Genomic DNA, 40531 nt, shown 5'->3' on the forward strand with positions numbered 1-40531 from the left:
TGGGTGTCGATGATCACGAGGGACGGGTCCTCTAATCGGCGGGCCTTCTCCCGTACTTGGCAGCGCAGGAGTTCCTGGATCCGCTGGTCGAGACCATCCTGGCGCCACAGCGTGAAGTAGTAGAACACCGCCGACCAGGCCGGCAGGTCATGGGGCAGGTAGCGCCACTGACAGCCCGTCCGATTCTGGTAGAAGATCGCGTTCACGACCTCCCGCAGATCACAGGACCCCGGATCCCCGGTAGCCGACCGCGCCACCCTGCCCTGCTTCCAGGCCGTGATCATCGGCTCGATCAACGCCCACTGCTCATCCGATAAGTCACTCGGGTACGCCCGTCTGTCCATGAGTCGCAGAACATCACCCGGGCCCCGACTGGCACGCCAGTACGGCCGACGTTCACACGAACGGGCGATCACGAACCGAGAGAAAGGGGACTTAACGTCCTCTCAGGCGCCACGCAGCTTTCCCATCTGCTTCTCGTGTCGGGCTGGTTGGCCAACCCGACAGCTGGTTCCTCCAAATGCCAGACGTATGTGGACGATCACGTAATTCGGCTCTGTCGCTGATCTTGTGATTACCCGGATGCCGACCTGGGCTGGCATCCGGCAGCTGTGCCGCGGCTCGCTGACATGATGGGGAGTCAGGCGTAGTCAGCGGTGGGTTGGGCAAGTCCGGGGCCACCCGTGTGCGGGGTCTGGACGTAGTCCTCGGGAGGCTTGGGAAGCACCTGCAGGCAGGCTGCGGAGCAGGCGTTGACCAGGAGCGGCAAGACGTCGGCAGCGACTCGCAGCGAGATCCATGCCTGGTGGATCTCGGCTCCTTCCAGCAACCGGTCACACACGCTGCACCTGCGGAGTGCCGTAGTACCCCATTCTCCGGGGTCAACGTCGTCGAGGCTGAGGTCTGCGGTCTCCACGCCGCCAGGTTGGAGCAGGGGGAACGGTGGGCGGAGCTTCTCGTTGCCGTACAGCGCGCGTGTGCTCACAGTGCTGCGTTTCAGGCTCGGGCATCTGGTCAGCTCGTACGGGAACCAGTGCAGTCGGTAGGAGGTGTACGGGGTGAATTCCTGCAGGCTGCTCATGGCGCCGATCTCCGGAGGGGTCCGAACCAGGTTGCTGCCGTAGAGGATGAACTGCTTGACGGCGGTGAGCTTCGCAATGCTGGGCGGCAGGGTGACGATCTGGCGTCGCTCTCGGGGACTCATCTCCGCCAGCGGCCGAAACACCTCCCGTCCGTCGGCAGCGGCTTCCTCGATCAGCGCCAGGAGGTACTGCCAGGCCGGCGAAGATGTGTCCTGACGCTCACTGTGGAAGCGCACCCGTCGGCGGTTGCTCACCCGGCCCTGGTCGAAGCACGTGCAGACGTCTCGACAGGACTCGCTGTCTGGGGCCGAATTCGCCGTGTCGCCCCACCGATTGGTGTGCGATGCCGACTCTGCTTCATTCGCCATCGCACCAAGATACGAAGAGGCGGGCGAAACGGATCAGGGGGGCCTGCGGCTTGGCCCGATCACAAGATCAGCGCCAGAGCCGAATTACGTGATCGTCGACAGTGATCTGCGGCGTGGCAGCGCAATGCCCTTGTCGCGTCCCCAGCTCGTCTACCGATGGCGCCCGGCAGCGCGGGCCTTGCTTCCGCCACCTGCGGGTCGTCGAAGCGGGAGGGTCACACCATGCCATGCCGCTCCTCCTCGTGGCGGTCTCCGAGCGGCGTGCGCCGGTGATGCCACGTCTGGGTCTGCTGGCGTTCGGCAAGCGGTGCAGGCGTGTTCCGGGGACTCGGCCCTGGCCGCTCGGTTGCTGCCGCAGTGCGGCGCTCAAGTTCGGCCGTGGTCACACGCAGCTGCACGGCCACGGCGTCCACCTCCTCCTGCTGTCGCTGCAGCTCGGCCGGGCCGCTGGTCCCCTCCGGCCGAGTGTCCGTCCGGAGCAGGTCCGCCCGGCACTGGAGCAGCGCGGCCACCAGCCGGGCACGCTCCTCGCTGAGCTCCCGAGTGCTCATCTGGCGCACCATGGATCGCCTCTCCTCCTCTCCCGCAGCTTGTCACGCCGGTCCGCGGCGCCCGGCCGCAGGCGACTGCGGCCGCTGTTGCTGCTGCCGTACGGGCCGCGCCCCGGCCTTGACCTGACGCTTGCCCGCTGGGCCGACGGGACCGCGCCCGGCTACGACGCCTGCCGGAACAGCACCTTGCAGAGCGGCTTCGGCCAGCTGCCTCATGACCTCGGAGTCGTGGCGCGCGGCCAAGGGGTTCGCTGCAGCTGCCTGCAGCGAGGCCAGGACCACGGGTGTTGCTGCCCTGTTTTGGGTGTTGCGGGTTGTGGGCTTGGCTGTCTTGGAGTCCAGCGAGTCCAGAAGGCTCTTTGCGCTCTTGCCCTCAGGGGTGTTCGGTCCTACGCGGCGCAGCTGCTCCTGGGCAAAGGCGCGCAGGGTGGAGCGGACTTCCGTGGGAGTCAGGTCGGCCAGCGGTGTCGGGTGGGCTGGCGGCTGCTGCTGAGGGCGCGGCTGGGGTGGGGTATTCGTGCCGCCGGCGAGCCGCTGGTCGAGGCTCGCGATCTGGTCTGGCCTGACGAGGGTGGGTCGCAGGGATGCGGCTTTCTGTCCGGTGGCGGGGATGGGGCCGACGATGCCGAGGCTGTCGAGGGTCTGCAGGGCGCGTTCGGCGTCGCCGTAGCTGAGGTCGAGCCGGTCCCGGAGTAGAAGGGGGGAGGCGGGTGCGCCCTCGGCGATGATGCGGGCGGCGGCCCGGATGCTCTCCGGGGGGAGGGCATTCCCGTCGAGGAGAACCTGGGGCCGGCCTGTGATCTCCAGGCGCAGGCCTTGTGCGACGTTCCTGAACAGTTGGGCCTGCTCTGGGTTGCTTCGTCCGAGCTGGTCGGCTCGGGTGTCCAGGTGTCGTGCGAGGTCTGCGCGGGCGGTGATGGGGTCGGGAGTAGGTCGGGATCCCGCGACCAGCTCGGAGGGTTCCCGGAGGGCGGCGTGCTCGGGGAGAGGCAGTTGGCTCTGCCGGGCCGCGTTGGGTACGCCACTGGCTCGCGCGAAGTCCTGGGCCAGGGTGTCCTCGCGGTGGGCGTTCACGATCCAGCGTTCCTGAAGGGCGAGCCGTTGCTGGGGGGCGAGGTTCGGTTGTTGGAGGTCGTGGAGGATCGCGCGCCGCTCGGTGCGCAGCGTCTGGGAGGCGCGGGAGCGGCTCAGGAAGGAGGTGTCGTCGTAGTAGCCCTCGGGTCGGAATTGGTCGGATGGCAGGGTTCCGCGCAGGTGTTCGCGGTGTTCTTCGAGGCGGTGGCGGGCGCTGCGGGCAAGTTCGTCGATGCGTGTGGGCGGCTTGTTGCTGCTGGTACGGCGGTCGGTGAAGTCGGCGAGGAGGTCGCTGACCTTCTCGACGGCGCGCAGCCAGAGAGTCTTGAAGAGTCCGACGGAGCGCAGGTCGGTCGCGAACCTGTGGCCGCTGCCGACAGCGGCCTGGACGGCGTCGGACATGCGGTTCCAAAGGGACATGATCCCGTCCCAGGCGCGGTTTCCGGCACGGCCGAGCTGCCGATCTACGTCCGTCAGCCAGGTGCCGATTCCTTCGCTGGCGCTCTGCAGCCAGGTAAGGCCGTGGTCGTCGGCCGGTTTGGCAGCGGGCTCGGCCGGTGGCTGTACTGGCGCGGCCTGGGACTGGGGCGGTGTGTCGGTTGCCTGCTGCCGTTGTTCGGTGCGCATCTCCTTGGCGAAGGTCTGCAGATCTGCTTCGATGCCGGCCTGTTCTTGAGCGGCTTCCGGCGAGGGTTGGCGTCCCAGGACCCGGGCCCGCAGTCCGTCGGCGGCAAGGACGAGGTTGCGCAGGGCAGTCCACGCCGGGGATCCGTTGTGGCCGCGGGCCGCGAGTTCGTTGCCGAGGCTGAACGCGGCGGCGGAGATGCCTTGGGCGCCGAGGGCGGTGACGGCCCGGGCAAGGCGTTCGAGCCGGGCTTCCCCGGGTACGCGCTGCAGATGCTCGCTGATGGTTGACCAGGCATCCATGGCGGCGGCTTGGATGCTCTGGATCTGCAGCCACTGAGGCATGTTCAGGTACCAGGTCGCGTCACGCTCGACGGCGCCGATGGCGTCGGCAAGGGTGGCGGGGCTCTCGGGGGGAGTGGTGGTCTGGGTAGCTGCGGCGTCCTCCGGGGTGAACATCTGCTCGACGTGGGCGCGCAGCGCGGCAACCTCCCGGCGCAGGTTCTCGATCTGCTCCGTGGCGCTCTGGGTGTCGCCTGCCGTTTCAGTGATTGCGGCGGCCGCGGTGTCGGTGAGCTGGTCCATCGGCGTTGCCTGGTTGTCGGGCGAGCCCGGTCCGGCGGTGGTGCTCGTTGCCGGGTTCGCCTGTGCCGGCGTGGTGGCCTGTGCCTGCGGTTGTGGGGCGGCGCCTGCCGGGCCGCCTTCCGGCGCCGGGCCTCGCCTGACGGCTCGCGGTGTGACACCTGCGGTCAACGGACCGACAGCTCCGGCCTTCTCCATGGCGTCGAGGAGCTTCTCTGCGGCCGCGTAGTCGACCCCCAGGTGGTACCAGAGCGGGAGCGGGGAGGCTGTGGCACCGAGACTGATGATTCGGGTCGCCTTGGTGATCAGTTCAGGCGGCGGGTCGGTGAGGACAGGGGCGCCGGGCCGGTCGGACGGGCGGCCGGTGACCTCCAGGCGCAGTTGCCGAGCCGTGTCGCGGAATGCTGCCGCGACGTCGGGGCGGTCGGTGTCCTCTTGTGCGGCTCGCGTCGTGAGGTGGCGGATCAGGGCCAGTCGCGCGCCCACGGGGTCCTGGCCGGCAGGGGCGCCGGCAACGAGCCGGGACGGTTCAGGGGTGGTGAAGTCGCGGTCGATCCGCACACGGTACTGCGTGCCGGGGAAGACTCCGTTGTCGGGTTCGCCGTGCCTGGCGCGGTTCTCGTTGTCCTCGCCGTGGGCGTTGATGATCCAGCGTTCCTGAAGTTCCAGTCGCTGCTCGGCGGTCAGGTCGGTGCGCTTGAGTTCGTCGGTGATGAGCTCTCGGGCGATGGTGAAGGTCGGTCCTTCGGTGGATCCGATGGGCTTGCCCATGAGGTGCCGGTAGGGGTCATCGGGCTGGCCGGCCCGGCCTTGGGGCACGGGGGTTGTCACGCTCTGTTCCTCCTTCGGGCCGGGTTCTGGAAGGTTGGGTGGCTGTGTGGGCTGCTTCCGGGAGTCGGCCTGGGCGAGGATCTGCCGGACTCGGCCGATCTCCTCGTAGCTGGGGTGCTCGCCTGCCGCGGTGATGAGGTGCCGCAGCGCTTGGTCGCCCTCGCCGCGCGCGAACATCTCCGTGGCCTCGATGACCCGCTCCTCAAGCCCGTGCAAGTGGTCCGGCCCGTCGACAAGACGGAACGCCAGGTCCCGGACGAGGTTGAGGAACTGCACACGTTCGATCGGGGCAACGCTGGTGGGCAGTTGCTCGGGCAGCTGCTCGGCCCAGTAGGCGAGCCATGCGGGCGAACCGACCGGCGCGGGGGTGGGCGGCACCGGTTCCGGCGTGGGCTCGGGTGCTGGCGCGGGCTCTGGTTGTTCGGTCGCGTGGGGATTGGTGGAGGGGTCCTCGGGCTGGGGCGGAGCAGCGGCTTCTGGTGTGGTCATGGTCGGCCTCGGGGTGCGGCCGGGTTGCACCGTGGTTGCCGTTTCCGCCCGGGCTGCGCGCAGTTCACGCATGGAGGCATCTGCCAGAGCCTGGTCGGCGAGGTGGGACAGCTCGCGTTCGATCTCCTCCGCCAACGTCTCCATGTCCAGGCCCAGGACAGCCAGTCGGGGCAGCTGGCGTGAGATCTGCTGCGGGTCTCGGGATTCGAGGATCAGCTCGACGGCCGTCTCGGTCGCCTTCCACGCTTGGTTCGGGTCACCGATCAGTGGGGCGAGTTCGGCGTCCAGCACGGCGTCGAGCGCCGGCTGAAGGTGGGCGAGCATGAGGGAGTAGAGCGCGTCAGGGCCCTGCGTTTCGAAGATTCGGCCGGGGTCGTTCTTGACGCGCGGGTCGTTGCTTGCGGGCAGGCGGACCGCGAAGACGCGGCCCTGCCAGTTGCGGAGCAGGTCCCAGGCTGCCCGCAGTGCCTTGTCACCGGCTTCGTCCGGGTCGAACACGAGGACGATGTCGCGTTGCCCGTCCAGGGCTGCGAGCGCCCGTACCTGCTGCTCGGTGAGGGCGGTTCCGCACGGTCCAGCGGGGATGGGCGCGGGGCGGTCGTCGCGGCGCAGGGCCTCGCCCACGGCCACGAGGTCGAAGGCGCCTTCCGCGATGACGAACGGGCCTCGGTCGTCCAGGGCCTGGCGGTGGTGGCCGAGGCCGAGCAGGGCCTCGGCCTTGGTATACAGGGCGGTGTTGCGGGTGTTCACCCACTTGGGGCTGGTGGCGGATTCGCGCAGGGCGCGCCCGGTGAATGCGGTCACGTGGCCGTCGCGGCTCAATATGGGGAAGGTCACGCGGTTGCGCAGAGCATCGAACAGGCCTCGATCGCCGTCCGTGCTGACGCCGGCCGCGAGGAGTTCGGCGTCGGTGAAGCCCTGGGCTCGCAGGGCGTCGGTCAGGTAGGTGCCCGAGCCGCCGGGGGCGTAGCCGATGCCCCAGTGCGCGGCGATGGGGCTGTCTGCGGGCACGCCCCGTTCGGCGAGGTAGCGGCGGGCGGGCTCGGACCGTGCGCCCGTGCTGAGGCTGTTGACGAGCAGGTGCTGGGCGGCGGCCAGGAGTTGGTGGAGCCGCTCGCTGGTGGGTGTTTCGGCCGGTGTCGGGGCCTGCGGAGCAGGGACTGCGTCCGGCTGGGCGTGTGGCTCGACGACGGCAGGGGCGCTGAGAGCGGCGAGGAGGTCGTTCGGGTCGGCAGCCCGAAGCTCGGTCGCAGTCCACGCTGCCGCGTTCGGGTCAGGCTCGTGGCCGAGCGCGGCGGCGACCTTCACGCCTTCGGGGGTGAGAACGACAGCGACATACAGGACCTGCTCGTCGATGACCGGCCCGGGGGCGGCGTCCCGTGCCAAGCGGGCCATTCCCGGCTCCGAGTCCAGAACGTCCTGGTACTCGTCGAGCCTCGCAAGCAGCGCGGTCCGAACGATAGTGGCCGGGTCCTGGGAGTCGGGGGATGGTCCAGTCGCTGTCGGCTGGGCGGCGACCTCTACGGCATCGGCGGTGGGTTCCTCGACCGTGGCGGGAACCTCAGGGACCTCAGCGGCTCCCGCGACCTTCTCCGGCTCGGCCGTCGTCGCCAGGGCATCGGCATCGTCGGGCTGGGGGGCGGTGGCGCCGGCGATGGAGGTGTTGCGGGCCACCGTGTGGCTGGTCAGGGTGCCGTCGATGTCGAGGTCGAGGTGGACGGCACCCAGGGTGTCTGTGGTGGCGGCGACGATCTGGGCTACTTGGCGTGTGGGGTGGCCGGGGATGGTGATGGAGATCCAGTCGCCCTGCTCGAGCTCGTCGGCCCAGGCGTGTCCGTCCTGGGGGGCTGCCCGGTTGGGGTTGTGCTCGAACGGGGCCCATTCGCGGACGAAGTGGGAGCCGTAGCGCTGGTGGTCCCGTTCGAGGCCGGCACGGGTGGCCAGCAGCAGGTGTGCCAGGGTGGAGGGGTGGGCGCCAATGCCGACGAGGTGGCGGTCGAGGGCTTCCTCGAACTGCGGGTCCGCGAAGTCGAGGGGCGGGGTGGCGCCGGCCAGCGGTGGCGTGTACAGGAGGATCGCCGCCCGGTCGGCGAATTCGATCGCCTCAGCCTTGCTGATGAAGCGCCGCAGGGCCGGGGGCAGGGGGGTGAGCGCGCCGCCAGCAGGCATCAGGTTCCACCCGTTGTCCGCGCGGAAGGTAACAAACAGGCCGTCCGCTACCGGGTCGAGTGTCTTGGCCTGGTGCGCCATGCGCAGGGCTTCGCGTCGCTGGTCGTCCGCCTGCTCGGCCGCGGCGGTCAGCAGTGAACGTGCGGCCACCGCGTCGGTGGGCCGGGTGGTGCCCGGCATGGGCGGGAAGGTGAGTGTGCCTTGGCCTGCCTTGTCTCGGGCGATCGAGACGTGGACCGGCTCAGTCGTGATGACCTCGTACCGGCCGCTGCCGCTGCTCGGCGGCCTGACAGCTGGCTCCGCGCCGTGCACGCGAACAGGACCGGCGGTGTCGACCCAGCCTTCTGGAAGCACCGCTTGGGAGGCCCGCGCCCACGCCTCGGCGTCCCGGGAGCGGCGCGGCAGGCTGACGGCGTCCATCCAAAACGGCGACGCGAAGACGGGGGTCGCACGCCAGCCAGGGTGCGTGTGGTCGAGCGCGTCCGCGACAGCGCTCGCCTGGTCTCTGCGCGTGGGACCTCGATGCGAGCAGCACAGGCAGGCGCCGCGGTGCTCGTTCCCGCGGGACTCGACGCTCGACCAGTGGCTGTCCGGGGCGGCGTCGTCAGGAACGGCGGTGGGGTGCCCAAGGGCAATTCGCCAGGCGGCCTGCTCATCTGCGGGAGGAACGGCTGGCGCCGGGGGTACGGCCGGCCCGGCGGCTGGGGCGGGTACGCCTTCTGTGCGGGGTTCCGGCGCGGGGAGGGTGTCTTCGGGGTGCTCGGTCGGCGCAGGGCTGGCTGGGGCGGGGTTTAGGGCCCGGTCTGCGGTTGTGGCCTTCTGGTCGCCGGCTGGCGGCGTTCGGGGGGCCACGCTGTCGGGGTCGGGTGCTTCCTGGGGTGTACCTGTGTCTGTCGTGACGGGGGTAGCTGACATCGAGGGTCGGGGAGTTGGCGCGGTCGGCGTGGTGGTCCAGAGCTGCGTCTGCGGGGCGGGGGGCTGTGGGAATGGGGAGGCGGGCTCCCGGTGGGCACGCAGGCGGGCCGCGGTGCGGGCGAACGTGCCGTCGTCGTCCAGGCCGGGGGTGGCGGCGAGTGTGTGGGCGATGGCCTCGGCCAAGTCACGGCCTTCGCGGTCGCAGAAGTCCCTGATGAGCTCGTCCACCTCGGGGGCGTCCCAGGAGAACGGACTGCCGTCGGCGTTGGTGATGGACTCCAGTGCGTTGGCGACCATCTGGGTATGAGTGCGAGTGCTGATCTTGCCGAGGTTGTTGATCCTCGTCAGGAACCACGGCAGCCGAATCTCCCAGCCCGCGTCGTTGCCACGGTTCGGGCGGCGCCCGCTGATCGGCCTTTCGCCGGCTCGCGTGATGACGAGTCGTCCGCCCTCGGAGAGGGAGAAGTGCTCGTCAGCGGACAGACGGATGCGTTCCTCGTGGCGCATCCGGGCTGCTCGCTGATCGTGTGCGCGGGGAATCGTTTGTTGGCGGTAGTGCTCCCTCAGATGGTCGGCGTCGTCGAAGAACGGCTGGTCGCCGCCATCGGCCTGTGTGCCAGGGGCAGTGAGCGCTCCGATCGGCGTCGGCACGGCGGCGCCCCACGAGCGAAGAGAGGTGGCGAGCTGGTGGAGTGCCTGTGCCGCACGGAGAGGGTCTGTGTTCCGCTCGGGGGTGCCAAGTGCGAGGGCAGCGATCGTACGCCCCCATTCCCCGGAGGCTGCTCTCCTCAGGACGCTGGTGGGGTCGGCTTCATCACCGGACGCGCCGGGGTCATCGGGCGCCTGGTCGGCCGGCAGCGCAACGACGGAGGCGGCATCGACGATTCGCGGCTGCCCGGTAGCAAGGTCGGTGGCCTGCCAAGGGCCCGGGCCGGTCTCACGGAGGCGCGCGATGGAGTAGCTGCCGTCGCTGTTCTGCACACGCACGTCCTGGCCCTCGCCGAGCGACCCGGGAGCTGCGGAGAACGCCCATCCGTCGGGGACCTCCACATCGGGTCCGGTCGCCCACGCCCCCGCGCCGAGGGCCAATGTGGTGAGCTCGGCTTCGGGCGTCGCTTCCAGGCGCCCGACGAAGTGTTCGGCAAGGGTGTGAAGGGTTCGGGCGGCCCTGCGAACCGACCTGATCGGGTGCCCGGCGTCTGTCCTCGCCTCGATCCGGACGTTGTGGTCCTTGTGGCGTGAGGCCCTCTGCGCGGCATGTCGCTTCGCGTCGTCCGGGTGGCCGGCCAGGACGCGAGCAGCCGGGAGCATGTCTGGCGGCGGGGTGAGATTCTCCGCCGTCAGGGCGGCAGAGGGGCCCGATCCGAAGTCGGAACTGGCGGCAGCCAGGATGCTCTTCGACGCCTCCTCCGCCGTGATCTCGTTCTTGCCGATGAGGGCCTCGAGGAGAACCAGTGCCTGCCTCAGCTGCTGATGCGCACGGAGGAGGGTGGCCGGGTCCGTGAACGGGCCGTCTTCGTCGAGGCTTGGCTGCGTCGGGCTCGCTGGTGCTGCGGTCACCTCTGCCAGGGGCGGGACGGTGGCGGCGGTGGTGATCACGGCGTCGCGTCGCATGGCATATACGGAGGCGATGTTGTGGAATTCGCCGTTGGTGGTGCGGAGGGTGTTGGGGTTGGCGTCGGCGACGGTCAGCCAGTCGTTGTCGGCGATCAGGACGTCGTCGCCCGCTTGGAGGGGCTGTGCGGCCCATAGCGCCACACGGCGGTTGAAGGGCAGGTCGGAGAGCACAGCGCGCAGGTGACGGCGCTCGGAGGGCGACAGGTCGGCGGTATCGGGCTGAACCGTCGTCTGAGGCTCCGCCTCGGCTTGGGTTTCCACCGTCGGCGCGGCTGGCAGGACAGGCGCGGGAGCGGGAGCCCCAGGGGCCTTGGGCATGACGGCGGCGATGTCCGCGGCCGAGAATTCGATCTTGCGAGCGTGTCGGGTGTGACCTGTGTAGCGGTCGCCTGCCGGGTGTTCAGTGACGGAGTCGACGGTCACCGTGCTGTAGCTGGTGACGGCGGGCCGGGTCATGCGCGGCGAGTACCTGCCGGCCGTGTTCGGTGTGTCGGGTCGGGCGAACGGGCCGTCCAGGTCGATGACGCGCGCCTGGTCCCCGACCGCCAGCTGCGGAGGAATCTGGTCATGCGTGATCGCGGTCCATCCGGCGGGGGCGGCCTGGCGGGCTGTTGCCCGCTCCTGCACGTCGGCGGCCAGCTCGAGGCGGGCACGTCGCAGTTCGGTCCGCGGCTCGCCCGCGAAGACCGAGTGCTTGCCCACCGTGCCGCTGACGAGGACCTGGTCCCCTGCCGCGACGGGGCTGCCTTCGGGGTTCCACAGGACCAGGGACTGGCCGGCGGAGGTGCGCAGCCGGACGAGGAGTGTGGGGCCCTTGGAGCCGTTGACGATGTCGGATTCGACGACCTCGGCCAGGATGGGGGTGAGTACCTGGCCGGGCTGGCCGATGTAGTGGGGGCCTTCGGCTTCGGGGATCGGGGGTGCTTCGCTCACCGGTTCCCCTTCTGAGGGCTGGGTGGAGGTGGTGGGTTCGCTGCTGGTGGGGTCAGTCGTGGGAGCCGGTTCGGATGTCTCCGCGGCTTGCGGTGCGGGTTCGCTGGCGTCGGCCGGTGCCTGGGTCTGCCGGCTGTCCTGATAGGGAGTAGCCCACGGGTCGGGCTCGCCCGGGCGCGGCAGGGTGACGCGGCGGGTCTCCGCCTCGTGGGCCTTGAGGGGAAGCCACTCGGCGAGGCGCTCGAGGACCTGCTTGCGGCGACGTTCCGATGGGGTGCTGTCGCCGATTTCGGCGGCGGCGGTGCGAGCGGCCTCGGCGTAGGCGCGCATCTGGGCAGAGCTGAAGACGTACCGAAGCCACACTCCGGGCCTGAACTTGAGCGGTTCGGATCCGTCCTTGCTGTCCTCAGGGAGCTGCAGCAGGTCGAGTTCGCGTACCCGGGCGGCCGTGAGGGTCAGCTCCTCGTGGGCTTCGCCGGGAAGGGTGGGGCGCTTGTCACGGCGCAGGCCAGTCGTGTGGTCGTAGGCGGCGCCCTTGGCGGCCCGGAACTGCGGAATGCCCGCGGTGTCGGGCATGGCATCGTGCCACTGCATGAGGTGAGGGGCGCCACCGCGGGCGTCCTGGCCCCACCATTCGCGTCGCCCCTTCGGACCGGTGCGGGCCCGGATCCAGCCGATGACGTTCCCGTCCGTGTCCGTGACGAGTCCATGGCCGGCGGCTTCGTCGAGGTGCGAGAGGCGTGCGCCTTCCTCGGCGAGGGCGATGCCCTCGGTGGTGGCAGCCTGGGCCAGGGCTGCGGGCCAAGCCTCTCGGGAGCGCTGGGGTGTGGGGTCCTCGCTGGGCCGCCACAGCTCGCTCACCGGCCGGGGAACGTTGATGCCTTCCTGGGAACGGACGAGAGCGCTGCCCTCGTCGTCGACGCCGATGAATCGGCCGACAAGACCCTGGTGGCCGTGGACTTCCTCTCCGGACTCGAAGGGGCTGGGTGCGGTGGTGTCCGGGAGTGTGTCGAGGGCTTCGTCGCCGCTCACGTCACCCGCCGGTTCCTCGTCGGCCTCGTCCGTCGCCGCTTCCTGCTCGAGAGCGGAGCGGAATTGGTCATGCCACTGCTTCTCGTCGGCCTCCGCCTGCGCGATCAGGCCGGCCCGGTCGGCCTGCCGTTCTGCCGTCACGGCGTCCGCGGCCTGGTTCTGCTGGACCTTGTTCTCCCCGCGCTCGCGGGAATCCCGCTTGGCGGCCCGGGCGGCGCGTCGGTCGCCGTCGGCAAGGGCGGCCTCGTACAGCGCGGCCTTGACGTCAGGAACTGGCTGTCCCGCGTCGACGGCCGGACCGACGAGGGTCCACACGAGGCCGTTGAGTTTGTCCTCCCAGTCGACCCAGGTACCGGACCCGGAGAGTGTGTGGGCCACGGTGGCCGTCTCGCGGCTGGACCAGTTGTCGCCGGTGAGGCGGTGCGCGAGGTGCTGGTGGCAGATGACCACGGTGCCCAGAGGCGATCCGTTGTCGTCGAGGACCTCCACCAGAAACCGCTTGTCCTTGGCCTTGGACGCGCAGGATCCGAGGTGCTTGGGTCCGCCTTCCGCGCAGGGCTCGTCCATCTCGCGGTAGGTGCTGACGACCCGGAGGCGGTCGTCGGGTACGTCGAGCAGGCCCTGGTAGGTCAGCTGATGGGCCGCGAGCTCCAGGCGAACCCCATCGCTGTAGCGCCGGTTGGGGCTCTCCCCCAGCCTCCCCCGCTGGAATGTCTCCCAGCCCCACGGGTAGTCGGCGGCGATGGCCTGGCGCCCGAAGCGCGCCACACGCATGACGCCGGGTTCCATCTCCTCGGTCTCCAGCGTGACCGAGAACGGCACCTGCTTGTTCAGGTGGCCCCAGCGCTCCCACCGGCCGGCCGCCAGCGCTTGCGACTGGCTGTCGCGCCGAATCCAGGCCAGCGTCACAGCCTGGGTCGGATTGTGGCCGATCCACCGGTAGCCGCCGTTCGACGGCGAGTGGGACCAGGGCATCCAGGTGACCCGCCAGGTGTCGGGCTCGTGGCTCTCCTTCGTCAGGCGGTACTGATAGCCCTCCCTGCTGGTGAAGACCCAGTCCTCGGCGGCGTGGGGGTGATACCGAAGGTCATCCGGGTTCTGCGGGCGCTCGTACGGTACGACGGATTCGCCGGGTTCCAGTCCGGCCTGGACGGTTCCTGCATCGTCGAAGGTCGTTGTGTGCGGCTGCACGGGCAGGTTCGTCCGGTCGGACTCCTCCTGGGGGTGCGCTGCCGTCTCTCCGGTCCGGGAGGCGGCGGGGCTCTGCGCGATGGCGTCGAAGATCGCCGACCAGCTGGTGGATGTGACAACGACTGAACCGCCCGGCCCCACCAGGTGTAGTGGCTCCCCCTCCGTGATGATGTCTCGGACCACGGTGAAGGACTTCTTGTCGCCTCGGGTGACGGTCCAGGAGTTGTCGCCGTGGTAGGCGAGGGTCATTCCGTCCGGCGGGATCGGTTGATCGCCCTCGGTCGTCAGGGCGAGGCTGAGCAGGCCGGTCTGGGTGTCCTCGGTGATGACCGCCCGATCAGGCGTGTCAGGGACCAGGGGCGCGACTGTGGAAGGCTGGGGGCCCGCTGCTGGCGGCGTCTCGTCTTGTGGAGGCTCCGGGTCGCCGACGGCGCGCGGTGTGTCCCGGACGGCGTCGGCCGTGGTGATGGGCGGGGTTCCGTAGGGGTCGGCCGCCAATGGGTCCGCGGGTGCTTGGGCGGCCGGATCGGGGAGCCCGAAGTCACGTTCCTGCATGTCAAGCCAGTTGCGGCCGGCCCCGGCCGGGGACACCGTTTCGGCGGGCCGGGCGGTGCCCAGGTTGGCTGTGTCAGGGAGGATCTTCTCGGTGAAGGTCTGTCCGTGCCGTTCGCCGCTGAGGGTCAGAGAGCCGTCGTCGGCCCGTTCGACCGAGCGCAGGACGAACGGCTCGCCCCAGCGGTCTGGGGTGACGGCGAGTTCGCCTCGCCTGGTGATCTCCGGGTGGGGCAGCCGGGCGGTCTCACCGGGAGCGACCTGCGACCAGCCCGCGTAGCTCCAGCCGGCCGGTGTCCGGTCTTCGTGGCGCCTGCGCAGCTCGTGGCAGCCCGCGACTGCGTCCGGCACCGTCCCGAAGATCATGTCCATCGCGGAGCCGCCGTCGACGTCGACGGCCTGGAACCCGTTGCCGGCAGGCACGACGCAGCCGATCAGAGCGCCATCCTCGTCGGTGACCCGCACCAGCTGCGGAGGTGCCTGCTCCTGGTCGGCCATCCACCCACGCAATTGGGCACGTTCCTGCTCGCGGCTGACGTTTCGGCCGCGGTGGTGCTCGGCGCGCTGAGCGAGCAGAGTGCGTCGGCGTTCGATCAGGGGTTCGTGCGTCGGGTCTGCGGCGGGGAGGTCGAGGTTGGCGAGTTCGGTGGTGACCTCGGCGGACGTCATCTTGGCTGGGTCAAGCGAGCCCGGGCGGGCATGGCCTGTGGGGGCCGGCGAGGCGGCGGTGGTGATCTGGCCGGCCCGGCGTCGGGCGATCACCCATCCTGGCCGGACCGGCGTGGAGTCGCCTGTGTCGAGGGAGGTCGTCTGAACTGTGCGGACGGTCTGCCACCAGCCCCGGGCGGTGAGGATCTCGTCGCCGGGCTGGAAGTCGACGGGCGACCAGCGGCGCGAGAGCTCGTCCGCGGTGTGGGACTCGAGTCGACGGCGTTTGTCGGGGGTGAGCTGTTCGAGCGGGGCGTCGTGGCGGCCGCCGGGTTCGAGGGCGGCCGCACGGTCAGCGGCATCGAGGTAGACGGGGATCTCGCGCCCGAGGTCGGCGAGGCGCTCGACCAGCCAGTTCACACGCGTATCGCGCTTGACACGCTGCTTCCAGGTTGTTGGCAGTTCCCAGTCGTGCACTCCGCGTTCGGCGGTAGCACGCCGGAACCCGCCGACATCCTTGCGGACCTGGTCGAACTCCTTGTCTTTAGCATCGACGCCATGCAGACGCGTGACAGATCCGTTGTGCTCGATCCAGAGCTGTGCCTCGACCTGCACGGCAGCTCGGGCAGGAGCCGAGGTGCTCTGCTCCACGCCCTGCTCGACAACAGGCTCAGGCAACTGCGTCGGTTCCCCACGAGACGCAAGCTCAAGCAGGGCGCGCTTGGTCGTCGCGTTGAGGATCTCCCAGGTCCCCACCGTGCGGTACCCGTTGCGCAGGACGAGAGCCTCGGCTCGGTCGGTGCGCACCGTGGCAATGTCCGGTACTGCCTTCGGCGTCGCCCGGCGGGCCCGGCCGCTTGAGGACGGGACGAGCCACCCTCCGTCCGATTGCCGGATCTTGTACTCGGTGCCGCCGGTACTCGGGACGACGGAGACGTACACCCAGTCGGGACGGGGCCCAGTGCTTTCGGGTTCGCCCGCCGACGGGGGCCTGTCGATGCTACGGCCCTGAGCAGCGCTGTAGCGGCGCAGGACGTGCAGCAGTTCTTCCCTGCTATCCGCCTCCAGGTGGTGATCGTCGGTGTCTGCCATGTGCAGGATCTCGTCGTCGCTGATGACGAAGGTCCAGCCCCCGGTGGTGAACCGCACCTGGGCGTTGGGAAGGCCCTCCTGCTGCTCATCGTCCGTAGTAGGGGCCTCGGGCCACAGCCTGGTGTCCGGCGGGAGTTCGAATAGTTCCGCGGCTCGGCGCACTGCCGCCCGTGCCAGGCCCTCGGCGTCCTCTGCCGTCGCGATGGGCAGCGTGTCCCCGAAGTACAGGTTCCACTGCCTGGCTCCGTCGTCATCCTGCTCGAAGCGCGCGGAGAATCGCAGGCCGTCGACAGTGATCGCGGCCGCGCTGTCGTGATAGCGCTGTATGCGGACCAAGGGCGGCAGTGGGGCAGCGTCACGTGTGTCCGCGGTTGGCGCGCTCTGGGAGGCCTCGACCCTGTCGGCAGGGATCGCGGCCGCCGGGCCTGAAGGTGCGGTTGGGGTGGGCGGCTGCAGATCGGCTTGCTCGGGTGCCGGTGTCGCCGTCTGTGCTGGGCTGTCGAAGTCGAGCTGTTCCTGTCCGGGCAGCTGGGCCTTGGTCTGGCGCTGCTGCCGCTTCGCCGACGTGGTGTCCGGGCGGTACCGAACGGGCATGCCGGCCGGCATCGCGACGATCTCCGAGGCGGGGAAAACGAAGGGGAAGCCGGGGTCCATGCTCTCGTAGTGCTCGCGGCCGGTGAGCGGGCCGATCCGCGTGGAGAGATAGCTGCTGCCGCGGCCTCGAACACGGACCGTCTCACCGCCTTGGAGGCTGAGGTGGCCGCCGACGACCGCCTGCCACCCCTCGGGGGTGGGGTCATCGGTGGCGTCATAGTCTGTCGGCGCGATCACGTTGCCGCTGGCGCTGGCCCGGATCAGCTCCGCGCGCTCCGCCGCCGCCTGCTGGTGTGCCTGTACCCGGACATCGGCAAGCAGGCGTGCGGCCAGGTCCTGTTCGTCAGGACCCGCGTCGACGACGTATTCGGTGAGGGGGTGAACGCCCTCCAGGAGTCGGCCGTCAGTTGAGTACGCCTGGTCTTCGTCGGGGAGCCAGGTGTAGAGGCGCAGATTCGTCGAGCCGAGCCGTTCGGGTCCGATGCCTGCTACAAGGAAGGGCCGGCCGAACAGCTTGTTCCCGAAGTACTGGGGGCGGATCTCGCGGGCGATCTGGCCTGGCCGCAGTTCGTCGGCGCGCAGGATCCGGCTGGTGGCAGGCAGAACCGCGGCCCAGTCCGGCCCGGGCATCGGTGCCTGGGCGGTGGTGGCGCGGATCCGCCCTTCGGTCACGAGGTGATCGTGTCCTTCGGGGTCGCGGACCCACCAGGCCCGTACGTGCTCGGCCATAGTGACGTGGCCGTACGGGACGTGGGCACCGTCCCGGGTGTAGATCTCGACGGTGTCGCCGGGCACCCAGCCGTCCTGGGCCGGGAATGGGGTGATGAATCCCGGAAGCCGTCCGGCAGCAGCGTCTGCTGCTGCCTTCGCAACCATGTCGGCGTTGCGGGCCGCGCCGCGCCTTCCGATAGCCAGGTGCTCCCGCATGTCGGGCTGCTTCATCCGGGCCGCGGCCCGGGCGACAATGCCGGTGTCCTGGGCCAGCGGGACCATCTCGCGGGGGGCGAGGCTGAGAGAGCGGCCGTTGGTGTTGGTACCGAGGTGGGAGAGGTAGATGTCGTACAGCCCGTCAGGCCCCAGGTGGATTCCGGTGACGATGCGGGGCACACCGAACTCGGTTGATCCCTTGCGCTGTTCGATGGTGAGTACCACGTCGCCGATGGCGAGATCGGAGGCCCGGGCCAGTCCGTAGCCTTCCGGCATGGCCTCGGCCCAGACAGGCGGGGTGACCGGTTCGTCGTCGCGGTACCAGGTATCGCGTACGCCGACCTGGTGCGGGGTGCCGTCGCTGTCGGTCAGGACGTAGTACGGCCACTGGACGTCCCTGAACTCCCCGCGGGCCAGCGACCCGTCCGTGGTGCGGAAGTACGCCGGGTCGCCCGCGGCCCAGGCGCGATAGGGCGCGGTGCCGGCCCTGAAGTCCTCCTCCGCTGACGGGGCTCGTACGCCGCCGCGGTGCTCGGCGCGTGCTCCTACGAGCGAGGGCGGGTGGGGAGGACCTGAGACGGGGTCGGCTCGCTCTGCTTCGGAGTCGGACGCGACTTCCCCAGCGCGCAGCTCGGCAGCCGGTTCGGTCGTCTCCGGAAGGCGGCGCGGCGGTGCCGGGGCTGGCACCGGCTCGGGTGTCTTGACCGCGGGTGCAGTGGCTGCCGTAGGCGCGGTCCTGTCGAGTGGGTTCGTGGGGGTGAGTTCGAGTCCGGGCAGTACCTGCTCGGTGGGCGGCGGCGTCCAGGTGTCCGATTCCGGCACTGCCACGACCCTCGTGATCGAGAAACGCGAGTGCGGTCCCACGGTGTCGTACCAGCCGGCATAGTCGGGGCCGTCCTGGACGGTGACGTTCTCGTACCGGACGTCCTTTCCGTCACCACGCCGGACACGGACCATGTCCCCGGCGAACAGACGCTCCGGCACCGCGTCGACGGCACGCCAACCCGCCGGGGACGGGTCGGTGGGGTCTTCCTGCAGGAGGGCCGCCGCCGGTCGGACGGGAGCGCCGACGCCATCAGCAAGCTGTCCTTCGGTGAGGACCTGCACCCGGGTTCCGAACGGCACAAACGGTATGTCCACGCCCTCGGGGCCCTCGATCCGCAGGCGGTGCCCGTGGATCTCTCCCTCGTGCGAGCGGACCGTTGCTGTCGAGTAGCTGGTGAGTTTCCCTTGCGCCCATGCCGTCTCGCTGGCCTTGAGGTAGGGCGCGCGCACGAGGTCGCCGATCACGAGCTGGTGTGCGAGGACCTCTTTCGGCTGCCCGCCGGTGATGCCGGTGCTGTGAAGATTCGCTGTGGCGGGAACCTCGGCCAGCGGGTCGGGCTCCTGCAGCGGCGGCAGGGACGCGAAGGCGGCGTCGAGGGACTGTGCTTCGGCGCGCAGGGCCTGGGCCACCTGCGCCAGCAGCGCGCTCGTGCCGGTGCCCGGTCGGGCCGCGTCTGCCGCCTCGCGTGCGGCATCTGCGAGCGTGTGCAGGTGGTCGCTGGTGACCGGCAGCCCTCCATGGGACAGAGGGCGGCCCGCGGAGGCGTTGCGCGACCACGCGGTGGCGGCCTCGGCGAGACGGGGATTGTCGCTGGCGCGCCAGGCGACGGCCAGGGGCGCGGCCTGTTGCAGCTGCTCGGCGGTGAGAGCGGGGGTAGAACGGCCCGGTGTCGTCTCGGGGAGCGGCTTGGAGGTGTGCCACGCGGTCCAGACGGCGGCGCCCACCGGATCGCTCCACCGGTCGGCCGCAGGGGCGCCACCGCGTCCGTCCTGCGCCCACCACTGACGCACGCCCCGGTGGCTGCGGGCGCGAATCCACCCCTGAATACGACCGTTCGCGTCGACGACACGCCCCGTGCCGCCGTCCAGGTCCAGGTCGACCAGCCGGTGCCCGTGATCGTCGAGCAGCATCCCCTCGGTGCTCGAGGCGGCAGCCAGCCGTCGGGCACGACGCTGGGCGGGGTCTTCGGTCCCGGGGAGGTCCTCTCCGGGCAGGACGAGGTCCTCCGCCGGCACCAGCGCGGTGATCGCCTGGGCTGGGCCCAGATAGATGTCCGGTCCGACCGTCGGGTCGATGACCTGGCGCAGGTTCCTGCTGAGTCCGCTCGCGTCGACCTGGTAGGCCCGGGCGTCGCTGTCGGCGCTGAGGAACCAGGTGCCCTTCACAAGGTCGGCGGGGGTGCACCGCATCGGCACCCAGGGCTCACGAGTCCCGGCCAGGCCCGGACCGGGGCGCTGGGCAGCGAGCGCCAGTACGGCGCGGGTCGCGATCCGGCGGTGCTTCTCGCGGAGCGGACCCTCCCCGTAGACGGGAAGGCCGGCGTCGCGGTCGACGGGCGCCTCCTGGTGACGTCCCTGCCACGCTGCCCTGTTGCGCTCGAGGCTCTCACGAAGGCTCTTGTCCGTTCGGACCTTGCGCTTGGCGGCCGTGACGTCCGGGCCCGCCTCGATGACGGCGACATGCGAGTGTCGGCCCCAGTCACCGCGGTACGCGCTGCCATTCCCTACCTTCGAGAGGGAGACCGAATGGCCGTAGTTGGCCTCCACCAGCCACGGATCGTCCCACTGGCCGTCGCGGTGCCTGCGGATGACCGTGCCGGGTTCCACGTCGTCGCGGGCGCCCCAGCGGGACTTGTCGGGCAGCGAGATCGGCGGTGCGGCCTGAATACGGGCGCTCAGCTCCGCCTCACGGCGCAGGTGGTCCGCGAACGCCGGTGCGTCCTCGCTCAGATGGGCCCGCGCGTACGCCAGGTACGCCTCTTCGAGTGCCGCGTCCAGCACGGTCTCCAGGTAGTGCAGGTCACCGCCATCCTGGTCGGGGTCCATGCCGGCCGTGCGGCACAGGAAGTCCACGACGGCGTCCGGGTCGGCGCCTTCCTTCTGGGCCTCGGCACGCGCGGCGACCAGGCGCTCGGCAAACACCTGGCGTAGACGGGTGTGGTGGCGTGTCTCGCCCGCGATGCCAGCCCGGCTCTCCTCCGGTCCCTGCGGGTTGCCGAAGAAGGCTTCCTTCAGCGCCTGCGGGTCGAAGCCGGCGTCGTTGATCCGCGTGAGGTAGTCGACCAGTGCCAACTGGCCGATCCGTTCGGCGTCACCGCGCAGGACCGTAGCCTGCCGGTCCCACACCCACATGGCTTTGGCCTGGCCCAGATCCTGCGCCCGGAAGTGCTGGCGGTTGGCGTCGAACTGCGCGAGGGGTTCGAGCCGCTCGGCGACCTGCAGCATCCGCAGGTACTCGGCGCTATGGGCACGGTCGCCGCCCGCTGCAAGCGCACGCTGGGCTGCAATGTTCGGGACCTCGCCCCCTTGGGTGGGGTTCCAGTGCGAGGACACCACGCCGCGGGGCGGGGCGACGTCCCCGGGCGCCGGAGGTGAGTCGTCGAGGCGCGGCGTCGTCGGGGCGCCTACGGCGTCCATCGGCGCCGGTGTGCCGGGCACGGCCCTGACTGGCTGAGCGTCCGGGGAGGTCTGATGCTGTGCTGTCGGCTGCGGCGCCGTGGCCTCGGGCGCCACCTCGGCTGCGGCTGTGTGAGGGGCTGCGGCGGGTCCACCGGTGGCCGGCTCGGGGGCGCCGAGCACCATGTCGACAGGCTGCATGGTCGCTGTACGGAGCGCTTCGTACGCCCGAGGAGTGGCGCGGGCAAGGACGTCCTCGCGAACACCATCGCGGAGATAGGCCCAGAGCTGGTGCTCCGTCGCGCCTTCCATGAGGGCTTCGTCGACTGCCTCGGCAAGACCCCGGGCGAACTCCTCCAGATGGCCCGCTTCGACGTGCTGCAGCAGGCCGGCGTCCTGCGCGACATGGTCGACAACCCACGCCACCAGGTCGTCGGCGGACGGCGCGAGGGTGTCGTTCACGGCCTCCGCGACCGCAGGGGCGAGCGCTGCACGCAGGGGCTCGCTGGCCCACGCAGGCGCGAGTGGGCCGTCGGCGAGGACCGTGTCGAGCCAGGCGGTCACCTCGTCGGGTTCCACCAGGTACCCGTTCTGATGTGCGGGCCGGACCAGGGCGGGCACCACCACGGTCACCGGCAGGGCTGGCCCGGGCAGGTCGTCGGCCCGGATCTCGGGGACCGGCCGGGTGGCCGGTCCAACGCCCTCAGGTGTGAGGATGACGGAAAGCCGGTCGGACGCAGAGGCAGAGAGAGTAATCGTGGTCTGGAGCTCGGTGACGGGCTGGCGCACCGGCGCGGGGTGCGGCTCCGGGACTGCTGTGGCGAGGCCCATTGCCATCGGGTCCGGTTGAGGAGACGTCAGGGTTTGGCTGATCGCGGCCTGGTGGGGATGCTCCGCGGGTTCCTGTACTGCTGTGATGCTTGCGCCGTCGTTGGGCCGGCGGCGTGCCGCGCCGTCCAGGCGCAGGACGTAGTCGAGTGAGCCTAGTTCGAGCCGCTGCTTGGCGCGGGTGACCGTGACGTACGCCAGGCGCAGGTCCTCGCCTCCCGGCAGGATGATCTCGCCGGTCTCGGTGTCCTCCTTGGGCTGGGGGAAGTCGGGTCCGATGCGGACCTGGTCCCATTCGCGGCCCTTGGCCTTGTGCGCGGTGGAGACGACTAGTTGCGGGCGCTGCTCGGGGTCCTTGGCGTCCTCAGGGACCAGCTGCCGGACCATGTCGATGATGTCGTCGGGGCTGTAGCGGTCGAGGAGGCGTACGAAGGTCTGCAGGGCCTTGGCGTCCTCATTGGACTCGGCGTAGTCGCGGACCTCGTCCCAGTCCTCGAATGCGCTCAGTTCCGCGTGTTTGGTGCGGCGGCCGGCCTGGAGGTCCTTCGCTGCCTTGGCGATCAGGTTGATGTCGGTGCCGCCGCCGACCATGGCGACCCGTTTGCCGGCGTCCAGTCCCTCGAAGACGGCCCCGACCGCGCCGATGTTGGTCTTCGTCAGGATGGCGTCGGGCTCGTCCACCGTGCCGATTGTCGTGTCCAGGGCCGGGTTGCCCTGGAGTGCCAGGTCGGCGCCCAGGAGCGTCAGGTAGCCGTTGCCGACGGCCGCGACCTCCGGGCCGAAGCGCCAGCTCTGGGTGAGGGGAAGCACGATGTCGGCGGGCCAGTCCTTGAGGGCGTCGATCGCCCCGCGGAAGCTGTAGATCGACTGCTGGCTGTCACCGACGACGATCGTCTGCGTCGGCTGGTCCTGGATGACGCGCTTCAGGACGGGGTTGATATCCTGCGCCTCGTCGAAAAGGATCATGTCGTAGGGCAGCCGCGGCCTGGTCAGCGCCCACATCTTGATGTAGTCGTCGCTATTGAAGACGATCTTGTCGCTGTCCGGGTCCGTGATGTCCGCCCAGGCCCTGCGGGCAGCGTCCAGGAGTCCGGGCGCCGCGGGCGTGCGGCCCCACTGGCCGAGGTGCTGCGGCCCGAGTTCGTCGTCCGCGCTCTCACGGTACCGGCGGACCGCCTGCATGGCGATCTTCGCGACGTCCTCGGGGTCGACTTCTCCCCCGTTGAACGTGAGGGGCCGCGTGATGCCCAGGGCGTTGGCGACATCCTTGGCCCGGCGTGCTCCGGGGTGGTTTCGGGCGATGGCGACCTTGCGCTCGATCTGCGTGCCCTTCAGGGCAGCACGGGCGAAGGCGTGGCTGGTGTCGGCGATGACATTGCGCGGCATCTTGCGCTTCGCCTCATCAGCGATGGAGCGGTTGAAGGCGATGTAGGCGATGCGCTTGTCGGGCAGGCGGCGTGTGACCATCAGCAGCGTCGACGTCTTGCCGGTGCCCGCCAACGCCTGGACGGCGACGTCCAGGCCGGCCAGGCACGCGTCGATGATCTTCTGCTGCTGAGGGGTGGGCGGGTACTCCCTGCTGGCGTCCGCGGCTTCAGCCGTGGCAGCGGTCATGGCTGCTTCGCGTTCGTCCATGTCGGCCAGGTAGGCGCGGATCTCTTTCAGGACGCGCGGAAGGTCGCCGTGGCGCCCCTTGTACTTCCAACGGCTCTCGCTTTTGATGTAGCCGAAGTTCCTGTTCTTCTTCAGCAACTCCCGGAGGCCGGCCTCGACCTCGTAGAAGCCGCTCTGCCCGGTCCCCGTGACGTAGGTTGCGCGTCCTGCCGAGACGATCTGGATGCGGTTGGTCCAGGCATCCGGGTCAGGCTCCGGCTCCGGCTCCGGCTCCACGGTCCCCGTGGACGGCTGGGGCTCGACGGCGGGAAGATTCGTCGTCGGCTCAAGCGGCTGTGACGTGCCAGTTGTCTCAAGCTCGCTCAGCGAGCGGTCCCCGTCGGGTTCAGCCGTCGCCAGGCCTACGCCGACGGTAGCCTGCCGGTCCTGTGGCAGTGTGCCGCCACTTGCGCCGGACAGCAGGGCCGTCGGCTCGTTGAGCACCGCATGTAGGGCCGCTGCAGCGCCAGAGCGCCGGAAGAACGATGTCCCTTCCAGCGGCGTTCCGTCAGTGAGCCGGGCCAGCCAATCTCCCTCTCCCCCGCAGCGCACGAAGCCAAGAAGGACAGCCCCCTGCGTGACTGGTGTCCAGCCGTCCGCATCACGGTCACCGAAGGTGACCTGGGCGCTGACGAGGTCAACGTAGCCAGGTTCCGTGAACCGCGCTGCATCCAACGTGGTCCACTCATGGTTCCTGCGCTCCAGGAAGTCCGCAGTGGCCCGCAGCCGCGACTGGTGGGCCTTGGCCTCCTGCAGGATGAGGGCGGTCGGGAAGGCGAGCAGCTCACGGGCCTCACCAGTGATCCGGTCGCGCAGCGCGGCGGCCGGGCCCAGGAAGGCACTGAGGGTGTCTGCTTCGGCTCGCATGCCCTCGACGGTGGTGCCGGTGGCATCATTCCAGGCGGCAAAGGCGGCTTCGAGCGCGAGGATTTCGGGCTGGTGCGCGTAGTCGAATCCGAAGGCCCTGTTGCCGGCCTCGATGAGCGGGGTGCGCCGGCTGCCCAGACGCTGACGGCCTTCCACGAGGTCCTGGCTCGCGGTGTAGGGCTGGTCGGGGTCGGGTCCGAGGTAGATGCCGTTGTCGAACGCCCACAGGCGCGCCGCGCGTCGAGCGACCTCCTGGAGGTCGACGGTGGTGTCGGTGACGTCCTGCCCGACGGTGGCCTGCCAGCTGTTGCTGAGAGTGCGGCGGAGGGTGGCCGCGGTCTCGCCGTCGGAGGTAACCAGTTCGTGGTGATCACCGTCGCTGCGGGTGATGGTGCGGATGCTGAAGCCGGACAGGCCCTCGACCGGGGTCAGGAGGGCCTTGTCTGCGGGTGGTGCGCTCTCCGGTTCGGTGCGTCCGGCCGCGATGTGGCCGATCGCGACCCGATCGCCGAAGCCGTCGATCAGATCCTGCGGTGCTTCGGCCGACGCTTCACTCTGCACTGCGGCGCTTCGGTCTGCATTCGTCGGCGCGGTGGTGCCCACCGCGGTGGGCGGCGCGGCGCTAAGGTCCTCATCGGCCATGCGCTCCGTCCGGGGTGCCGGGAGGCGCTGGAGGTATCCGGCTTCGGCTTGGAGGTCCTTATCGGTGGTTCGGGTCAGCGGCAGGTTGGCGGGCAGGTTCCAGTCGTGAGCCTGGTCCATGTCCGGCGCGAAGGTGCCGTCCTCGTCGCTGACGGACAGGGGGGCGATGGCCAGGGTGATGAGTCCGGCCGGGCCACCCTCACGGACGGCGAGTACCTCGTGAGGCAGGTGGGCGTCGTCAGCGTCGAACCAGACACGGTCACCGAGTTGCAGGGCATCGGGGTAGGCCTCCCCGTCTTGGAGCCGAGGCCGGTCCGGGCGGGGGTTGATGAGGTCCCAGACCAGGCACGCAGTCGACGTGGCCTCGCGGCCGGCGGCCTGGTCGAGGTCGGCGCGCTGGCCCAGAACGAGCCGGTCCAGTTCGTGACGGTAGGCGCCGAGGGTGCGGGGCAGCGCGGGGTCGTCCCAGCCGACGGGCTCGCCCAGGTGATCCCGCAGGGCGGCCAGGAGGTCGGAGAAGGCGAGGGCTTCCTCGTGGGTGCGAAGCCCGCGCATGACGTCGATGGCCCGGTCGAGGCCGGATCCGGTCAGGTAGGCGTACTCGTCGACACGGCCCACCTCGAGGCCGCTGCCGGCCGCCAGCAGTGCCCATGTCCCGTCCGTCTCCTGGAATAGGGCGAACTGGCCGTTGGGGGTGAGGGAGAAGCTGTCGAGGTCGGCGAGGCTCCGCAGATCCCTCAAGGCGTGAGGGTCGCTGGCGAGCCAGTCCATGGGAGCGGCCTTGAAGTGGGTGATGAGCTGGCCGGTGGCCGCGAATCGGCCTGCGAACGGAACGGGGTCAGCACTGAGCTTCCCCCGGTGTGCGGGAGGTGCTTGCGGTGCGGAGGCGACCGGTGCCGCAACGGCCTCGTCGAGGGCATGCGGTGCAGTCGCGGCGGCCTGGAGGGGATCGCGGACATGGCCGGCCCACGTGGCCGCGCCGGTGGCCAACTCGGTGTACGCGTCCTGCAGGTCGGTGTCGCCCACGGATTGGGCCGCGCCGGCAACAGCTGTCGCTGCGGCGGCCACCGCGTCGAGGCGCTCAGCCATTTCCGGACTGCCAAGTGGCCGCTCCAGTGCCGCACCGACCGCAGCGCTCGCCGCTCCGACCAACGCGGTCATGCGGGTCGTGATGACGAAGGTGGCTCGCGCACTCTGCCGCGGACGGAGGTAGGCCCGGGCGGCCCGGCGGGCGACCTGGCCGGCGCTGTAGGCGTGCTTGCCCTCCGCCGGCCGCATCGCCCCGTGGCGTCGCAGTGGTCCCGGGACCGTCTCCGTGACCGCCCGGTCTCCGCGGCTGCCCTCGATGGTGCTCTCGCCCGTGTCGCTGCGCGTGATCGAAACCAGGGTCAGCGGCTGCGACCAGCGGATCGCACGGTCGCCTTCGTCGGCCGGCTGGCTTTCGCGGAATGGAACGCGCAGCACCTCGCCGGGCTCGAGGTCGTCGAATGCGGTGGGCCGCCAGCCGGCCGGGGCCTGGTCGGCTGCCCGGTCGGCGCGCTCGTAGGCCGCGTCCCGTGCCCCCTGACGCGTCTTGTGACGACTCCAGGGGTTCCCGTCCCGGTCCAACGACAGGAAGACCTTGCCGTCCTTGGCCGTCGCGCCGACCGCCGCTGCATCCTCGTCCAAGACGAGGTTCTTGCGGCCGGCCGGTGTGCGCTGGTGGCTGGAGCGCTCGGCGCGCTGCCGCTCCTTCTCCCGCCGAACGGTGCTGCGGCGCTCCACACTGGCAGCCAGCGCCGCCTTGCGCGCGGTCACGTACACGGCATGCCCAGGCTCTGCCAGCGGCAGGTCGAGCTGCGCGAGCTCGTCGTGGATTTGCTCATCCGTCAGGTCGGCGACAGCGCCCGTCAGCGGCCGGGCGGTACTTCGGTCCGTGTCGGTGGCGTCGGCGATGGTGAAGATCTGGTCGTCGCGGCGCACCGCCCACAGGTTCGCGTAGGCGTCCGGTTCGTTGCCGAAGGTGTGAATGTCGTCGCTGTTCACGGCGGTGACGCGGCGCCACCAGGGTGTCGAGCCGGCAAGGATCTCGTCGCCGACCTTCAGGTCGATGGGTGACCACCGGACCTTGCGTTGCGCCATGTCAGTGTCGTGGAGGGCCTGGCGCTGCTCGGGCCACAATTCGGGGGCTGTGGTGTCGGCTGGGCCGGGCGGCGTGTCCGGGTCCTGGCGGACGGCGATGGTGCGGCCGCGTTCCAGCATCGCCGTCACGAACAGGCTGGTCTTGTACAGGCTGGTGGAGCGGCTGGTGTTGCTGGTCTGGACGTGGACATTGCGGCTGGGGGCCCAGGTGAACTGGGCGTCCTCGCGGGCGGCTCGGGCTTCGTCGTCGCCCTTGGCGGGCACTCCGTGGAGTTCGGCAGTGCGGCCGGTGTGGTCGATCCAGACGGTCTCGGCGGGGCGGGGCTGGTCGAAGTCGACATCGGCTGACATGGTCCGGTGGCGCTGCGCGATCTTGGCGGCGGTCGCGCTGGGGGTGCGCCTCCCGCGCACGCTGTTGCGGGAGCCGTTAACGGAGCCCATCCACAGGATTCCGCCGTCTGCGGGTGCGGTCGCGCGGCCGATGACGCGCTCGCCGAACCCGATGGTGATCGAGGAACGGCGGACGGAATGGTAGTCGGCATAGGGGTCGTAGGCTTGCTCGGGATCACGGCGCCACCAGTACCCCGGGTGTCCGGGAACTGCGGTGGCGCCGTCCGGCACCGCGGGGGCCGTGTCAGCCGCGAGGGGCTCCTGGTTGGGCGGGTGGTCCGACGCCTTCGGCCCGGCATCACGGGCCTGCGGGCGTGTGCCGGGGTTGTCCGCGGCGGGCCCGTCTGTCAGGGCCTCGGCAGTGGGTGCCAGGACCGCATCGTCCAATTCCGTGGTGGGTAGGCGGTCCGGCGCATCCTGGTCTGGTTCCAACGACCGGTCGTCGGAGCCGGCCTGTGGCGTGGCGGCGGCATCGGCGCTGGCGTCGACCTCGGAATTCGGTCCGGGCACCGCGGAAGCAGTCGCTCGGGCCACAGGTTCGGCCGGTGCCGCAGCGGCCTGCTGCGCCGGGCTGGAATGTGCGGTGGGGGTGATCGTCGCCATGGCGTCGTGGAAGTAGTGGCGCATCGCCAGACGGAATGCCTGTAGGTCTTCCGGCGAGGTCAGGACAGCGGCGATCGGGCCGGTAGCGGCACGTTCGGTGAGCCAGGCGTCCAGCCGGCCCGGCAGATCGAGATCGCTAGTGGTTCCGTTGAAGTGTCGTACCGCTTCTTCGAGGAGGCTGCGGGCTTCGTCCTCATGTCCGGCGAGGGCCGCCGGTAGGGCGTCGGGTAGGAGAGTGCTCATCACCTCGCCGGCGGGCCCGGAGGTGAGCACGGGTCCCTCGGCGGTCAGGGTGACCTTGATGCCTGGGGTGCCGGCGACGAGTTCGCTGAGTATCCGTCCTGACTCGTCGTTCACCGTGCCGTCGGCACTGGTGTAGGTGTACCACCGGTCCGGCAGGAATGCGGCCCCTTGCTGTCCATCGGTGGCGGTGTCGGGGGTGGGCTGGCGTTCCGCGTGGTCGATGGCTTCGCGTGCGGCATGGTCGATATCGGTGTGAATTCGGCCGACCTGCTCGCCATCGATTCTGACCTGCCACCCGGGCTGGAGATGGCGGCTGTATACCAGCCGTGCGACCGGGGTGTAGTCGGGCAGGGTGAGGACGTCCCGGTCTGAGTACAGGTCGCCGGTGTAGGGCGCCGTGACGAAGCCGGGCCGGCCGGGGACCGGTTTGGCGGTGTTCAGGAAGATGGCGCCCGCCTGCGCCAGGGACATCTCCTCGTCGTCGACCCGGTAGGCGATGGTGTTGTTGTCCGGGCGGTTGACGATCTCGACCTTGACCTCGGCGGCCCGCAGGGCTGTGACCATGCTCGTCCGTGTGAAGTTGGCGCTTGTTCGCTGGCGGGACCCGTCGGCCGTTGTGGCCTTCGCCGGGCTCTGCCCTTCGTCGTCGACGTCGACGGGAGTCGGCGTCGGGCGGTCTGTGGGCTCGGCCGTGGTGTTGCCGTGCTGGGAGGCTGCCCGGGCTTGGGTGCGGCGGTCTTCGCGGCGCTGCTGCTCTTCATACCTTTGGCGGATGGTGAGGGTGAGCCTGACGATGTGGCTTTCGGTTTCACTCCGAAGCTGCTGGGCCAGCGCGCTCGCTGTCTCGTCTGCCGGCGTCGTCCCGAGTTGCTGGGTGAGCCGGGTGGTCGACCCGAGGGCGCGCAGGTAGGCGTCCATGACGGTGGAATGCTTCGGCTTGTCGGTGGTCGCTTCCCGGTGCGCCTGCTCCCAGTTGGCATGGAACTCGGCCACGACATCGTCGCGCCCCAGCAAAGCGCGGGCGTGCCTGGGAAGAACCTCGGCAAGCTGCTGGTGAAGTTCGGCGAGTCGGGCGGCGGCTTGCAGTAGGCCCTCGCCGCTGTACGGTCCAGCAACGAGCGGGTCCGCTGTGATGTCGGCCGTGCTGGTGGCCCGGCCAGGCTCTGCCACTGCTGGCTCGGTCGACTCGGAAGACCTCTGTTCCTGGTCGGTGTCCGGCGCGGGGTCTGTGAATGCACGCTCCCAGGCGCCTTCGCGTTCGGCGGTCGCGGTGATGCGGGAGGCCAGGAGCGTGGCGTACTGGGTGAGAGTGCGCAGGTGGGGCAGTGCGACAGGTGCCCGGTACTGCTCGCGCTCGAGGTTGCGGGACAGCTGGATTGCTGCGGTGGCGAGTTGGCGGCAGCGCTCGGCGACGTCCTGCGCAGGATGAACGAAGGGATCCAGGCTGCTGCCGACCGGTCCTTGGCGCAGTTCTTCGATGGCTTTCCACACGGCTTCGCCGTCCGGCCTGGCGCCCAGGCCGATGGTGAGCAGCTTCTTGCCGGCGGGGGTCTCCTTCAGCCGCCACAGTCCGCCGAACATCTCGTCGAAGTCCTGGGTGGCTTCCTGCTTGGAGGTGTAGGGCTGCCCGTCGGGGATGGTGATGTCGCTGTCCCGGGGCAGCTCGGGCGGGTCGGTGATGGTCCGGACGGAGCGCTGGAGGTTCTGAAGGGCAAAGATGATGCTGCGGACCCGGTTGTCCCGGTTGCTGAAGTTCGTGCGCGATGGCAGTGCCCAAGCACCGGGTGTGGTGGTGGGCTTGAAGCCCTGGCGTTCCAGTGCGGTGCGGACCGCGGCGTCGGCCTCGTTGTCACTGACGCCTCGAACCATGCTGGTGAGGTAGTGGTGCTCGATCTCGATGACAGCCGCGGCCGGGACCGGGGTCGCGGCTGTCTGCGGCCCTGTATCGGTCGTGGTGACGGCGGCGGGAGTGGAAGCTGGGACGCCGTCTCGGGCGGTGAGGGCTGCCAGGATCTCCGCAGCCGCGGCGGGGTCCTGCCTGGAGGTGCGGGTGCTGGCCGCGTACCCGTAGGCGGCACGGATCAGGCACGCGAGGACCTTGCGATCGTCGCGGTTGCGGTAGGCGGTCTGTGGCAGGCTCAGGGCCATGGCGTAGGAGGCGTGGGCGAGGTTCGTGCTCTGGCGGACAAGGTCGTCGAGGGTGCCGTCGGCAGCCGTCGCCCAGAGGGCCTGGTGGGCGGCTTCGCTCAGGATTTCCTGGGCCTTGGCTGCGGTGGGCCCTCCGGCGGCCGGATCGTTGCTGCCGTGGGCGAGGCGTTTCGCGGTCGCGGTGCTCACCCACGTTTCCAGCGCGGCGGTCAGATCGCGGGTCCCCTGCTCGAAGGGTTGGTCAGGGCCGTAGGGGTCGGCGTTCGCTGCGGCGAGCTGGTGGGCGGCGAGACTGCGCTGATGCTCATAGGCGTGTCGAGCGACGTTGCGCAGGACTTCGCGGCTGGCCGGCTGGTCGGCGTCGGAGGCGGCTTCGAGGGCGAGGCCCGCCACCTCGAGCCACTCGGTGATCGCCCGGCCGAGGAGGGTGTCCGGGGTCTGCCGCAGATCCCACATGGCGGTGTGCAGCCGCTGGGTAGCGGGGCTGCCGTCGGGGGTGTGTGCGTCGGGCCAGCGGTCGTAGGTCTCGAAGACGATGGAGCGGGCGTAGTGGAGGTGGCTGCTGTCCTCGTAGGGAGTCGGCCTCTCCTTCAGCGGGTCGGTGCGTGTCTGGACGGCGAAGGATTCGGGGTCGAGGTTGGCGGCGTCGAGGAGAAGATCGTAGAGGTCGCGGGTGGCGTGCAGGCGAGCGAGGTGGCGGTGGGTGCGCTCGGCCAGTCGCTGCGCTGGGTCGGTGGTTGCCGGGATGTCGCTGTCGGCGAGGCGCTCGGCGGCCTGGGCGAGAGCGTCGTAGGCGGTAAAGACGTTGTTGGGGAGGTGCTGGTCGCTGGAGGCAGCCGCGTCGACCGCCGCCGCGGTGTCGGCGAGCGTGGCGGCGGTCTCGGGTGCAAGGCTGTCGGACGAAACCAGAGCGATGGAGGTGCGGAGCTCGTCGGCGCTCGCGCGGACCAGCTCGCGGCCTGCCACGGCCTCGCCGGCGTCGCCGTAGTGCCCGAGGAGTGTGGCGAGGTTCCTGACCCGCGGAAGCGCGGATCCGACCGTTTCGTCGACAGTCGACAGGGAGGGGATCGCGTCGTCGGCTTCAGGGCCGCTGGCGGCCGTAGGAGCGGCGGGCGATCGGTCTGGTGCGGCGGGGAGGGATGGTGATGCTGGTGCGATGTCGTAGCGGGTGCCGTCGGGCCAGGTGAGGGTGAGCCCGTGCGGGCGTTCCAGCAGGGCCGCGCCGTCGGCGACCAGTTGTTGGAGGATCGCCTGCAGGGCGGCGCCGTCGGCTGGCTTGCCGCGAATGCCGTCCTCGCCGGTGACCGTGTAGTGGGTGAAGCCTGTGAGGTCCGCCACAGTCGGTGCGTCTGCCACTGCGTTGGTCGGCTCCGGGGTGTCCAGCCAGGCCCGGATGGCCTCCGTCTGGGGGTTGTCGATGGTCTCGACGTAGCGGTCGGCATGCTCGCGCACGGCCTTGACCATGTCCCAGGTGGCGGAGACATTGCGGGTTTCCCGGGCTTCGCGATCCCATTGGTCGCCGACGCTGCGGGCCTTGTCGGTCAGGTCCCGGATGCGCTGCACGTCGAGCAGGCCGGGCAGGTGCAGCAGGCGGGCGCGCCGGGCGCGGGTACTCTCGGCCATGGCCCGCTGCCCGGCCTCCACGAGTGCCTGCTCCTGCGGAGAGCCGTCCGCGAGACGGGATCCGAACCGGTCGACCCAGGCCCGGTAGGTGTCCAGCATGGTCTGCTCCGCAGCCCAGTACTCGGCCCGGTCCGCGTACGGCAGAGCGGGATCCTGCCCAGGGAGCCTGCTGCGGGGGAAGCGAGGCGCCTTGTGCCCGGGCGCGGCAGCATTGGCCCCGGCAGCCGCGATATCTAGGTCTGATGCCGCGTTGAGGTGGTTGATTGCCGCGTACAGAAGTTTGCGGGTCAGGTCGCTGGGGTCCGCCTCCTGGGCGGCGGGGAGTGTCTGGAGGATGTCGCAGTAGGCCGTCACCGCATTGAAGAGGACCCGGGTCTGCGCCGCAGCGCGGTAGTCGGGGTGTCCTCCTGCGCGGGCCTTGTCATGGTCCCGCTGGTTTTCAGCGACCCATTCGTCGCCTACGGCGAGGAGCAGGCGGAAGGCGGTGTCCTCGGGTGTGGTGGCCTCAGCGGGCTTCTCTTGGCGTTCGACGGCGCGGGCGCGGTAACTGTTGGCGATGTACCACGAGCGGTACGCGTCACGCAGTTCCTGGGCGCTCTCCCGGACGGGATCCGGTCCGTCCGTCGGCTGTGCCTGGTCCGGGGTGTGGGGCTGGTCGTCGTCGTAGTGCATCTGGCCGGCCTGGCCGGCGATCTCGGCGTCGATCTGTGCCTGGTTGGCGCGGGCGCGCAGCAGCTTGTCGAGTTTACCGAAGGGCTGGTCCACGAGTTTAGTCGCGCGCTCGGCCTCGAGTTTGAGCTCGTCGACGACCGCGAGGTGGATCGAGTGGAGGCCGTCGAGCTTCTCGATGAGGTTCTCCAGCCGGGCGATCGCGCCGAGGGGCGGCTTGGGGTCGCTGAGGAAGTCGCTGGCGTCGTCGATCGCGAAGGTCGCGTGCGCGATGTGGCTGAGGCCTTCGATCGTGAACTGGATTTGGTCGTGGAAGTTGTCGATGCGTGCCTGGATGTCCTGGCCGCCGAGGGTCGCCACGCGTTCGAAGCGGCTGCTGCGCGCGCCAAGCGAGTGACGCTGGATCAGGGCGAGCTGGGTGCGAAGCGCCGTGGCGGCGTCGGTTCGCTTGGTGTGGGCGGTGCCGTCCGGCGTTTGCAGGCTGAACGCCGTTCCAGTGGTGTCGGTACGGACGGCGGCGGCGCGTCCCACGAGTTCGGCGCGCTTCTCGGCTGCGGCGATCGTGGCGTCCCTGGTGTCGACAACGTTGCGCAGGTGGTTGTTGGTGCGCTTCCAGCTGCTGTAGGCGGACTCGAGCTGGCGCAGTTCCTCATCTGCGTGCATCTTCTTCAACAGGAGCGGGTTGCCGGTGGCGATGGCCTTGATCTCGCCGAACTCGAGGTAGTCCTTGCCGAGGTCGCCGTCGAGGGGGGTCTGGTCCTGTTCCTCGAGTTCGCGGCCGGTACGGATCTGGTCGGTGAAGCGGGCCTTGCGCTCGACTGTCTGCCACATGAAGGCGTCGAACGAGCCCTCCTTGACCCAGCGATACACGCGAACGGGGATCTTGAGCTTGAAGTGCTGGTTGAACTGCCGGACGATCCGGCCCTCGCGCTGGGTGACGTCGCTGGGTCGCCATGGGCAGTCGATGTGGTGCAACGCGATGGCGCGGTCCTGCACGTTGACGCCGACGCCCATTGTCTCGGTGCTGCCGATCAGCACGGAGACCTTGCCGTTGCGGGCGTCCGCGAACAGCTGCTCCTTCTCCTCCGCGGTTTTGGCCTCCTGGACGTAGCGGATGCGGTCGGTGGGGACGCCGCGGCGGATCAGCTCGTCGCGCAGGTAGTCATAGGCGATGAACTTGTCGAGCTTGCGATTGTCGTCCGAGGCGGTGCCACGGTCGGCGAACACGAGCTGCAGGGCGCCGGGCAGCGGGCTGGGGTCGCCCTGCCGGTTGGTGTAGCGGCGGTCCTTGTACTCGTGGTAGATCTCTGCGATGCGTTCGGCAGCCGCGTCGAGCTTGCCGGGGCCGTCCGGTTCGCGGTCAACCATGCGCAGGTCCATGGCGGCCATCCGGCCGTCGTTGGAGATCTTGAGGAGGTTGTCCTCGGACGGCGCGACGTTGCCGGCGCGTACCTCCTCCGCCCGGATGGCGATCTCGTCCATGAAGTCGCGGTCTGCGTCGGTGGCGGGTACGACGATCGTCTCGCTGGTGCTGTCGGGCCGCGGGAGGTTCACGTCCTTTGCCGTCTTGACGTCCGCGACCAGTTTCCACAGCTGGTGGAACTGCTTCGCGTTCATGAACGCCCCGATGCGTTCCTTGATGCGTGGCGTGCCCTCGGGCGAGACCTCCGGGGCCATGGTCTCGCGCAGGTACTGCGCCTGGAAGGAGCTGAACGCTCCCAGCTCGGCTTGCGCGAGCAGGTCCGGGCGGAACAGGTCGATCATGACGAACGCCTGGGACATGGCGTTGGGGAACGGTGTGCCGGTGGAGCCGAGGCCGACCTTCGGTCCGTGGGTCCGGGCCAGGGCCCGCAGTTTGGCCTTGAGGTCTCGGGCCTGGCCGGAGACGGTCAGGGCCAGTTCGCTGTTGTTGGCGCCGACGTCGCCGTTCGCATAGTCCTGGACCTCGTCGGCAGCGATGAAGTCAATGCCGGTCTGCTCGAAGCTGATGCCGGTGGTCGAGGTCTTGGTGAGGACACGCTGGGCGCGCTGGGTGTGTCGCTTGAGGTCTCCCTGAAGCTTCCTGACGGTGTCTCGAACCGTCGTATCGGGGCGTGCGCCTTCGGTGGCGTGGGCGGCCACCGTGTCGAGGGCGTCGGCGGTGAGCGGGTCCCCGCCCGGGTTGAGAGTGGGGTCCAGGGCCGCGTCGCTGCCGGTGATCGCCTTGTGGATCCGGGCCCGGTACTCGGCGGTCTGGTCGGCGACGTACTGCTGCTGGCCGAGGCCGGACAGGGGGATCCGCTTGAAGAGGCTCTGCGGCAGGATGACCGCGTCCCAGTCGCCGTTGGCGATCTGGGCGATGTAGGTGGCGGCGGTGTCCTTGTCGAAGTCGGCGCTGTCGATGGCGAGGACCCGGGCCTTGGGGTAGGCCTTGAGGAAGTCGTTGCGGAAGCCGTTGACGGTCGCATTCTTGACCACTACACACGGCTTCTTGACCATGCCGAGGCGACGCATCTCCATGAGGGTCATGGCGATGGTGAGGGTCTTTCCGAAGCCGACCTCGTAGTCGAAGAAGGCCCCGCCGGTCTCCACGAGAGCGCGGGCGACGCCGGCACGCTGGTGCGGGCGAGGTGGCATCGCGTCGGAGATGCCGGGGAAGGTCAGGTGGCTGCCGTCGCCCTGGTACGGAACGTGGGAGTTGTAGAGGCGGTTGTAGTTGGCGAGGACTTCGCGGGTCCGGTCGGGGTCCTGCCACAGCCAGTCCGCGAACAGCCGGTCAAGCTCGTCGGCCTTGGCCACGACCTGCTCGGTCTGGTTGGCCGCCCAGATCTTGCCGCTCTTAATCTCCTCGGGGCTGGTTTCCTCCTTGGGCCTGGGCGGGTGGACGACCAGGGAGGAGCGGCGCAGCATGCGCTTGAACAGGTCGACGGCGTCGCGTTTCTCTGTGCCGTAGACCTTGGTGGCGGCCCTGGATGTCCGCACGGCCTGAGGCGCGTCGACGTCCCAGTCGGCTCCGGATTCGCGGGTGACGGTGAGATATTTGTTCTGCAGGAGTTGCTGGAGGAAGTCCTGGTAGAACTTCGGGTCGATCCAGGTGGCGCCGATGCGGATGTCGTCGATGTCGCCGGGCTGTTTGTCCGGGGGTAGCACCTTGCGCAGCGCGGTGACGTTGGCCTGCAGGGGATGGTGGTCGCGCAGGTCGTCGGAGACCATGTGCAGGATGTTCTGCGCGGCTTCGAGCTTCTCGCGGACGTTTCCGGACAGGTAGGTGGGGGCGTGGATCAGGCGCTGGGTGCCAGGCTCGTTGTAGACGAGGTCGCCGAGAGCGTCACGGGCCTGTTCGAGGGAGTCCAGCGACAGGAGTCGGGCGATCTCGCTGAGGCGGACCTGGCCGAAGGTGTTGAGGCTGATGGCCAGGGCGTCCTGGGGTGTGTCGGCCGTGCTCCGTTCGATCTCCGGATTAGTGACCGCGCGGGTGAAGATCGCGTCTTTGCTGGCGGTCTCGGTGTCCGGGTCGTAGATCTCCAGGGCGTACACGCCGGCGGCGTACGGGTCGGTGCGGAACGAGCCGTGGGCGGTGCGGCGGTCGCGGCGGGCTTCGCGCTTGTTGATGGCCCCGTAGGCTGCGGTGTGGGTGTCGTAGCGGTAGTTGAGCTGGGCGCGCAGGGTGGCGGCTTGCTCGGTGCCGCCCGTGGATTCGGCGCTGAGGAGCTCGACGTAGGTGTCGCGTAGACGCAGCAGGGAGCGCAGTTCCTCGGCGGCGTTTTTGTAGACCGGCCGTTCGGTGATCTCGTGGCCGACGAGCTGGAGGAACGTTCCGTCGCCTTGGTCGATCAGGGTGCCCTGGAATCGCTGGATGTCGTCGCCGAACATCTCCTGTGCCCGGTGCATCCGCTGGGCCTGTGCCTCGACGGCGGCGCGCTGGCGGGCGTCGAGGCTCGCACTCATGGTCAGGCCGCTCTCGCGGGCCTGTGCGGTGATGGCGGCCAGGGCTTTGGTGAGCGCGTTGGCTGTGTCGGCGCCCGGCTGGGGATGGACGGTGACCTCTTGGGCGGAGAACCGGCCGCTGGTCAGGGCATGACGGCCGAGGACCATCTCGGGGTGCGTGGCGAAGTAGCTGTTGACGAGCACGCCGGTGTCGGCGTCGACGGGGACATGGGCGAGGCCGATCCAGTCCGGAGGCACCTCGGGTGGCTCGTCGCGTCGGCGCAGAATCAACAGGTCGGTGACCACTTCGGTGCCGGCGGCCTTGCGGTGAGCTCCGGCCGGCAGGCGGACCGCGCCCACCAGGTCGGCTCGGTTGGAGATCTCCAGACGCGCGGTCTTGCCGGTGCTGTCGAGGGTGTAGCGGCTGGTGAGCACCGCGACCAGCCCGCCCGGTCGCACCAGGTCGAGCGATTTGACGATGAAGTGGTTGTGGGTGGCCAGGCGCAGCGGGTTGTGGTTGGGGTCGTGGAGCGCGATCTCGTCGAAGGGGACGTTGCCCACGGCGCCGTCGTAGTAGCCGTTGGGCATCCGGGTGTCGACGAAGGATTCGGAGCGGATCTCGGCGTCCGGGTAGAGGGCGGCGGCGATCTCGGCGGTGACCGGGTCGAGCTCGATTCCGGTCATGTGGACGCTTTCGGGCGCGAATGCGATGAAATTGCCACTGCCGCAGCCGGGTTCCGCGAAACGGAGCTTCTTGTCGCTTAGGACCGTTGGTACGCCTAGGGCCTTGAGTGCGTCCCAAATCGGCTGGACCAGGGCGGCGTCGGTGAAGTGGGCGTTGCGGGTGGTGGCCTCGGCCGCGTTCCACTCCTCCTCGGTGAGCAGGCTGCGCAGCTCGGCCCGAAGGCTGGCGAAGTCCTTCTGGCGGGGGTCGAAGATGGCCGGGACTGCGCCCCAGGAGCTCCAGCGGGCCAGCACCGCCTGTTCGGCCTCGGTGGCCGGCCGGTCGTCCTCGCGCAGCTGGTGCAGTACGCGAATCGCGGCGATGTTCGCGCGGATCCGGGCGAGCGGCCCGGACGGGGCGAGGTCGTCCTGGCCTTGAGGCTGGAAGCGCGGGGCGTCGACCGGCGCCGCCGGGGCGGGGCGCGACGCTGACACCACCTGGGTCAGGTGTATGTCGTACGGTTCGTCGTCGCCGTCGATGTCCTGCACTGTGAGGTCGTGGCCGGTGACGTTGACGACGATCGCGGGGATCGTGTCGTCGCTGCTGGGGAGGTATTTGGGTAGGTCGCCCAGGTGATCGATCAGGTCGCCGGCTCGCAGGTCGTCAAGGTCGACGGCAATATCGTCTGCAGGCCTGTTCGCGGTGGGACAGGGCACCGGATCGTACGGTTCAACGTCGGAGACCGGCACAGGAGGCGGGGCCGACAGCACGGCGGCGGTCAGCTGGCGCTCCGCGGCCAGCAGCAGGGGTTCTGTGCCGCCGCCGTCGGTTATGGCAACGGGTGGTAGTCCCCCGAACTGCTGGGCTTCCGTGAGTCGGTCGAACAGGTCCTCGGCCCACTCGGTGTGTGCCAGCTGCCGGGGCGAGGCGATCTCGTGGACGGTGTCGTCCTCGTTGATCCTGACCAGGACGTGCCGCCCTGCCTCGTCCACGCTGGCGCTGGGCGAGTCGGGGTCGACGAGGTAGAGCCGGTACTGCCAGAGGTTGTCGGCCCGGCTCGTCTGGGCGCGCAGGTGGATCGTACCGCTCGCGGCCTCGTTCTCCAGGTCGCCGAGTTGGCCAGGTGTCTGGTACATGCGATCCTCCGCGCTTCGCGTCGAGTGGGCAGTCGGGGCCGGTGGTCGGGTGGGTCGGGTGGCTACAGGTCGCGTCCGCGGGCGCGCTGGTCCTCCACCGATGTGCCGAACAGGCGCAGGAAGGACGGGGTCATGTAGTCGAGGACGTGGCGCAGCTGTTGGTCGTCGAGGTCACTCAGGCGGAGGTTGCCGTCGAGGAGGGCGTCGGCGGTGGTACTGACCCACTCCGTGTGCTGCTGGAGGTGCGTTAGTCGGGCCTGGAACGTTTCGTCGCTCTCCAGGCCGTCGTCTTCGTGTTCGAGGCCGGCTTCGTGTTCGGGTTCCAGGCGTACGGTCTCGTCGAGGACCTCGTGCTCGGCGCGGGCCTTGAGGTGTGCCAGGCGGGCGACCCGCTCCTCGTGGGTCTCGTCGGCTGGGGCGGTGTCGGCGATGACGTACTGGTCCCAGAGGTCTCCGACGTGGGCTTCGACCTGCTCTCCGAGCGCGGTGAAGAAGGCGGTGGGGTCGGGCAGCGCGGCGTAGCGGTTTGGCAGCCACCGTTGCCAGTAGGCCCGGGCCTCGGTGCCGTAGTGGTTGATCGCCATCGCTACTCCTTGGTGGTCAGCTGGTGGTGGGACTGTCAGCGGGACGTCGCCTGCTGACGGATGGAGTTGTGAGGCTTTCAGATCGGTATGGTTCCTGGTCGGCCCGGGACAACCTTGTGGCGACTGTTGGATGTGGCGTGGTGCATTCGGCCTACCGTGCAGGATTCGGGTCATGCGGTCATGTGGTGGATGCTCAGATCCCGGCCTGCGCGAAGCATGGGACGGGTCTGGTCCGTGCTTCTCGCAGGCCGGGACGGCCGCTCTGCTTCGGCAGGTCCCGGGAGTCGGGGTCCCGGCTCAACTGGGCGCAGGCGGGTCCGTTTCAGCGGTGACCGGCGCTGATTCGAGAAGTACGGTCACGGCCGCCTCCAGTACGGCGACGTAGGTCCGCAGGCGCTCGTTCTCTTGAACGAGGTCGTCGGCGCCTGCTTGGATGGGCGCGCTGGGGGGCCGGTCCGCGCCGGGGGGTGGGCTGGCCTGGCGCGCGGCGCGGCTGGCGGCCAGCTGTTGCAGGAGGTGTAGGTGCTCCGGGGCTAGCTCGACGGGTTTTGTGTCATCGGGCGAAGCGGGTTCCGTGACGGGGTCGGTTGTCAGCGCGACGGCGCGCCCCTCCATGTCACACCACCTGGGCGACGGTGATCGGGACGGCGAGCACGTGCCGGTCGGGCGATCTGCGCGGCCGCTTGGCGGAAGGTCGGGATTCGCCGAGAGCGGCAGCGACCATGAGCGCGCCCGTCAGGAAGAGCGCGGCGACGAGTGCCGCAGTTGATGGCTGCCCCATGCATTGCCTCCCTGCGGACGGCCGGTGATTCGGTTCACCAGGGAAGTCCATGGCGAAGGAGGCACGCACTCGGATGGGGCGAAGTTCCCGTGGAGCGGGATGCGGTCCGGGGGCGGCCGTGCTCGGTTCCGCTCGGCGGGATCCGAGGGCAGAGGCTCACGCGGCGGGGCCGGGCCGCACGGAACCTGTCCGGGTACGTCGGCGGTCGCGGGCCTGCCGGTGTGATGTACAGCGCGGCCTGACGGCTCGCTACCGTTGATCCATGGACAGCATGAATCCCGACATGATTCCTCCCACGATGATTTCACTGACCCGGGCTGCGGGGACCCTGCGAAGTCTGGTCAAGCAGCTCGCTCGGGAGCAGTCGCCCGCCATCGTGATCGAGGAGGAGGGGGCGCCGCAGGCGGTGCTGATCTCCTTCGGCTCCTTTCAGAGGCTACTGGAGACTGCGGGCGAGGCTGATGCCGCAATGATCGCAAGTCGCCTGACCTCAGCCCCTGCGGCAGGCGAAGGGCTGAGCAACCTGGCCCTGGAAAAGCTGGTCACGGACGCCCAGGGCAGTGCAAGCGGTGTGGACTCCGCTCGGGGGGACGCCGCAGAGTGACGAAGGGGGCCGGGTGCCGGCAGAAGGGCCTGACCTGTACCGGGCCGATCATCATCCGCAGGTTGGCGCTGACATCTTGGCGCTACCCACACCCCAGCTGCAGCGCCTCGCACTCATCAGGATCAGCCAGCTCACCCGGGGCGAGGTCCGCGGCGCTCCGCTGGAGGCGATGGCAGGGTTCGCCGATCTGTCCGACTGCCGGAAGCTGTACTTCGACGAGTCGGATCGTGAGACACGCAACGAGGGTCGGGCGCCTGGGTCGGAAGATTTCAAGTCCAGTGAGACAGTCGTGACGCTATGAGGTTTGTGGTGCGGGTTCCCTGCGCTTGGCCGGGTCATTGATCCAGGCCGTCTGCG

At 69.8% G+C, this 40531-nt stretch carries 11 protein-coding genes; 5 read left to right on the forward strand and 6 right to left on the reverse strand.

The annotated features are described in order from the left end of the window. The 4 genes from ACFU7Y_RS05155 to ACFU7Y_RS05170 form a co-directional block, all read right to left on the reverse strand. The coding region (locus tag ACFU7Y_RS05155; protein WP_380766520.1) for a transposase at positions 1-344 on the reverse strand (344 nt) is incomplete at its 3' end. A 296-nt stretch (positions 345-640) separates the two neighbouring features. Next, positions 641-1450, reverse strand: a complete 810-nt coding sequence (locus tag ACFU7Y_RS05160) for a leucine-rich repeat domain-containing protein (RefSeq protein WP_380766521.1) — start codon at positions 1448-1450, stop codon at positions 641-643. A gap of 215 nt (positions 1451-1665) precedes the next feature. Further along, positions 1666-2001: a hypothetical protein gene (locus tag ACFU7Y_RS05165; RefSeq protein WP_380766522.1), complete on the reverse strand. Its 336-nt coding sequence runs from the start codon at positions 1999-2001 to the stop codon at positions 1666-1668. A gap of 42 nt (positions 2002-2043) precedes the next feature. Then, complete coding sequence (locus ACFU7Y_RS05170; protein WP_380766523.1) at positions 2044-35277, reverse strand: DUF6349 family protein; 33234 nt, start codon at positions 35275-35277, stop codon at positions 2044-2046. Positions 35278-35358: 81 nt separating this feature from the next. On the opposite strand from ACFU7Y_RS05170, the gene ACFU7Y_RS05175 reads away from it, so the two are divergent. From ACFU7Y_RS05175 to ACFU7Y_RS05190, 4 genes are read left to right on the forward strand one after another with little or no spacing between them, the layout of a single operon-like run. After that, complete coding sequence (locus ACFU7Y_RS05175; protein WP_380766524.1) at positions 35359-35625, forward strand: hypothetical protein; 267 nt, start codon at positions 35359-35361, stop codon at positions 35623-35625. A 36-nt stretch (positions 35626-35661) separates the two neighbouring features. Beyond that, positions 35662-36210, forward strand: a complete 549-nt coding sequence (locus tag ACFU7Y_RS05180) for a hypothetical protein (RefSeq protein ID WP_380766525.1) — start codon at positions 35662-35664, stop codon at positions 36208-36210. 60 nt (positions 36211-36270) lie between these two features. Then, positions 36271-37170, forward strand: coding sequence for a hypothetical protein (locus ACFU7Y_RS05185; RefSeq protein ID WP_380766526.1), 900 nt, complete (start codon positions 36271-36273; stop codon positions 37168-37170). 22 nt (positions 37171-37192) lie between these two features. Beyond that, on the forward strand, positions 37193-37507 hold the full coding sequence (locus ACFU7Y_RS05190; RefSeq protein ID WP_380766527.1) for a hypothetical protein: 315 nt from the start codon (positions 37193-37195) through the stop codon (positions 37505-37507). A 760-nt stretch (positions 37508-38267) separates the two neighbouring features. On the opposite strand, the gene ACFU7Y_RS05195 is transcribed toward ACFU7Y_RS05190, so the two are convergent. Together ACFU7Y_RS05195 and ACFU7Y_RS05200 are read right to left on the reverse strand one after the other, a co-directional pair. After that, positions 38268-38789, reverse strand: a complete 522-nt coding sequence (locus tag ACFU7Y_RS05195) for a hypothetical protein (protein ID WP_380766528.1) — start codon at positions 38787-38789, stop codon at positions 38268-38270. A 616-nt stretch (positions 38790-39405) separates the two neighbouring features. Then, the gene (locus ACFU7Y_RS05200) at positions 39406-39570 is read right to left on the reverse strand and encodes a hypothetical protein (RefSeq protein WP_380766529.1); all 165 of its coding nucleotides are present in this window, start codon (positions 39568-39570) and stop codon (positions 39406-39408) included. A 262-nt stretch (positions 39571-39832) separates the two neighbouring features. On the opposite strand from ACFU7Y_RS05200, the gene ACFU7Y_RS05205 reads away from it, so the two are divergent. Continuing rightward, positions 39833-40174: a hypothetical protein gene (locus ACFU7Y_RS05205; RefSeq protein ID WP_380766530.1), complete on the forward strand. Its 342-nt coding sequence runs from the start codon at positions 39833-39835 to the stop codon at positions 40172-40174. Positions 40175-40531: the final 357 nt, after the last annotated feature.

This window comes from Kitasatospora sp. NPDC057542, assembly GCF_042801945.1.
Classification (GTDB): domain Bacteria; phylum Actinomycetota; class Actinomycetes; order Streptomycetales; family Streptomycetaceae; genus Kitasatospora.

What these genes read in the sequence shown, in the direction of transcription:
- ACFU7Y_RS05205 (WP_380766530.1), top strand. Translation starts at nt 39,833, where the DNA reads ATGGACAGCATGAATCCCGACATGATTCCTCCCACGATGATTTCACTG.
- ACFU7Y_RS05180 (WP_380766525.1), top strand. Translation starts at nt 35,662, where the DNA reads ATGGTGGTCGCGCAGGTCGTCGGAGACCATGTGCAGGATGTTCTGCGC.
- ACFU7Y_RS05160 (WP_380766521.1), bottom strand. Translation starts at nt 1,450, where the DNA reads ATGGCGAATGAAGCAGAGTCGGCATCGCACACCAATCGGTGGGGCGAC.
- ACFU7Y_RS05195 (WP_380766528.1), bottom strand. Translation starts at nt 38,789, where the DNA reads ATGGCGATCAACCACTACGGCACCGAGGCCCGGGCCTACTGGCAACGG.
- ACFU7Y_RS05165 (WP_380766522.1), bottom strand. Translation starts at nt 2,001, where the DNA reads ATGAGCACTCGGGAGCTCAGCGAGGAGCGTGCCCGGCTGGTGGCCGCG.
- ACFU7Y_RS05200 (WP_380766529.1), bottom strand. Translation starts at nt 39,570, where the DNA reads ATGGGGCAGCCATCAACTGCGGCACTCGTCGCCGCGCTCTTCCTGACG.